The sequence below is a fragment of the Flagellimonas sp. genome (assembly GCF_965222555.1).
Taxonomy (GTDB): Bacteria; Bacteroidota; Bacteroidia; order Flavobacteriales; family Flavobacteriaceae; genus Flagellimonas.
In genome coordinates this window covers 173,015-217,803 of record NZ_CBDCUG010000003.1, presented here as the reverse complement: position 1 = coordinate 217,803, position 44,789 = coordinate 173,015, and the positions used below count along the sequence as shown (strand labels likewise).

The 44,789-nt window shown below is 38.7% G+C and carries 44 protein-coding genes and 1 pseudogene (1 of these 45 cut by a window edge); 17 read left to right on the top strand and 28 right to left on the bottom strand.

The window, feature by feature from the left end; all coding sequences use genetic code 11:
- Positions 1-170: 170 nt before the first annotated feature.
- A complete protein-coding gene (locus tag ACOQO1_RS04465) occupies positions 171-1,568 on the bottom strand; it encodes a M20/M25/M40 family metallo-hydrolase (protein WP_420601656.1) in 1,398 nt (465 codons plus the stop codon).
- Positions 1,565-2,449 (bottom strand): PPK2 family polyphosphate kinase, encoded by an 885-nt coding sequence (locus ACOQO1_RS04460; protein ID WP_420601655.1) that lies wholly within the window; start codon positions 2,447-2,449, stop codon positions 1,565-1,567. The genes ACOQO1_RS04465 and ACOQO1_RS04460 overlap by 4 nt, the downstream gene beginning before the upstream one ends.
- A gap of 178 nt (positions 2,450-2,627) precedes the next feature.
- Between ACOQO1_RS04460 and ACOQO1_RS04455 the strand changes: the two genes are divergently transcribed.
- A complete protein-coding gene (locus ACOQO1_RS04455) occupies positions 2,628-3,338 on the top strand; it encodes a hypothetical protein (protein WP_420601654.1) in 711 nt (236 codons plus the stop codon).
- Between the two features lie 5 nt (positions 3,339-3,343).
- Here the strand turns inward: ACOQO1_RS04455 and ACOQO1_RS04450 are convergent.
- The 9 genes and pseudogenes from ACOQO1_RS04450 to mnmD all read right to left on the bottom strand — a co-directional run bounded on the left by ACOQO1_RS04450 (position 3,344) and on the right by mnmD (position 12,367).
- A pseudogene (locus tag ACOQO1_RS04450) lies at positions 3,344-4,509 on the bottom strand (sigma-54-dependent transcriptional regulator).
- A 10-nt stretch (positions 4,510-4,519) separates the two neighbouring features.
- Positions 4,520-5,383: a DUF6268 family outer membrane beta-barrel protein gene (locus ACOQO1_RS04445; RefSeq protein WP_420601653.1), complete on the bottom strand. Its 864-nt coding sequence runs from the start codon at positions 5,381-5,383 to the stop codon at positions 4,520-4,522.
- A 29-nt stretch (positions 5,384-5,412) separates the two neighbouring features.
- The gene (locus ACOQO1_RS04440) at positions 5,413-6,315 is read right to left on the bottom strand and encodes a mechanosensitive ion channel family protein (RefSeq protein WP_420601652.1); all 903 of its coding nucleotides are present in this window, start codon (positions 6,313-6,315) and stop codon (positions 5,413-5,415) included.
- A gap of 1 nt (position 6,316) precedes the next feature.
- The gene (locus tag ACOQO1_RS04435; protein WP_420601660.1) at positions 6,317-7,657 is read right to left on the bottom strand and encodes an ABC transporter permease; all 1,341 of its coding nucleotides are present in this window, start codon (positions 7,655-7,657) and stop codon (positions 6,317-6,319) included.
- Positions 7,650-8,588, bottom strand: coding sequence for an ABC transporter ATP-binding protein (locus tag ACOQO1_RS04430; protein ID WP_420601651.1), 939 nt, complete (start codon positions 8,586-8,588; stop codon positions 7,650-7,652). Before ACOQO1_RS04430 ends, ACOQO1_RS04435 begins: the two co-directional genes overlap by 8 nt.
- Before the next feature lie 184 nt (positions 8,589-8,772).
- On the bottom strand, positions 8,773-9,891 hold the full coding sequence (dnaJ, locus tag ACOQO1_RS04425) for a molecular chaperone DnaJ (RefSeq protein ID WP_420601650.1): 1,119 nt from the start codon (positions 9,889-9,891) through the stop codon (positions 8,773-8,775).
- A 6-nt stretch (positions 9,892-9,897) separates the two neighbouring features.
- A complete protein-coding gene (locus ACOQO1_RS04420; RefSeq protein ID WP_420601649.1) occupies positions 9,898-10,473 on the bottom strand; it encodes a nucleotide exchange factor GrpE in 576 nt (191 codons plus the stop codon).
- Between the two features lie 134 nt (positions 10,474-10,607).
- Positions 10,608-11,570, bottom strand: coding sequence for a TIGR01777 family oxidoreductase (locus ACOQO1_RS04415; RefSeq protein ID WP_420601648.1), 963 nt, complete (start codon positions 11,568-11,570; stop codon positions 10,608-10,610).
- Positions 11,571-11,698: 128 nt separating this feature from the next.
- On the bottom strand, positions 11,699-12,367 hold the full coding sequence (mnmD, locus tag ACOQO1_RS04410) for a tRNA (5-methylaminomethyl-2-thiouridine)(34)-methyltransferase MnmD (RefSeq protein WP_420601647.1): 669 nt from the start codon (positions 12,365-12,367) through the stop codon (positions 11,699-11,701).
- 193 nt (positions 12,368-12,560) lie between these two features.
- On the opposite strand from mnmD, the gene ACOQO1_RS04405 reads away from it, so the two are divergent.
- On the top strand, positions 12,561-13,625 hold the full coding sequence (locus ACOQO1_RS04405; protein WP_420601646.1) for a branched-chain amino acid aminotransferase: 1,065 nt from the start codon (positions 12,561-12,563) through the stop codon (positions 13,623-13,625).
- Positions 13,626-13,656: 31 nt separating this feature from the next.
- Here ACOQO1_RS04405 and ACOQO1_RS04400 read toward each other — a convergent pair whose 3' ends face one another.
- Positions 13,657-14,043 carry a hypothetical protein gene (locus ACOQO1_RS04400; RefSeq protein ID WP_420601645.1) on the bottom strand — a complete coding sequence of 129 codons (387 nt, stop codon included), beginning with the start codon at positions 14,041-14,043 and terminating at the stop codon, positions 13,657-13,659.
- A gap of 339 nt (positions 14,044-14,382) precedes the next feature.
- Here ACOQO1_RS04400 and ACOQO1_RS04395 point away from each other — a divergent pair, with 339 nt between their 5' ends.
- The 5 genes from ACOQO1_RS04395 to ACOQO1_RS04375 all read left to right on the top strand — a co-directional run bounded on the left by ACOQO1_RS04395 (position 14,383) and on the right by ACOQO1_RS04375 (position 18,010).
- Positions 14,383-14,562, top strand: a complete 180-nt coding sequence (locus tag ACOQO1_RS04395; RefSeq protein WP_420601644.1) for a hypothetical protein — start codon at positions 14,383-14,385, stop codon at positions 14,560-14,562.
- Between the two features lie 16 nt (positions 14,563-14,578).
- Positions 14,579-14,953 (top strand): fluoride efflux transporter CrcB, encoded by a 375-nt coding sequence (gene crcB / locus ACOQO1_RS04390; RefSeq protein WP_420601643.1) that lies wholly within the window; start codon positions 14,579-14,581, stop codon positions 14,951-14,953.
- A 266-nt stretch (positions 14,954-15,219) separates the two neighbouring features.
- On the top strand, positions 15,220-15,558 hold the full coding sequence (locus ACOQO1_RS04385; protein WP_420601642.1) for a P-II family nitrogen regulator: 339 nt from the start codon (positions 15,220-15,222) through the stop codon (positions 15,556-15,558).
- Positions 15,559-15,588: 30 nt separating this feature from the next.
- Positions 15,589-16,827 (top strand): ammonium transporter, encoded by a 1,239-nt coding sequence (locus ACOQO1_RS04380; protein ID WP_420601641.1) that lies wholly within the window; start codon positions 15,589-15,591, stop codon positions 16,825-16,827.
- A 121-nt stretch (positions 16,828-16,948) separates the two neighbouring features.
- Positions 16,949-18,010, top strand: coding sequence for an outer membrane beta-barrel protein (locus ACOQO1_RS04375; RefSeq protein WP_420601640.1), 1,062 nt, complete (start codon positions 16,949-16,951; stop codon positions 18,008-18,010).
- Positions 18,011-18,064: 54 nt separating this feature from the next.
- Here the strand turns inward: ACOQO1_RS04375 and ACOQO1_RS04370 are convergent, their stop codons facing one another.
- On the bottom strand, positions 18,065-18,703 hold the full coding sequence (locus ACOQO1_RS04370) for a DUF1684 domain-containing protein (protein ID WP_420601639.1): 639 nt from the start codon (positions 18,701-18,703) through the stop codon (positions 18,065-18,067).
- A gap of 83 nt (positions 18,704-18,786) precedes the next feature.
- On the opposite strand from ACOQO1_RS04370, the gene ACOQO1_RS04365 reads away from it, so the two are divergent.
- Positions 18,787-19,524 carry a DJ-1/PfpI family protein gene (locus ACOQO1_RS04365; protein ID WP_420601638.1) on the top strand — a complete coding sequence of 246 codons (738 nt, stop codon included), beginning with the start codon at positions 18,787-18,789 and terminating at the stop codon, positions 19,522-19,524.
- Here the strand turns inward: ACOQO1_RS04365 and ACOQO1_RS04360 are convergent.
- Both ACOQO1_RS04360 and ACOQO1_RS04355 read right to left on the bottom strand, forming a co-directional pair.
- On the bottom strand, positions 19,511-20,929 hold the full coding sequence (locus ACOQO1_RS04360; RefSeq protein WP_420601637.1) for an alpha/beta hydrolase: 1,419 nt from the start codon (positions 20,927-20,929) through the stop codon (positions 19,511-19,513). The genes ACOQO1_RS04365 and ACOQO1_RS04360 overlap by 14 nt on opposite strands.
- 67 nt (positions 20,930-20,996) lie before the next feature.
- Complete coding sequence (locus ACOQO1_RS04355) at positions 20,997-21,437, bottom strand: Lrp/AsnC family transcriptional regulator (protein ID WP_420601636.1); 441 nt, start codon at positions 21,435-21,437, stop codon at positions 20,997-20,999.
- Positions 21,438-21,559: 122 nt separating this feature from the next.
- Between ACOQO1_RS04355 and ACOQO1_RS04350 the strand changes: the two genes are divergently transcribed.
- Positions 21,560-21,961, top strand: a complete 402-nt coding sequence (locus ACOQO1_RS04350; RefSeq protein ID WP_420601635.1) for a hypothetical protein — start codon at positions 21,560-21,562, stop codon at positions 21,959-21,961.
- A 28-nt stretch (positions 21,962-21,989) separates the two neighbouring features.
- Here the strand turns inward: ACOQO1_RS04350 and ACOQO1_RS04345 are convergent, their stop codons facing one another.
- Positions 21,990-25,448, bottom strand: a complete 3,459-nt coding sequence (locus ACOQO1_RS04345) for a methylmalonyl-CoA mutase family protein (protein WP_420601634.1) — start codon at positions 25,446-25,448, stop codon at positions 21,990-21,992.
- Positions 25,449-25,590: 142 nt separating this feature from the next.
- On the opposite strand from ACOQO1_RS04345, the gene purU reads away from it, so the two are divergent.
- The 3 genes from purU to ACOQO1_RS04330 all read left to right on the top strand — a co-directional run bounded on the left by purU (position 25,591) and on the right by ACOQO1_RS04330 (position 29,106).
- Complete coding sequence (purU, locus tag ACOQO1_RS04340; protein WP_420601633.1) at positions 25,591-26,439, top strand: formyltetrahydrofolate deformylase; 849 nt, start codon at positions 25,591-25,593, stop codon at positions 26,437-26,439.
- 71 nt (positions 26,440-26,510) lie between these two features.
- On the top strand, positions 26,511-27,215 hold the full coding sequence (locus ACOQO1_RS04335; protein WP_420601632.1) for a DUF4197 domain-containing protein: 705 nt from the start codon (positions 26,511-26,513) through the stop codon (positions 27,213-27,215).
- 364 nt (positions 27,216-27,579) lie between these two features.
- Positions 27,580-29,106: a helix-turn-helix domain-containing protein gene (locus ACOQO1_RS04330; RefSeq protein WP_420601631.1), complete on the top strand. Its 1,527-nt coding sequence runs from the start codon at positions 27,580-27,582 to the stop codon at positions 29,104-29,106.
- Positions 29,107-29,285: 179 nt separating this feature from the next.
- Here ACOQO1_RS04330 and ACOQO1_RS04325 read toward each other — a convergent pair whose 3' ends face one another.
- Positions 29,286-29,789 carry a hypothetical protein gene (locus ACOQO1_RS04325; protein ID WP_420601630.1) on the bottom strand — a complete coding sequence of 168 codons (504 nt, stop codon included), beginning with the start codon at positions 29,787-29,789 and terminating at the stop codon, positions 29,286-29,288.
- Between the two features lie 235 nt (positions 29,790-30,024).
- Here ACOQO1_RS04325 and ACOQO1_RS04320 point away from each other — a divergent pair, with 235 nt between their 5' ends.
- Positions 30,025-30,219, top strand: a complete 195-nt coding sequence (locus tag ACOQO1_RS04320; protein ID WP_420601629.1) for a hypothetical protein — start codon at positions 30,025-30,027, stop codon at positions 30,217-30,219.
- 3 nt (positions 30,220-30,222) lie between these two features.
- On the opposite strand, the gene pyrF is transcribed toward ACOQO1_RS04320, so the two are convergent.
- Complete coding sequence (gene pyrF / locus ACOQO1_RS04315; protein WP_420601628.1) at positions 30,223-31,044, bottom strand: orotidine-5'-phosphate decarboxylase; 822 nt, start codon at positions 31,042-31,044, stop codon at positions 30,223-30,225.
- Between the two features lie 97 nt (positions 31,045-31,141).
- Positions 31,142-32,218: a peptide chain release factor 1 gene (gene prfA / locus ACOQO1_RS04310; protein ID WP_420601627.1), complete on the bottom strand. Its 1,077-nt coding sequence runs from the start codon at positions 32,216-32,218 to the stop codon at positions 31,142-31,144.
- A gap of 353 nt (positions 32,219-32,571) precedes the next feature.
- On the opposite strand from prfA, the gene ACOQO1_RS04305 reads away from it, so the two are divergent.
- A complete protein-coding gene (locus ACOQO1_RS04305) occupies positions 32,572-33,237 on the top strand; it encodes an ATP-binding cassette domain-containing protein (protein ID WP_420601626.1) in 666 nt (221 codons plus the stop codon).
- Here ACOQO1_RS04305 and ACOQO1_RS04300 read toward each other — a convergent pair.
- From ACOQO1_RS04300 to ACOQO1_RS04270, 7 genes are read right to left on the bottom strand one after another with little or no spacing between them, the layout of a single operon-like run.
- A complete protein-coding gene (locus ACOQO1_RS04300; protein WP_420601625.1) occupies positions 33,218-34,525 on the bottom strand; it encodes a DUF3570 domain-containing protein in 1,308 nt (435 codons plus the stop codon). The genes ACOQO1_RS04305 and ACOQO1_RS04300 overlap by 20 nt on opposite strands.
- A gap of 17 nt (positions 34,526-34,542) precedes the next feature.
- Positions 34,543-34,752 carry a DUF4266 domain-containing protein gene (locus ACOQO1_RS04295; RefSeq protein ID WP_420601624.1) on the bottom strand — a complete coding sequence of 70 codons (210 nt, stop codon included), beginning with the start codon at positions 34,750-34,752 and terminating at the stop codon, positions 34,543-34,545.
- 9 nt (positions 34,753-34,761) lie between these two features.
- A complete protein-coding gene (locus ACOQO1_RS04290) occupies positions 34,762-35,757 on the bottom strand; it encodes an FAD:protein FMN transferase (RefSeq protein ID WP_420601623.1) in 996 nt (331 codons plus the stop codon).
- Positions 35,754-36,191 carry a thioredoxin family protein gene (locus ACOQO1_RS04285; protein ID WP_420601622.1) on the bottom strand — a complete coding sequence of 146 codons (438 nt, stop codon included), beginning with the start codon at positions 36,189-36,191 and terminating at the stop codon, positions 35,754-35,756. Before ACOQO1_RS04285 ends, ACOQO1_RS04290 begins: the two co-directional genes overlap by 4 nt.
- Positions 36,192-36,209: 18 nt before the next feature.
- Complete coding sequence (locus ACOQO1_RS04280; RefSeq protein WP_420601621.1) at positions 36,210-36,674, bottom strand: ubiquinol-cytochrome c reductase iron-sulfur subunit; 465 nt, start codon at positions 36,672-36,674, stop codon at positions 36,210-36,212.
- Positions 36,675-36,720: 46 nt separating this feature from the next.
- On the bottom strand, positions 36,721-37,899 hold the full coding sequence (locus tag ACOQO1_RS04275; protein WP_420601620.1) for an AIR synthase related protein: 1,179 nt from the start codon (positions 37,897-37,899) through the stop codon (positions 36,721-36,723).
- A gap of 58 nt (positions 37,900-37,957) precedes the next feature.
- Positions 37,958-38,818: an AraC family transcriptional regulator gene (locus ACOQO1_RS04270; protein ID WP_420601619.1), complete on the bottom strand. Its 861-nt coding sequence runs from the start codon at positions 38,816-38,818 to the stop codon at positions 37,958-37,960.
- A gap of 101 nt (positions 38,819-38,919) precedes the next feature.
- On the opposite strand from ACOQO1_RS04270, the gene ACOQO1_RS04265 reads away from it, so the two are divergent.
- Positions 38,920-39,639 carry a phytanoyl-CoA dioxygenase family protein gene (locus tag ACOQO1_RS04265; RefSeq protein WP_420601618.1) on the top strand — a complete coding sequence of 240 codons (720 nt, stop codon included), beginning with the start codon at positions 38,920-38,922 and terminating at the stop codon, positions 39,637-39,639.
- Positions 39,640-40,458 carry a sugar phosphate isomerase/epimerase family protein gene (locus ACOQO1_RS04260; RefSeq protein ID WP_420601617.1) on the top strand — a complete coding sequence of 273 codons (819 nt, stop codon included), beginning with the start codon at positions 39,640-39,642 and terminating at the stop codon, positions 40,456-40,458.
- Positions 40,459-40,485: 27 nt separating this feature from the next.
- On the opposite strand, the gene ACOQO1_RS04255 is transcribed toward ACOQO1_RS04260, so the two are convergent.
- Complete coding sequence (locus ACOQO1_RS04255) at positions 40,486-42,672, bottom strand: glutamine synthetase III (RefSeq protein ID WP_420601616.1); 2,187 nt, start codon at positions 42,670-42,672, stop codon at positions 40,486-40,488.
- A gap of 211 nt (positions 42,673-42,883) precedes the next feature.
- Here ACOQO1_RS04255 and ACOQO1_RS04250 point away from each other — a divergent pair, with 211 nt between their 5' ends.
- Positions 42,884-43,894 (top strand): glutamine synthetase beta-grasp domain-containing protein, encoded by a 1,011-nt coding sequence (locus ACOQO1_RS04250; protein ID WP_420601615.1) that lies wholly within the window; start codon positions 42,884-42,886, stop codon positions 43,892-43,894.
- Between the two features lie 55 nt (positions 43,895-43,949).
- Here ACOQO1_RS04250 and ACOQO1_RS04245 read toward each other — a convergent pair whose 3' ends face one another.
- On the bottom strand, positions 43,950-44,789 hold the 3' portion of the coding sequence (locus tag ACOQO1_RS04245; RefSeq protein WP_420601614.1) for a calcium/sodium antiporter. It continues 105 nt past the right edge of the window; the window shows 840 of its 945 coding nt (coding positions 106-945); its start codon lies beyond the right edge, outside the window — the gene reads right to left on this strand; the stop codon is at positions 43,950-43,952.

Below are 44,789 nucleotides of genomic sequence, written 5' to 3'. Positions count from 1 at the left end.
TCAATGTTAGAAAGGCATCTTTAAGTTTTGTTGGAACATTATCCAAAAATCAACTAAAACTAAAAGGAACAGCACGACAACACGAGGTTACCCTTGAAGATTTTCTTAAATCCGTCATTGGTCATGAAAGGCACCATATCAACATCATCAAAGAAAGATATCTTCTTTAACTACCCTTTTATCCTGGCAGAGGTAATCGTCCCATATTTATCTATTAGATACACCAAACTGGCCATAGTAGCAGCACCCAACTCCAATTCACGTTTGTTTACGTGCTCAAAAGTATCATTTTCAGCATGGTGATGGTCAAAATAGCGTTGCGAGTCTGGTCGTAGGCCGGCCAAAACCAAATCTTCACTTTTTAACGGTCCAATATCGGCTCCGCTATATCCTTTTACAAACATGTGGATAAGGTAAGGTTCAAACAGGCTTTTCCAACTTTGGACTTGTTTCAAGTTTTCCTCAGAACAATCAAAAGAGAAACCTCTTGGGGTAAACCCTCCTGAATCACTTTCCAACGCAAAAATGTGCTTTTCATTTTTCTGTTGGGCCACTTCGGCATATTTGTTACCGCCCCGCAGACCATTTTCTTCGTTCATAAACAATATCACCCGAAGGGTGCGTTTGGGTCTATATCCCGTTTCTTTCAACAATCGGAGCACGTCCATGCTCTGCACGCATCCGGCGCCATCATCATGTGAGCCATCACCCAAATCCCAAGAATCCAGATGTCCGCCAACAACCATGACTTCATTGGGATAGGTAGAACCTGTTATTTCTCCAATAACATTATAGGACTCCACATCTTCAAACTGTTTGCAGTTTTGTTTAAAGTAGAATTTAATATCTGGGTTTAATGTCAGCGTGGTACTCAACAATTCAGCACCTTTGGTACTAATGGCTGCAGCTGGGACCCTCTCAGAAACCGGAGTGTCCCCATAACTCATAGATCCTGTATGTGGATAATCGTCCAAACGTAGGGTCATAGAGCGTACAATAACTCCTGCTGCCCCATATTTACCCGCCTCCGCAGCTCCAGAATATCTTTGGTCTACACAACCGGAGTATGATGCAAAAGTGCTTATTTTGGTGGCATCCATCGGTCTGTTATAGAACACTATTTTTCCTTCAATCTTTTCCCTCCCGAGTTTTTTAAGGTCCTCAATGCCCTTTACCTCAACAATATTGGCCTTTATCCCTCTATCTGGAGTGGCTACGGAACCTCCAAGGGCGCAAATGGGAACATTGGTGGTCAACCCTGGTTTGGTCTCAATATAGGCAAACTCTGGGGTGCCCCTGACCCATTTGGGCACCATAACGGGTTGTAGCCATACTTTATCCAGTCCCAAGGAATCCAATTGTCCTTTGGTATAGTCCACGGCCTGTTGTGCTTGAACAGAACCTGAAAGACGGCCTCCAATTTGGTTGGATAGGTGATTTAACCAATCATATGCTTTTCCATTGGTCAGGGCTTGGTCATAGATGGCCCTAATCTGTTTTTCATCATCAGACTGCGCAAAGAAAGGGGTACTGACCAATAAAAGGGATAAAAGTAAGAGTGTTCTCATTCGGTTTCTTTTTCCAATTCTTGTTTAAAGGTTTCTAAATTAGCTTTTATTTTTTCATCCAACTCGGGTTCTTCCACATCTTTGTACTTTTTTAACGCTTGCAATAAAATACTGGCTACTATAAGTCGGGCCGCTTTCTTATTATCTGCCGGAACCACATACCATGGTGCATGGGGTTTGGATGTTTTATTGATGGCCTCTTCGTAACAGGATTGATAACTATCCCATAATTTTCGCTCTTTAAGATCTCCAGCGGAAAATTTCCAGTTTTTTTCCTTTAATCGAAGCCTGCGCAATAGTCGCTGGCGCTGTTCTTCTTTGGATAAATGAAGGAAAAACTTGAAAATCAGGGTTCCGTTTTCAGAAATGTGTCTTTCAAAGTCATTGATCTGCCGATATCTGTTTTCCCAAAATGCCTCATCAATATCAGTTAAGGATTCGACTCCAGGAATGTTCTCACCCAAAATATACTCGGGATGCACTTTGGTTACCAAAACGTTTTCATAGTGGGTTCTGTTAAAAACGCTGAACTTACCTCGTGCCGGTAACGCAATATAATGACGCCATAGGTAATCATGCTTCAATTCAAGCTCTGTAGGCACCTTAAAACTGTGTACCACTACGCCTCTTGCATTAAAATCTTTGAAAACCTCTCTTATTAAACTATCCTTGCCAGAAGTATCCATCCCTTGCAAGCAGACCAAAACCCCATATTTTCCATGGGCGTAAAGTATATCTTGAAATTTACCTAGGTCTTCCCTAATCTCTTCCAATTCCTTTTTAAGTGCTTTATCTGTGCTACCAAAATCCTGAAATGTGCTTTTTTCAGCAAGTTTTACGGGATTTTTGACTTTGTAAGGGCCTATATCGATTTTTTCCATGAGAATGAATATAGCTTTTTTTGGTCATTCCTTCAACCATCCCCTAAAAACTACCATTCAACGATTCTTTTTACATTTGGCAGTTTTAGTCTGTGTTTTATCGATTTTTTTTACCCTCAGACGATTCTTCCTGTAATTTAGTAGGAAACATAAGACGCACTGTCCCAAATCTAGCGTTATGAAAGCAAAAAAGATTATTCTCTTTATAGTCTTTGTTTTAGGCATTCTTGGCCTATTACTTATGGCTTCGTTTACTACCCGAAATGCTTGCGAATATGCAAATTCCAATCTGGAGTACATAAAAACCCAGACGCAATCGGCTATAATTGCCAATGATTTTGAAATCTCCAAATATCATGCGTACAAGGCATTGAACGGCATTGAAAAAACAAAGTCCAACTTTATAGATTGTGGTTGCGAAGGCACTATCGAGAGCTTGGAAAAAGCGCTTCTTCATCTTAAAAAGGCAACAAAAGCTGAATCTTTTGAGATGTCGAAAAAATCTTTGCACAATGCATTGGAGAGCACTGAAATTGGGATAAAAGTGCTAAAATCCTTTGAACAAGATTTTTCCAGTTCCTATGGTAATAATGTATTGGTATTGAATACCAAAAATGCCATCTATGACCATGGTGCTATGCTGACCCATGGAAAACTTTCCGAAGAGCAGGTTCATAGCTGTTTGTTGGGGTTTGAAAACTCCTTGGACAAAGTTATACGTGAAGTGGATTGTTCATCTGCCCTGAAATATGTTTCCAGAATTCATGAAGAAGCACGTTTAACATTGCTGAACACAGGCCTATCCGAACCTAAAAAGCAATATCACCAACGTGTTAAGACCATTACACACGATGCCCTTTTACGCATTGGGGAATGCACTGAGGATTAATTAAACTATTTGCTGGCAAAAAGTTTTACATCTTCCTCGGAGACTTCTTTTCCGCCAAGAATGATCAATCGTTCAACAACATTGCGTAGCTCTCGTACATTTCCAGTCCAGTCATAACCTTTTAATAGGTCGATTGCTTTTTTGGAGAAATCTTTGGTTGCAGTTCCTTGTTCCGATGCAATCTTTTTTGAAAAGTGTTCGATCAAGATGGGAATATCATCCCTCCTATCATTTAGATGCTGGTACTTTGATAAGTATGACCGCCAATCTGTGGTATAAATCTTCTCTGAACTTTCCATCGGCGATTTCCTTTTTAAGGTCCTTGTTGGTTGCCGCCAATACCCGAACATCCACTTTAATGTCCTTGTCGGTACCGACACGTGAAATTTTGTTTTCTTGAAGCGCCCTGAAGTACTTTAGCCTGGGCCGAAAGACTCATATCGCCAATTTCGTCCAAGAAAATAGTCCCTTTGTTAGCTGCCTCGAATTTTCCTGCACGGTCCTTTACTGCAGAGGTAAATGCACCTTTAACATGTCCAAAAAGCTCGCTTTCAATCAATTCCGAAGGAATAGCGGCGCAGTTCACCTCAATAAACGGGGCAGACGAACGAGCACTTTTTTCATGCAACCAATGTGCCACCAGCTCTTTTCCGGTGCCATTTGGCCCTGTAATCAGCACCCGAGCATCCGTTGGGGCCACCTTTTCTATCATATCCTTGATTACTCCAATTTCATCGCTCTCCCCCACCATTTCATAGTTTTTGGAGACCTTTTTCTTTAAAATCTTGTTTTCCACGACCAATTCCTTGCGATCTAACGCATTTCTTACCGTGGTCAACAAACGGTTTAAATCCGGGGGTTTGGAAATGTAATCAAAGGCTCCAAGACGCATGGTATTTACGGCAGTATCCAAATCTCCATGACCTGAAATCATAATAAACGGGATTTCAGGTTTTATTTTCCTCGCTGCCTCCAGTACTTCAACCCCATCCATTTTGGGCATTTTTATGTCACAAAGTACTAAGTCAAAATCCTCTTTTTTAATCGCTTCAATCCCCCTAAGACCATCTTCTGCCTCATTAACGTTGTAGGTATCGCTTTCTTCACTCAAAATCTTCACCAATACCCTTCTAATGGCAGATTCATCCTCAATTACCAAAATCTTTGACATACTTCGCTATTTAAAAAATTCCAATTTTGAAACCTGTTCTAATATATAGATTTGCTTCATCATTTAATAAAAAAACATCCCCTCTTTTATCATTTCTGAGTTTCCCTTCTTGCTCAAAAGATCGTCCCGCCAAAATATATAGGGACATACGTTTGGATATGTTGTATTGATATCCTAGCGCTCCTACCAATGCTGAAAGGGAAATTTTTGACCCCAATTGATTATCTGGTAAAACAATGTCGTTTTGGACATTTATGAAATAGCCATCCAATAATAGTGCCATTTCCAAAGTATGTTTTTTGGAAATATGATGTTTAAAAGTTGATCTGGGGATACCCAGGGTAAAGGACCATTTGGGATGAAATCTACGATAATAGCTCACTAGTGGCAATGGAACCGGGAGGCCCGTAGTACTGTTGTAAGATAGTCCAAGAACTATTCTAAAAGGTTTATCGGCATTGGGTTTTTCTTTCCAAAATGTTGCTGTTGCATTTAGAAAAAAATCACTCGTCATGGCCCCATTGACAAAATTAGATGCCAATCTGGGTGTAACTATGGTAACCAAATTCCAGTTTTCATTCCATTTGGTTATAAAACCTAGGTTCAAATCAGCAATGTGAAACCTATTTAATTCGCTTTGGTCAAAGGGAAAATTTCTGGAATAGCCAACATCTAGCTTATTGTATTCCAGACCGGCTATTAGGTAATCTTTTTTTTCATTCAATTTAATGGGCAAATTGAACAATAGCTTGTATCGTTGGGTCTTAATGCCCGAGTCGTTTTCAGGAATATTCAAGTATTCTAACCTAAAAACGTCTGAACTTTGGCTAAATCCTTTATGACTGCAGAAGACCATTAAGGAAAAACAGAGCATCCAAACTGCTTTATGATATGGTAAATTTCCTATTGTCTTAACGGTTTTTGGTCCTGGAATATATGTACATCTCGTTGTGGGAATGGAATGCTAACGTTATTTTCTAGAAACTTCGTATTTATCTTATATCGGATATCACTTTTTATCTTAGGGTCCCTAAAACTGTCGTTGGTGAAAAAATGAAGAGAAAATAACAACGCTGAATCTCCAAAATCATCAAAAAGCACAAACGGTTTTGGGTTCTTTAATACCTGTTTTTGCTCATGGGCCACTTCCTCCAATAGTTGTGTGACCAACTCCACATCACTACCATATGCCACTCCCACATTTACACTCTCACGTGTAGTTCTATGGTTTTGGGTATAGTTGTGTATGATATCACTGATAAACTTATGGTTTGGGATAATAACCACTTTATCATCGCGGGTTATGGCCCTGGTAGTCCGCAACTTAATTTCGAAAACCTTGCCCACTTTTCCATCCACCTCAACAATATCCCCGACCTGCAAGGATTTATCCACTATGATCAATATCCCTGCAAGGATATCTTGAAACAGTTCTTGCAGTGCTAGCCCCAATCCCACAAACAGTGCGGCAGAGGCCGTAATGACGATTGTAATATCAATCCCAGCAGCACTCAAGGTCACCAAAACCACAATTAAATAGATTACGTAGTTGGTAAACTTGAAGACACTAGAAAATTTCTGCCTGTCTTCTTGCTCCATTTTTCGGGTAAGGAGGTGTCTAACCCATTTCAATAAAAACTTGGTCACCACAAAGGCAACTGCTAAAAGTAAAAGCAACCCAATCGTAAGGTGAATAGATTTTTCGCCTTCACCCAGATGAATCCCAAGGTTCATAAATTCCTTTATGGAACCCCAAATGTCCTCCTGAATAATTTCTTTTATTTCATTGGTTCCTTCCTGCATCATGTTAATATCTTAACCATTTGAATAATTCCTTATACGTAGGTCTTTTGCCGTACATCAATATTCCTACCCTATAAATTTTGGCCGCCAAAGACACTATTCCCAAAAAAGTGCCAATCAATAATGCTATGGACAACAATAATTGCCACAAAGGTACTCCTCCTTCGCCAATACCTCCGGGAAGTCTCATCAGCATAACAATAGGGGAGGTTAATGGGAATAAAGAAAAACCTACAGCGATTGGGCCATGCGGATTACTAAAAACAGAAAAGAACCCAATATAAATGGCCAACATCAACGGCAAAATTATGGGAAATATGAATTGTTGTGTATCCGTTTCGTTATCCACCGCAGCACCAATGGCCGCGTAAATAGAGCTATAAATAAGATAGCCCATGATAAAATATATCAAAAAGGAGCCTATTAAAAGAAGCCAGGGTATATCCAGAATTTCTTTGGCATATAACATCATATCACCATCCAATGGGCCTGGTAATTGTTCCATTCCATTAATATTCCCTGGGGTCATCTGGGTTTCACTCAAAATGGGTCCCAAATCTATCCCCAAGAATAGTGTCACCAAAAACAATAGCAGTGACGCGGAAATAATCCATATGGTAAACTGTGTTATCCCCGCCAACGATGTTCCGATTATTTTGCCCAACATCAATTGAAAGGGTTTTACTGAAGAAATGATCACCTCTATTATTCTACTGGTTTTTTCTTCAATTACGCTCCGCATTACAAAACCTCCATAGATGATAATGAACATCATAATGGCATATCCGAATGCTCCCCCTATAAATGCTTTTATCTCATTTATACCTTTTATACTTTTTTCGCCATCAAATGTTGCCAAATTGATTTCAAAACCTTTTTCAATTGCAGAAAATTGATCTGGAGATACTCCAAGGTTGCCCAATCTTTTTTGGCGCAGCTGTTTTTGAAAGATGCCTTCCAGTTTTTGGGTTATCTGTGTATTGGGATTATCTTGTGTGTATAAATAGGTGGATTTTGCCACTTCTTCCATATCCTTTTCATTTGGAAGGTAGAGTAAACCATAATATCCCAATGAAATTGTTGAATCCTTTGCTTCTTCCAAAGAAAGATTTTCAAAATGAACATAGGATGTTGTTTCCGTTATCTGGAAATCTTGCTGAAAAAACTCACTTTCATTAAGAACGGAAATAATTCTTTTTTCGCTATCGTTCACCTTTGTCAAATAGGCAATCAACACAATCATCCCCACAATAAGAATAGGACTCAATATGGTCATGACAATGAAGGATTTATTCCTCACCTTGGCCAAATACTCCCGTTTAATGATCAACCCCAACTTACCTATCATTCTCCTTATTATTTACGGTTTGTATAAATATGTCATTAGCCGAGGGAATAGTTTCCTCAAAACGATTGATGTTCGCATTTTGGGAAAGCTGGGCAAGTACATCTGTAGTATGGTTTGAGGGCAGCTGAACCGTAAAGTCCAATTGTTTTTCCTTTTCATCAAAACTTGAGGAGAGGATTTGAAACTTATCTTCCAATGTCTTCATAAAAACATCTCCCACACCCTGAATTTCCAATCCGACATTGAAAATGTTGTTTTTATATGCTTTTTTGATATCGGACAGCTTTCCATCCAATATTTTTTCCGATTTATGGATAAGGGCTATGTATTCGCAGAGCTCTTCTACAGATTCCATTCGGTGCGTAGAAAAGATGATGGATGTGCCCTTTTCCTTAAGTTGAAGGATTTCATCTTTTATGATATTGGCATTGATGGGGTCAAACCCACTAAAAGGTTCATCAAATATCAACAGTTTGGGTTCATGCAAAATCGTAACTATGAATTGGATTTTCTGGGCCATTCCCTTGGAAAGCTCCTGGACTTTTTTGTTCCACCAGTCACCTATATCCAAACGATCAAACCAATATTTCAATCTTTGCTTGGCATCGGCTTTAGAAAGTCCCTTGAGTTGTGCCAAATACAATGCTTGTTCGCCCACTTTCATACTCTTGTATAGGCCTCTTTCTTCTGGCAAATAACCGATCAGCGAGATATGTTCCGGTGCCAAAGGGTTACCGTTAAACAAAATCTCCCCACTATCTTGATATGTTATTTGATTTATGATACGTATAAATGTGGTCTTTCCTGCCCCGTTGGGTCCTAAAAGTCCATAAATGCAATTCTCAGGTATTTCCAGTGATATGTTGCTCAGTGCTGTGAAGTCTCCGTAGGATTTGCAGACGTTTTTGGCAACAAGGATGTTATCCATTTAAACAATTTTTTCAAAGATATGTATTTGCCCAAAAAGACCGCTATCCCTATAAAAACAAAACCCACCCTTAAATAAAATCAAGGATGGGAAAAAAATTGCTATGAAAAAGAAAATTAGATGTTGGTTTCCCAACATCAGTTCCAAATATACGTTTTTTTCTTAAACAGAAAAGTAATATTTGTTAGGAGAACATATCTTTAACTTTCTCAAAAAAGGACTTATCTGATTTTTCGGGCTTTGGAACAAAGTTTTCATCATTCTGCATCCGCTCAAAAAATTCCTTCTGTTCCCTACTTAATTCTTTCGGGGTCCATACATTTACATGTACCAACAAATCACCACTTCCGTAGCCATTTATACTTGAAATACCCTTACCACGTAACCTCAGTATTTTTCCGGATTGAATACCCGGTTCCAATTTAATACGGACTTTTCCTCCAACTGCATCAATCTCTTTTGAACTTCCCAAAACAGCTTCGGAAAAACTAATGTAAAGGTCATAATGTAAATTATCACCTTCTCTTTTTAAGGTATCATGCTCAACGGTTTCTATAGCTACTAATAAATCTCCTGGAACTCCATTGCCGGGCGCTCCATTTCCTTTTCCTGTAACTTTTAGCTGCATTCCTTCCTCAACACCTGGTGGAATTTTTATGGAAACAGTCTCTTCCTCAACTTTAAGGCCTTGAGCATCTGCACCGCTAGGTCTGTTATCAATGGTTTGCCCGGCTCCGCCACATGAATTACAGGTGGTGGCCGTCTGCATTCTTCCCAAAATGGTATTGGTAATCTTGGTGACTTGGCCGCTACCATTGCAGGTAGGACAGGTTTTATACGTTACACCATCCGCCTGAACTTTTCTTCTGACCTTTACTTTTTTCTCAACACCATTGGCAATCTCTTCAAGGGTCAATTTCACTCGAATACGAAGATTGCTTCCCTTTACGCGTCGCTGTCCGCCACCGCCAAAACCACCAAAACCGCTAAAACCACCGCCAAAAGCACTACCAAAAATATCTCCAAACTGACTGAAGATATCATCCATATTCATACCTCCACCGCCAAATCCGGCACCTCCTTCAAAGGCTGCATGTCCAAATTGGTCATACTTGGCTCTTTTATCAGGATCACTCAGTACCTCATAGGCTTCCGCAGCTTTTTTGAACATTTCCTCGGCCTTGGTATCGCCTGGATTTTTATCAGGATGAAACTCGATGGCTTTTTTTCTATACGCCTTCTTTATTTCCGCAGCCGATGCGCCTTTGGAAACACCCAATATTTCATAAAAGTCCTCCTTCATATTTTTTTAGTTGCCAACAACCACTTTTGGGTGTCGTATGATGCGATCTCCAAGTTTGAATCCTTTTTCAACCACATCTATTATTTTACCTTTCATTTTTTTGTTTGGAGCCGGTATCTGTGTTATGGCATCATGGACCTCGGCATCAAAAACATCTCCTTCTCCTGCTTCAACCTGTTCCAATCCCTTGCCTTTTAATGTCTCCTTTAACTTATTACTGATGAGCTCCACTCCCTTGAACATCTCTTTATCTTCAGATTTTGAAATTTCCTTAAGGGCTCTATCAAAATCATCCAAAACTGGTAACAACGAAACTATAACTTCTTGTCCCGCAGTTTTAAAAAGGTCCATACGCTCTTTGGACGTTCGTTTCTTGAAATTTTCGAACTCGGCAAAAAGTCTCAAAAACTTATCCTTTTCTTTTGCCAAATCTTCACGTAGCTGGTCTTCCTCAGAAAGTTCTTCCCCCTCCTCAGTTCCAGCTTCCGCTTCTGTATTTTCGTCGCTCAGTTCAGGATTTTCAATTGTTTGGGAATCGTTCAATTCCGCATCCATTTCCTCAACCTTACTTTTCTTGCTCATAAACCGTAAATTTTATTTCCTTTTTTGAAGAGGCAAAAGTACTGCCAATTGTCCAAAAATGTCAAAATGTCACCACAAATCATTAAAAAATCCGCCTAGAGCGGATACTTGAACGGAAAGTCAAAGGTTACAACTTAAACAAACTCCTTATCCAAGGTAGTTTCCTCAGGTTCTCCATCTTCTTTTTTGGTAAGATAAAGGTTCTCCAGTGCCGACCCTATATTTGGATATTGAAAGACAAATCCTTTTTTTTCTATGCGTTTACTACTAACCCTATGACTTGCAAAAAGTAGATAGGACATTTCGCCAAGAATAACCCGCATGACCAGTTTGGGAATATTAGGTAAAATTAAGGGTCTATCAAGGACTTTTGCCAGTTCTTTGGTCATTTTGGTGTTCGTAACAGGATTGGGTGCAACTGCATTGAAAGATCCCTTAAGCCTATTTTCAATGACAAAAACAAACAATTGTGCCAAATCATCCACATGAATCCAGGATTGCCATTGGTCTCCACTACCAAAAGCTGCTCCAACAAAATTTTGGATGGGCCTAGCCATTTTCGGCAGTGCTCCTCCCAATGTTGAAAGCACAATACCTATTCTTATTTTGGCAACATTGAAATTAAATTCGTTGAACTTGTCAGCTTCTTGCTCCCATTGTTGCACCACCTCTCCCAAAAAACTCTGGTCTATATTTTCCTCATCTTCATCATAAAAATTAGATGATGAACTTGGATAAATCCCTATGGCAGAAGCAGAAACAAAAGATTGAATTTGGGAGACATCGATTTTTTCCAATCCTTCATACAATGTTTTAAGGCTGTTTACCCTACTTGATCGAATTTTTTTCTTGTACAATCTCGACCAACGATTGGAAATGGTTGCTCCAGCCAAATTCACTATAGCCGTAACCCCTTCAAAGCAAGAATGATCCATTTCTCCTTTTGAAGGATTCCAATAGAAACCATTATATAAATCGGAAGCAACTATTTTCTTTTTACTCGTGGTCAAATAGTTTACCGCTACACCTTTTGAAAGTAGTACATTGACAATAGCTTTGCCCACCAATCCCGTTGCTCCTGTTATCAACACCTTCATACCATCATTTTAAGTCAAATTTAGTGGTTTAAACAGCTGTTTATGAGGCATTAATTTAGGTTTAACATAAATGTGCATACTTTAAACTAAATTATCATAAAGTTGCCAGGCCAATTAACACTATTTTATCACTCCTTTGTTTTTGCTGCCCGTAACATTTCCCGTTTTCCAGGAGGACCGGGCAAGCGTTCCACGGTAAAACCCACTGCCTGCAAAGCTCTTCTAACACTACCCTTGGCCGCATAGGTCACCAACACTCCTTTTTCTTGAAGTGCGTTGTACATTTTTAAGAATATTTCTTCGGTCCATAGCTCTGGCTGAACCCTAGCTCCAAAAGCATCAAAATAGATCAGGTTGAACAGGTCAGTATCGTTTATCGATTTAAAATCTTTCTTCTGCTTTTGCAAAGAAAAATTTGATGTGATTGATATGGTCTTTTCCCATTCAGATGCATGCATTTTATCAAAAAGTGATTGATTTTCCGGAGCATTTAATTGCATACAATATTCCAATTGTTCTACCTCTTCCATTGATACCGGAAACGCCTCAACCCCAACATATTGAATTTGAAGGTTTTGCTTTTCCATTTCCATTAAGGTAATCAAGGCATTGAGCCCAGTGCCAAACCCAATCTCCAAAATCTTTATTGCGGTATTTTGAAACAACATAAGACCATGATCTATAAAAACATGATACGCTTCTTGTATTGCCCCATGCTTGGAATGATATTGTTCATCCCAATCCTCTATTTGTATGGTCTTTGAACCGTCCGCAGTGGTTATTATTCTTCTTTTCAAGGTTTTTGGCAAATTTTTGCTGATAATTAATTACTGGAATCTATTTTCCTTTGTTCAAGCTGCATAAAAAATGTTAAATACATCAGAGAATGGAAAAATCGTAAAATTTCAGAAAGAAACTGTTTAATTTTAATTAAAAGTAAGCAATGCTGTTGCTTATTGTTTAATTTTATCGGTTCTAATTCTTTGTAATATGGAAACAATGGCAAATACTGTTACTGTGGAAAAAGCAAAAACATCAAAAATCCATGAGGTTGATTTTGAAAACCTTTCATTTGGAAGCACTTACACGGACCATATGTTGGTCTGTGATTATGTGGATGGGGAGTGGAAAGCTCCAAAAATAGTTCCATATCAGCCCCTGTCACTGGATCCGTCAGCAAAGATATTCCACTATGGCCAATCCATTTTTGAAGGGATGAAGGCTTACAAAGATGAAAACGGCGAAGCGTGGTTGTTCAGACCTTTGGAGAATTTTAAACGATTGAACAAATCTGCCAAAAGATTGGCCATACCTGAGGTACCTGAATCCGTTTTCATGGATGGCTTGACAACACTTTTACAATTGGAAAGTGATTGGATTCCTCAAACTCCAGGTAGTTCCTTATATATTAGGCCTTTTATCTTGGCTTCGGGAACCGGTTTCCATGCCTCACCTGCGGATGAATATAAATTCATTATCGCTTGTGCACCCTCCGGAGCATATTTTTCTGGAAAAGTAAAGGTATTGATTGAAGAAAACTATTCAAGAGCTGCCAATGGTGGTGTTGGATATGCCAAAGCAGGAGGAAATTATGCGGGGCAGTTTTACCCAACACAGCTTGCCGTGGATAAAGGATACCAACAGGTTATCTGGACGGATGACAACACCCATGAGTATATTGAGGAAGCAGGGGCCATGAACATTTTTGTACGTATCAACGACACCTTGATCACAGGACCTACCAGTGATCGTATTTTAGATGGTATTACCCGAAAAAGTATTTTGGATATTGCCAAAGATCAAGGAATTGCAACCGAGGTTCGGAAAATTTCAGTTACTGAAGTTGTGGAAGCTGCCAAAAATGGAACATTAAAAGAAATGTTCGGGGCCGGAACTGCTGCAGTGGTATCGCCCATAGCTGCATTTGGTTATAAAGGAACGGATTACGATCTTCCAGAACTTAGTGATAGTTATGCTTCTAAATTAAAACAACAAATTACGGATATACAATACAACCGGGCAGAGGATAAGTTTGGCTGGAGATTTAAAGTATGATAAATAAAAAAGCGCCCCTAGGGGCGCTTTTTTATTTATCCAAAACTGCTTTAATGTCCGGTTTAAAATAATTGGGGCCTTTTAGCACCTTTCCATCCTCACGATAAATAGGTTTTCCATTTTCACCCAATTTGCTCATATTGCTTCGCTGTATTTCTTCAAAGACTTCTTCAATTTTATATTGCATGCCGTGCTCTAAAATTGTACCACATAAAATATAGAGCATATCACCTAAGGCATCAGCCACCTCAATCAAATCACCGTTGTTGGCCGCTTCCAAATATTCCTTGTTTTCCTCATCCATAAGGTTAAACCGCAACTGGTTCTTATCTTTTCCCAAATCGGCTTTTGGTCTTTGCAAAACCCCTAGTCCAAAAGAATTATGAAACTGCTCTACAGCTTTTATTTTGCTTTCCATTATACTTGAATTGATTTAGCTTTGCGTAAAAATATAAAATATGTTCAGCACGGGACAATTAATTTTTACAGCCCTATTTGTGGTTGTTTTTATTGGAGTAATTGTCAGCTCTTATAGTAAGGACAAAACTCTGCACAAAAAAAATTACAAAGGGGTTAAATGGGTCTTGATTTCATTTTTAACATTCGTAGTAATCCTGTTCCTGATTAAATACTTTCTTAAAAATTAACAATAAGCTTGCATTTACAACAAAAATAAGGCGTTTTACAACTTTTATCAGAGTGTAATACGTATACTATAGGAAATGCCGTACTTTTGCAGTACACCAAGCCAAGAGAAATGACAACATTTTTTGGAATCTTTTTTGTTTTACTTGCAATAAATGCAATACTGCTGATTTTCAGTGTAAATGGTGCAGGTAATGGGTTAAAAAAAACTACCCGTAAAATTTCAGAGACTTCTATCACAAAACTTTTCCCCCAAGAGTCCTCTGAAACCAAGTACAAGAAAGCTGTTTAGTTTGTACCTTTAAGGTATGAAACAGGTTTTTCTTGTTTTTTTAGGTGGGGGATTAGGTAGCGCTCTTCGCTATGTAATTTCAAAGCCCCTTAATCTTTTACTCCAAAATTTCTTTCTGGGTACTTTTTTAGTCAACATTGTTGGTTGTCTTCTTATTGGTATTATTTTAGGAGTATCTGCTAAAAACAATTTTTTATCTGCCAACAACACCTTATTCTTAGCCACAGGTTTTTGCGGAGGGTTCACAACTTTTTCCGCGTTTGCCTTTGAGAAGCACAGCTTATTGAAAAGCAGTGAACTGTTTCATTTTTCCTTGTATACCATTGCCAGTATCGTAGTTGGCATTATAGCTGTTGCCCTTGGATTGTGGCTATCCAGACTCGGCGATTAGCCAATAAAACATTTTCTACTCATTTTTTTAATGGTTTTTGAACACCTATAATGAATAGGTATTTATTATAACCAAAACGCTTCATTTATAGTCATGCACTAAAAAAACAATAGTGCGTTTCATAAAAAACATATTTATATAATACAATACCCCTAAAATTATAGGGGCATTTTTTAATTAAGTATAAAAATTATGTATTATACCCCTATTTTTTTATAGTAAGAATGTAATTAATATATATTTGACCATCTATTAACTACTTAATTATGAAAAAAATCGAGGCAATTATTAGGAAATCAAAATTCGATGAGGTCAAAAAAGCACTTCATGGGATTGAGGTAAACTTTTTCAGTTACTGGGATGTAACCGGAGTGGGAAATGAAAAACAAGGGCATGTGTACAGAGGTATCACATACAGTACTTCGGATATCCAAAGGAGGTATTTGGTAATTGTGGTATCCGATAGTTTTCTAGAGCGCACGGTCAACACTTTATTGGAGGCAGCGGGTACAGGAAGTGTGGGAGATGGTAAAATTTTTATCTCCGAGGTCATCGAAGCCTATCGAATAAGAACAAAAGAAAGCGGAAGCGCTGGAATCAACTAAAACTTAACCAACAAAACAATATTTAAGATTATGGACGCAGGATTATTTACAGCAAACAATGTTTGGATGATGATATGTACCGCTCTGGTATTTTTTATGCATTTGGGATTTTCCTTTTTAGAAATAGGCCTAACCAGACAAAAGAACACAGTTAACATTCTATTTAAAAATGTATTTATTATATGTGTTGGACTCCTATTATATTATATAGGAGGGTTCAATCTTATGTATCCCGGATTTGAAGAAGGAGATTTAGGTTTCCTCAAGTTCGCCGGATTTGGAATTGCCGCCCCAGAGGGGGGAATGACCGCGGCTTATGCCGATGGAGGTTACACATGGTGGACAGATTTTTTATTTCAGGGCATGTTTGCGGCCACAGCAGCTACCATAGTTTCAGGAGCTGTTGCCGAAAGGGTAAAACTAGGAGGCTTTATGCTATTCACTATCATTTATGTTGGCCTAATATATCCAATAGTTGGTGCCTGGAAATGGGGTGGCGGCTGGCTGGACAGTCTAGGGTTTTATGATTTTGCAGGATCAACCTTGGTACACTCCGTAGGAGGATGGGGCGCATTGATTGCCATTTATTTGTTGGGGGCCAGAATTGGTAAATTTAGCGAGGATGGAAAACCCAAAGCTATTCCAGGTCATAATTTGCCACTTGCCGCAGCTGGCGTATTGATCCTATGGCTGGGATGGTTTGGTTTTAATGGAGGATCCGTACTTTCCGCAGATCCAGAACTGACCTCCCTTGTATTGGTGACCACATCCTTGGCTGCAGCTGCCGGAGGGGTCTCCGCTTTTTTGACTTCTTTTTTAGCCTACAAAAACTATGACCTTACCATGTTCTTAAACGGAATTCTGGGAGGCCTGGTTGCCATCACAGCAGGCGCCGATCAAATGTCGCCAAATAATGCCGTGGTTATTGGGCTTTTGGCCGGAATCATCATTGTAGCAGGAGTAGCTTTGGTTGACAAACTTAGATTAGATGACCCTGTCGGAGCCGTGGCTGTTCACTTGATCTGTGGTATTTGGGGTACATTGGCCGTTGGTATTTTTGGGGAGTTGGCAAGTTTTGACCAATTCTTGATTCAATTGGCAGGTGTGGGTGCCGTGGCCGCATTTTGCCCATTAACAGCTTTCATCATTCTTTTTGCCATCAAGAAATTTGCTGGGATCAGGGTTACTGAGCAAGAAGAACTACAAGGACTTGATATTCATGAACATGGAATGGATGCTTATGCAGATTTCCGAATGAACCAACATTAAATATATTAAAAGAAGACGGAGCGTTTGGCAGAACGCTCCGTCAAATAACCTTTTCACTAGTACAATCTCTATTTAACACAATTAAATGCTTCTGTATTGAGGCACCTAAATGATTAAGATTATGAAAACGATTATTAGCGCAAATTATATAAAAAAAATGGCTTTTTTAGCCCTTGCAAGCATTTCAACCATTGCTTTTGCACAAGAGGAAGAAGAAGCTAAAACAAAATTCGAATTCAGCGGAACAGTAGATGCATATTACAGAACCAATCTCACTGCTCCAAATGGAGAAGATGCCATTGCACCGGGTTCTTCATTTGCCAATTTGGATGGATTTGCCCTGGGCATGGCCAATGTTATTGCTGCATATGAAGGTGAAAAAGTAGGGTTTGTTGCCGATTTGGTATTCGGTCCACGAGGAACTGATGCAATTTTTGCCTCGCCCATGTACTCGGCAACAGGGGATATTGTCAACCAATTGTATCTCTATTGGAATGTAAGTGATGACGTAACGCTAACTTTTGGTAATTTCAACACCTTCTTGGGTTACGAGGTTATTTCACCTGCTTCAAACTTTAACTACAGCACCTCTTATTTATTTTCTTATGGTCCTTTTAGCCATACAGGTTTAAAAGCCGACTTTGATTTGGGAAATAAATGGAGCGCCATGTTAGCAGTAATGAATCCAACAGATTTGACTGAATTGAACGGAACAGGGGACTATGCGGTAGGTGCCCAATTAGGGTATTCAGGTCAGTTTTTGAACTTTTTGTATAGTCAAGGTGGTTTTGAGGTCGATTTCACTGGCGGATTTGATGTGTCGGAAGATTTCTTCTTAGGAATCAATGCAGCTCATTTTAGCCAGGAAGATGATGGAGGGAGTTTTACCGGAATCGCACTATACCCACAACTGACTACTTCTGAAAATTTTACCATTGGTCTTAGAGGTGAGTATTTCATGATAGGGGATTTCTTTGGAAATGGAGTCGGAATTGGGTCGGATATAGATGGTGATGCCAGCGTATTGGCGCTGACCTTAACTGGCAGTGCCACCATTGGAGATTTGATTCTTAAACCGGAAATCAGATTGGACAGCTCATCCGAGGATGCTTTTATCGATAATGATTCTGCTCCAACCTCAAGTTTGGCCTCCGTACTTTTTGCGGCTATCTATTCATTCTAATTCAAATAAAGCAAGAATGCAAAAAAAGCCTTAACCCTAAAGGGTTAGGGCTTTTCAATCTTTCACAAAGTCTTTTATCCCAGCCTCTATTCTTGTTCTTAAATAATTTTGCCTTGGCACTAAAGGACAAGAGTACTTTTTATTATAAACACAATAAGGATTATAGGCTTTGTTGAAATCAATCAAAATAGTATCTCCTTCAGGAATGGTCAGGTCAATATACCTGCCTCCTCCATAGGTTTCCATCCCATTGGTCTCATCTAAAAATGGCAAAAACAAGTAATCTTTATACTTCTCTTCGGAAAGCAATGAAGGTGTCTGATAAATTTCTAGCTGATGTTTTTTTCCGTTAAGTTCAAAATGGGCAATTCCATATAACACTTCCTCTGTTTTTTCATTGGTTGTAGTGGCCAACAAAAAAGGTACGGCATCAGGAGTTCGTTCAAATCTAGCTTTTACCACATAAGCGGTATCAGCATCAAAAAAATCCAGTCCCTCAAAATCTTTTCTATACCTATCAGGCAGTGGAGATGTCTCTGGATTTTTGAAAGTAGCATTCAAATTGGCTTGAAAATCTATAATTTCCCTTACCGTCAAAGATTCCTTGGAGACATCCTCCTTCTTGTCATGATATTTTTTACCCCTTCCGCATGCAAGTACCAAAAAAACAACTACTATCAACCAATGCTTCATACACATAAATCTTGTTGTAAAAGTAGTAGAAATCATTCTTAATATTACTTTAGCAGCATCTACCCATCTTAATTATATTATAAATGATAAAGAACGCTTTCATTTTTGCCATTTTTCTGGTTTTGGTCTCATGCAATGACAACGCACAAAAAGAAAATACCCCAAAAACAACCCAAAGATGGTTGCCGGAACTCAAATCTGATAGATATAATGCCGCTTTTTTGATTATGGATGGTGTTTACAATACAGAGTTCACAGCTCCTTATGATATTTTTCAGCACACAAAATTTAGGAAAAACATTAAGGCCATGAATACTTTTACAGTGGCCAACACCTTAAATCCCATTATCTCGTTTGAAGGTGTACGTATTCTCCCAGATTTTGATTACACCCAAGATTCCATCCCAAAAATTGACATTTTGATAGTGCCCAGTGCAGAGCATCATCTGGATAGTGACCTGAAGGACACCACCATGTTGAATTTTGTAAAAAGGGTAAGCAAGGATGCTTTATTTGTGACATCGCATTGTGACGGGGCATTTGTTCTGGCAAAAACAGGAATCTTGGACAATGTTACATCAACCACTTTTCCCAGTGATATACAGGCATACAAGAAAATGTTTCCACATTTAAATGTTAAGGACAGCGTACTTTTTGTGCACGACGGAAAGTTTATCACCTCCGCGGGTGGGGCCAAAAGTTTTGAAGCGGCTCTCTATTTATGTGAATATCTGTATGGGAAAGAAATAGCAGATAGACTTGCTAGCGGACTTGTCATTGATTGGGATTTGGATAGTGTCCCGAAGCTTATTCTTCAATAATCTCGTAACGGGCATCTTTTAAATACTCAGAAACCAATTTGTTGAATTCCGGTTTTATCCGCAACAAAGCAGTGTGTTCAAGTCCATATAATCTATCCGTATCCTTGAATCCTTTTTTTAGGGCTTCTTCCAAATAGAAAAGTGCCGTACCAAAATCTTCATTTTTTGCACTCAATGATATCAGCTTAAGGTAGAAATCAAAGTTTTGGGGTTGCAAGATGGTTTTGAGCATATACAACAATGCCAAGGCATCTTCATCTATTAAAGTTTCAGAATTTACAATATCTATATTGTCCTCTGCCAGGGCATTGACATATCCCAACAGGCGATTCCCCATCTTTTTTTCGTGCTCATTGGTCCCATTGATAAACTTGTTTATCTCAGTCATCTGATAATTCCACCAACCCAAATTGTTGAAATTATGTGATAGGACATCTTCTTCAATATAATATTGATAATCTTCCTTTAAAAGAGCCTCTTTTAAACGAATGGCATTTTCGGCTCGCTTCATCGACCTAAAAAGCTTGTTTCTTCTTACATCCCGTTGCACCAATCTCAATGAATCCAGATTTTTATGAGCACCATAAATAGACATCATTTCACCCATGTACTGTTCTGCCAAAAGCAGTTTTATAGAACCCTTCAGTTGGTTTACTTTAATTATGTCTTCCTTGAATGCCTTGTCAATATAACTTGAGTCCGTGGGAATATATTTTTTTGCCATTGCCGACAATGTAAACAACTGCATGGCTTTTTTTAAATAACTGGCGTCCGGCCATACCCTATCAGATTCATATATCAATACCTGATTAGGAAATCTAAACCTATCCAGGATTTTCTCCACAGCCAACATCTGGGTATAGTTGTAATTGTTTTCGTCCACTATGCCAATAAAATGAAATGGACGTTTCACACTCAGTACATCAGTATTTGCAACTGATGCTCCAATGGACACAGTTCCTTTTACATCCTTTAAGAAAATGGGCACCAAATTGGCAAAACGTGCTCCAGTGGATGCACCTGCTGTATACACTCTTTCCTTATGAATAGGGAGCATCCTGTTAATACTGTGGATTACCTCACTGGTTTTTACCATATTACTGGATATTGAAGTGGTATCCGAAATTTTGGGAGCTGCAAGCACATACCCTTCCTTCTCCGCAGCCTGCACAAACATGGAGAGCGCCTGTTTTTCTCTTCCCTCCAAATCAAAAATCAACAACAATGGCCATTTTTTGTCCGTGGAAAATGTTGTTGGCAAATACAGTGAAAAAGTATCCGGAATAGAATCCTGAACTGGTAAAGCTTCAAGAATCGTCCCTTTTTTTAGCCTTATTTGTTGCGAAAAGGCAGCGTATTGCAACAGAAAAACAGTAAAAAAAAGTAAAGTATATTTTTTTTTCATAACTCTTTCACAACAAAAATCTAGCCAAAAGAACCCGTATTAAAAATAATGGAAAAATCTAGAACATCTACCCTTTTGTTATTGGTGTGTTAGCCACAACATTGGACAAGACAATATGGGTCCTACATTCTCCATAAACGATCAATTCATCGATAAATTTTTCTAAATGGGATTGATCTTTCAACACTACCTCCATAATAATATTCTCATTACCAGTAATACGGTAGCAATTAACAACTTCTTGTAATGATTTTACTTTACCCAAAAATGGCTTTAGTTTCCCCATAAAGGCCCTTAACATTACAATTGCTTTCAATTGATGCCCCGCCAAAGCATAGGAAACATTTGCCCTGTAGCTCTCAATAATTCCCAAGTCTTCCATCTTCTTTACCCGTTCAGCAACAGCAGGTGGGGTCAAGCCAACTTTACGTCCAATATTGGCAAAAGATTCCCTTGCATTTTCTTGCAAATACCCCAGTATTTCCCAGTTCAACTCATCTATCTTCATATTTAAAGTAAAAAATGAATAAAATTTTATTTTCAAAAGTCCAAATCTCTTTTTTCTTTTAAAAACAAAGTTACATTATCTTTTTCATACGTAATTTTATAGGTAGAAATTGCTTTGAAAAAATGGAGAGAAATTCTTTAAATTCTCTGGTTGTATATCGAAAATCATTGGCTTTACGTGATTTAAGTGAGGCTATAGCTTCTTATTTCTCCTACAATAAGGACAAATTACATCTTAGAAAGATTGATAATTTTCGTGATGACATTACCCAATCGCTTATGACCGACGCTGTTCTCATCACTAAAGAAGTGGAACAGGCCGCGTTGAGCAACTCTTATTCCGTAAGGATGAAAAGTTTAACTTTCATCAATATTATGACCCGTAATATTTTGGCGTATTGCAATGGTCTTGAAAGGGATGGAGTCAAAGAAAAGGAATATCTTAATTTGTTAAGACGGGAGATAAAAGTCTTTAGGGTATCCTTTAAAAAATGGAGAAAATCGTTCAACAATGGAAATGATTAATTTCCATTTCCTTTAAAATCCTCCTTTTTTACATATTTCTTCTATATTGCCCACCAACTTCAAACAACGCATTTGTAATTTGGCCTAAAGAGCAATATTTGGTAACCTCCATTAATTTCCCAAAAAGGTTTTCATTTTTAATTGCAGTTTGTTTCAGCTCGGTTAATTGTTTTTCTGCTTCAGATGTATTTCTTTGATGCAAATTCCGTAGTGTCTCTATTTGATTTTTCTTTTCATCTTCCGTTGCCCTGATTACTTCCGCGGGTAAAATGGTTGGAGATCCTTTTGAACTTAAAAATGTATTTACCCCAACAATTGGATAGGCCCCTGAATGTTTCAAGGTTTCATAATGCAGACTTTCCTCCTGAATTTTAGAACGCTGGTACATGGTCTCCATAGCTCCTAGGACTCCACCCCTTTCCGTAATTCTATCAAACTCAACCAAAACCGCTTCCTCTACCAAATCTGTTAACTCTTCAATAATAAAGGAACCTTGTACTGGGTTTTCATTTTTAGCCAAGCCAAATTCTTTATTGATGATCAACTGAATAGCCATAGCTCGTCTTACCGATTCTTCGGTTGGAGTGGTTATTGCCTCGTCATATGCGTTGGTGTGCAACGAATTACAGTTGTCATAAATGGCATACAGTGCTTGCAAGGTGGTTCGGATATCGTTAAAATCAATTTCCTGAGCATGCAAGCTTCTACCTGACGTTTGGATGTGATATTTTAACATTTGTGCACGCGGGTCGGCACCATATTTTTCTTTCATAGCTTTTGCCCATATTCGTCGGGCCACCCTTCCAATGACAGCATATTCTGGATCCACGCCATTAGAGAAAAAGAAAGAAAGGTTAGGCCCAAATTTATTGATGTCCATACCCCTACTCAAATAATACTCCACATAAGTAAACCCATTGGACAATGTAAAGGCCAATTGCGTTATTGGGTTGGCACCAGCTTCTGCAATATGATAGCCAGAAATGGAAACAGAATAAAAATTTCGCACCTGATTCTTAATAAAATAATACTGCACATCGCCCATCAATCGAAGTGCGAATTCTGTTGAAAAAATACAGGTATTCTGTGCCTGGTCTTCCTTTAAAATATCAGCTTGCACGGTACCCCGCACCTGACTCAAGGTATCTTTTTTGATTTTTTCATAAACTGTGGCTGACAAAACCTGATCTCCGGTCACTCCCAAAAGCATCAGTCCCAATCCATTGTTCCCTTCGGGAAGTTCCCCTGAATAACTGGGTCGTTTTACCTTTTTCGTTTTGAATATCTTTTCAATTTTCTGCTCCACCTCACCTACCAAATCATTTTGCTTGATATATTTTTCACAGTTTTGGTCAATGGCAGCGTTCATAAAAAAGGCCAGCAACATGGGCGCCGGTCCGTTGATTGTCATACTCACAGAAGTCATGGGGTCACTCAAATCGAACCCAGAGTATAATTTTTTGGCATCATCCAAACAGCAAATGGAAACACCAGCATTACCTATCTTTCCATAAATATCAGGCCTAAGGTCTGGGTCACTACCATATAAGGTGACCGAATCAAAAGCAGTGGACAATCGCTTGGCCGGCATGTCCAAGCTCACATAATGAAAACGCCTATTGGTTCTTTCCGGGCCTCCTTCTCCAGCAAACATCCTTGTAGGGTCCTCACCAACTCTTTTAAAAGGATACAACCCTGCAGTATAAGGAAATTCGCCGGGCACATTTTCTTGCAAGCTCCATCTGAGTACATCGCCCCAAGCTTCATACTTTGGCAAGGCCACTTTTGGGATTTGACTATGGGAAAGTGATTCGGTATGGGTTTTAATATTGACTTCTTTGTTTCTAACTTTAAAAGTATAGACCTCAGCTTTATAACGCTCTTTCTTTTCTCTCCACGCTAGAATGGTCTCCCAATAATGAGGGTCAAAATCCATTTTCACCCTATCAAACTCCTTGATCAAAAGTAAGAGCAGTTCTTTATCCACTTCTTTTATCAGAATTGAATTAAGAGCCTTCTCATCCAATCCAGATTTGGACAACAGCTTGTCCTCTGCATCAGATTGATCAATTTCCAAAACCGATGACAGCGTTAAAAAAATGCCATAGAGTTTTTGAGCTATTTTGCATTGTTTTTCTGCTTTGGAATCATACGAACGATTATTTTCTGCAATCTCAGACAAGTAACGGGTTCTTGCAGGTGGTATCACAAATATCTTTTCAGACATTTCATCCGCAACCTCAAAATTGGAAGATAAGGTTGCATCCGCTTTAGAATCCAAAGTATTTATGACCACTTTGTACAATTGATTCATTCCCGGGTCATTGAACTGCGAGGCAACGGTTCCAAAAATAGGCAATTCATCCTGATTCATATCCCACAAACCATGATTACGCATGTATTGTTTTTTTACATCACGCAGTGCATCTTGAGCTCCCCTTTTATCAAACTTATTTATGGCCACAACATCTGCAAAGTCGAGCATATCAATTTTTTCCAGCTGGGTCGCGGCACCAAATTCTGGAGTCATTACATAAAGCGAAACATCACTGTGCTCCAAGATTTCCGTATCTGACTGTCCTATCCCTGAAGTTTCCAAAATTATCAAGTCGAAATTGGCCGCCTTAAGTACTTGAACCGCTTCGGCCACATGCTTGGATAACGCCAAATTGGATTGCCGAGTTGCAAGAGAACGCATGTATACACGATCATTGTTAATAGCATTCATTCGAATCCGGTCGCCCAAAAGGGCTCCTCCAGTTTTTCGTTTGGATGGATCCACTGAAATTATACCAATATGTTTATCTGGAAAGTCGTTTAAGAACCTCCTCACCAATTCATCCACTAAACTGGATTTCCCAGCCCCACCTGTTCCAGTTATTCCCAGCACGGGAACTTTTGAGCTGTTTTTTTCAATTGCAGGGTGGTATGCTACAAAATCCTCATGTCGGTTTTCTGCCAAAGAGATAAGACGGGCCAAGGTGTTTACATGCTTTTCCTGTAACAACTCATCCAAATTCTTCTTTTTCGGAATTTCCAAATCCGGTACCGATGTATCACAACGTTTTACCAAATCATTGATCATGCCCTGCAATCCCATTTCGCGACCATCATCTGGAGCGTAAATGCGTTCTATACCATAATCCATTAACTCTTTAATTTCCTGCGGAAGAATTACACCACCACCGCCGCCAAAAATTTTAATATATCCAGCTCCTTTTTCTTGAAGTAAGTCAAACATATACTTAAAATATTCATTGTGCCCACCCTGATAGGAGGTCATGGCAATGGCATTGGCATCTTCTTGAATGGCACAATCAACCACTTCCACAACACTACGGTCATGCCCCAAATGAATTACTTCCACCCCGGTAGCCTGAATGATTCGTCGCATTATGTTTATGGCGGCATCATGACCATCAAACAAAGAAGCTGCGGTAACTATTCTGATTTTATTCTTTGGCTTGTAGGGTTGTTTTTGTTCCATTAGCAATAAAAGGTCCTTTTTTGTCTTGCAATTTACAGAAAATGCAAGATAAAACCCATTTTGATTAGGATTTTATAAAAATACAAGCAGCTTTGACTTGCTTTTTCTGAATATCATAATTTTACTTGGTCAAAAACACATCATGAAACTCACAATTTTAATTCATTGCGCTGACCAATCCGGAATCATAAGTTCGGTCACTTCATACATTCATGAACAGCACGGAAACATTATTTATCTGGACCAGCATGTTGACAAGGAGGCCGGGGTATTCTTTATGAGATTGGAGAGTGAGTTTGAAAATGACATTGCCCTATCTGAATTCAAAAAATTGTTTGAAGAGACTCTTGCAATCAGGTATAAGATGAAATGGAATATCCATTTGGATGGGGAAAAACCGAAAATGGCCATCTTCGTCTCAAAGTATAACCATTGCCTTTATGACCTTTTGAGTCGGTATAATTCTGGAGAATTGTTAGTTGACATTCCTTTTATTCTAAGCAATCATCCTGATTTGAAATATATTGCTGACCAATTTCAAATTCCATATTATCATGTGCCCATATCCAAAGACACAAAAAAAGCTGTGGAGGAAAAACAATTGAAATTACTTCAGGAACATGGAGTTGATTTTATTGTTTTGGCCAGGTACATGCAAATAATATCTCCAGAGGTCATTGACATTTTCCCACAAAGGATAATTAACATCCACCATTCATTTTTACCAGCCTTTGCCGGAGCCAAACCCTATCATGCTGCTTTCGAAAGAGGAGTCAAGATTATTGGGGCCACTAGTCATTATGTGACGGCAGAACTAGATGCGGGTCCAATAATAGAACAAGATGTGACCACAGTTTCGCATTCACATTCCATAAAGGATTTTATAGCTAAGGGAAGGGACCTGGAAAAAATCGTCCTTTCAAGAGCAGTTCAGCTTCATGTTGAAAGAAAAACAATTGTTTACAACAACAAAACTGTCATTTTTTCCTAAACATCTTCTTGTAAAAAAGTTGATTTTTTACACTTTAGCGGTAACTTCACCCTAACTATAAAAAACAGCATATGAAACGAGCACTGCTATTCATCTTAGTTTTTCAGCTTATTGGCTGCACAGAACTTCAACAGGTTGTAAATCAACTACCGCAAGGAACCGTAGGTATTGGAAATGCGGAAATAGCCCAAGGTTTAAGGGATGCATTAAATCTGGGAATTGAGAAACAGGTAAACAAACTTGCCTTAAAAGATGGTTTTTTTAAAAACGAATTAGTGAAAATCTTACTTCCCAATGAGTTGAAAAAGGTAGACAAAACACTAAGGGATATCGGCCTAGGAAATTTGGCCGATGAAGGTTTGCGTATACTGAACAGGGCTGCGGAGGATGCCGTTAAAGAAGCTACTCCTATTTTTGTTGACGCCGTAAAAGGCATCACATTTAGCGATGCAAAGCAAATTTTACTGGGAAGTGATAATGCTGCCACGCAGTATTTGGAGCAAACCACGAAGACCAAACTTTACAATAAATTCCATCCCATAATCCAAAAGTCCTTTAAAAAAGTGGGAGCCGATCAAATCTGGGGCAATATCATCACCAAGTACAATAATTTGCCGCTCACCAATGACGTAAATCCCGATTTGACGGATTATACCACCCAGGAAGCTTTAAGCGGTGTTTACACCATGATTGCTATTGAAGAAAAGGAAATTAGGACCAAAATTTCCTCAAGGACCACTGAATTGTTAAGAAAAGTGTTCGCTTTGCAAGATTAATGATAAATTTTTCTTAATAAGACAATAAAATCAAACTATCGTCGTTATAATCTCAATAAATTAAGGTAAGTATAACAAATTCCTAAAGTTAAATTAATCTTGATTTTATCGTTACAATAGAATTTTGTAGCAAATTATCTGAGTTAGCATTTTTTTGAGTTAGTTAGTTTAAACCGGTGTTCGCACCGGTTTTTTCATTTTTATAACTAATTAGTTCTTGCTTGTTATCCGTCTAAATGCTTAACACCAAAAAAGTTAAGTAGAGGTAAACTATTATCGGGGATTACGGTTTTTAAGTTTTTTTTAACATTTCAAATTTGTTAATTCCGTAATTTGAGAGTAAGCTAATTCAATCTACCAACACATGAGACGCTCCAGTAGCTTCCTAGCATTTCTGTTTGTTGTGATTTGTATGTCTTGTTATGCAAGGACATATAAAAATTATGGTGGAGTAGAAAACAACCCTTTCATTGTTAAACTTCAGGATTCTCTTGAATGGGCGGATTACTATTATAATATCCATAGGTATGAAAAAGCCATTTCCATATACGAGAGGAACTTAGAAAACCCTAATACAGAGAAGACCCACATACTTAAAAAATTGGCCTTGAGCGAGGCTGCTCTGGAACACTCCGCAGAATCCACTGCAAATTTGAACCAATACCTTCAATTGGATTTTAATCCAATTTTTCTTTTAAATGAAGGTTTTGACCCTATAAGGGAATCTACTGAATTTAAGGGTATTTCTGAAAAAGTCATTCCAAAGGTAACCACGTGGTCCCTTGTCTACCTTTTTGTTGCCCTAATAGGTTTTTATGTTGTTTTTCTTATTTGTGTAAATAAAAAAATACATCTTACTTCCCGGTTGCTGATTGCCTCTTTCATCTTTATACACTCCTTTTTTATTTTGCATATCAGTATCAATAGGGCGAACTATATGTTCGCTTATCCGCACACCTATTTGATGTCTACCTGGGCTTCCTTTTTATATGGTCCCCTACTCTATTTTTATTTTAAAACGACCACGCAGAAATATGTTTTCAAAGTATTGGATGTATTGCATTTTGTCCCCACCATTGTACTAACCACATACCTTGCTTTTGAGGCATATCTTTTTACATCTGAAAGTAAAATACAACTAATGTTGGACAGACTTCTAAGTGGGCTAAATCCGCAAGACTCCACTAAATTATTGTTATTGGTTGTTCTAAAAATTGTTTCACTAACGGTTTACGGCTACTTCATCCGGAGAGTTTATCTGAAGAGTAAAAAAGAGAAACTTTTAGATGTAAAAAATCAAATCTGGCAAAAGAATGTGTACTACATCCACATCTTTTATGTGTTGACCTATACAGCTTATGGCTTTTTGATCGTGAACACATATTCCTCAGGGATTTTGTACGACACTTCAGTAGCCGCCATGGCACTTATGGTCCTGTATGTTGGATACTCGGCTAACATACAACCGGATGTTTTCAGTGGTTTACACAGCTATACCAGACATTTATTTACCAAATACGAAAAGTCTGGTTTAACTCCCAGCCTATCGGCAGAATTGAGTGAGAACCTCTTACATCTTTTTGCTGTGGACAAAATTTACAAAGAAAACAATATTAACCTTGATATGGTCGCCCAAAAACTCAACACAACGCGCCATAACACTTCGCAGATCATTAATGAGCATTTTAATGTTAGTTTTCATGAATTTGTAAATATGTATCGAATCAAGGAGGCCAAACAGTTATTGATAGAGGATACATCCCGTAGATTGAACATCATCAATGTTGCTTACGAAGTAGGCTACAACAATAAGGTCACTTTTAATAAGGCCTTTAAAAAAGACACTCAACAGACTCCCTCCGAGTATCAAAAAAATGTCCTTCAGGTTTGAAAAGTTAAAAAGGGTAGTCTTAAATCGGCTAGGTAAAGGTTGATAAGGCTTTTCCAACAAAACCTTCACTTTTCCATATCTTAACTATAAACAGCCCATACAGAAGCTTAACAAAGACCCAATTGTCTCGTTGGGCAAAAATATTTGAATTAGTCATCAATATATCCTCTTTGGGCTGTTTATTTTCTTTTGTATAGCCCATCAAAAGCTACACTGGCAACAGTATCGCCCTCAAGCACTTCCCAAAGTTGTCTAACTGTTCCGTCGTCGTTCTTGGTCCAGGTAATCCTATTTCTATAGTCTTTACCATCATCCCTGGTAAATGTATTTGAAGTCAATATCATTTGGTTACCGATCCTGTTTCCTTTAAGCTTCAGAAAATTTCCTGAATTATCAATCCACAGCTGCTCCCATTGCTTGGTTCCCTTATTATAAAAATTAAGGCTTGTTCCTGTAAATCCTGAACTGGCACTTGTCCAATCCTCACGAATTAAACATCCCCCTTCTTCTTTGCTGATCTTGTTCTTTCCTGCTGGATCTCCATTGGCATTCGTAACCTCCCAATCTCCTACCCAAAAATCAAAAGCCTTATATTCTTCGGTGCAGCAATTGCAGGAAGTATCCGTTTGGGCATTCACCAAAAATGAAAACGCAAAAATCAATATTCCAAATAGCTTTCTCATATATCCTTATTTAATCAATCCGTTATTGCGCAATAAACAGCTCTGGCAGCCGTTTCATCGACCTAACTTTATAAAAATACGTTAATTTTTTACCCAGAAAAGGCAAGATTCATCGGGAAAAGTAAGGTTAACGTTAAAATTTAGATAAAGTACCTGATTTCTAGATGTATACACTCTTTACGCGTAGTCCAAAACTTGATTTTCATCGTATCTTTGATATAACAAATCTTGAAAAATGAAAAATCAGTATTGCAGAGTTGGAGCAGTAACTCCAATCACCAGCGGAAACCAGGCGATATCAATATTGGAGTATAGGTATCAAGCTTTTATTGAAAAAGCTACGGATGCCACTTACATAAACACCAATTTGGGAGAGTTTTTTAAACGTAAGGCACAGGGAATTCAAAAAATCTTGGAGAGTTTGGCTTAAAGGCTAGTTTAGCTTAGCTAATTCCTTTTGCATTTGTTCTTGCATATTTTTTGCTTGATTCCTAGCCATTTTGGCAAAATCATGCCCTTGGGAAGCATATAGAATTCCTCTTGAAGAATTTACAAGCAATCCCACATTCTTGGTCATTCCATATTTACATACCTCTTGTAAACTTCCACCTTGGGCACCAACACCAGGCACCAATAAAAAGCTTTCCGGCACAATTTGACGTACTTCTTCCAAGTAAGAAGCTTTTGTGGCTCCAATTACATACATTAAATTTTCTGAATTATTGTACGTCTTGGATACTTCCAAAACTTCCTTGTACAACTCATTATCGCCCACAATCTTAGTCTGAAAATCAAAGGCACCTTGATTCGAAGTCAGCGCTAACAAAATGGTATGCTTATTTTCAAACTCCAAAAAAGGTTCCACTGAATCTTTGCCCATATATGGTGCTATGGTAATAGAATCAAAATTCAGGGTTTCAAAAAAGGCCTTGGCATATCGGGTAGAAGTATTTCCTATATCCCCACGCTTGGCATCGGCTATGGTAAAAATATCCGGGTACTCTGCATTTAGATACTCCATGGTTCGCTCCAGCGCCTTCCATCCTTCCAAACCATGGGCTTCATAAAATGCAATATTGGGTTTGTAGGCAACACAGAGATCATGGGTAGCATCTATAATAGCCTTATTGAATGAAAAAATAGGATCTTCCTCGTCAAGTAAATGTTTTGGAATCTTATCCAAGTCGGTGTCAAGACCAACACAGAGAAAGGATTTTTTTTGTTTGATTTGGGATACTAATTCTTCTATTTTCATATATACTCGTTCTCGACCACGCCTTCGACAGGCTCAGGATGACATCTCGAATTGACATTTTTTAATACTCCCTCCTTTTCCAATCTTGTTTAGAAATCTAAAAAATCTCGGATGCCTCTTTTAATTTTTCCGTGTTTTCCACCAACATGAGCTCATCAATGATCTTTTGGATATCTCCATTGATGATGTTTTGCAAATCATAAAGTGTCAGCCCAATTCTATGATCTGTGACCCTTCCTTGTGGATAATTATACGTCCTAATTTTTGCGGAACGGTCTCCACTACTTACCTGAGAGTTACGTTTGGCCGCATCTTCTTCCTGCTTTTTGGCCAATTCCAAATCGTACAACCTTGAACGAAGCACTTTAAAAGCCTTTTCCTTGTTCTTATGTTGGGATTTTTGATCTTGACATTGTGCCACCAAGCCTGTAGGAACGTGTGTTAAGCGCACCGCCGAATAGGTAGTGTTCACCGATTGTCCTCCTGGTCCTGAGGAGCAGAAAAAATCAATTCTAACATCTTTTGGGTCGATTTGTACATCAAAGTCCTCTGCTTCTGGGATTACCATCACTGTGGCGGCACTGGTATGTACCCTACCTTGAGTTTCCGTCTGTGGAACACGTTGTACACGGTGTACCCCAGCTTCAAATTTAAGGGTCCCGTACACATCTTCACCACTCACTTCAAAATGGATTTCTTTATACCCTCCACTGGTTCCCTCACTTAAATCCATAATATTGGTCTTCCATCCTTTGGATTCACAATATTTAGCATACATGCGGTAAAGATCCCCCGCAAAAATACTGGCTTCATCACCACCAGTACCAGCCCTAATTTCCATCACCACATTTTTCTCGTCTTCAGGATCTTTGGGTATCAACAAAAATTTTATTTCTTCTTCCAGCTTAGGAAGTCCGCTTTTGGCCTCATCCAATTGCATTTTGGCCATTTCCAACATTTCGGCATCACTGCCATCTGCAATAATCTCTTCTGCTTCAGCAATATTATTGGTAAATGCTATATATTCATCACGTTTATCCACAAGTACTTTAAGGTCTTTGTACTCTTTATTCAACTTTACATACCTTTTTTGGTCAGAGATGATATCAGGTTGAATAATAAGGTCCGAAACCTCATCAAAACGTTGTTTTACTATATTGAGTTTGTCAAGCATAAATCAATCCTCGTTAGGATGCGAATTTACGATTAATTTGTACATTTAATAAACGTTATGTTTCCACTTCTCTGTTTTAAAACTTATGAATTAATTTTTCTTTTTTACAAACCAATGTTGCTACTTTCCAACATTGTGACCATTTTCCTTTTTATAGCAGAATCTTCGTTTTTAACAGTAATGGCTTTAAAATTGATTTTGCTAGTTTCTATTTTTATTTTGTTTTGGGAGAGTAAGTTTAAAAAGCGACTGGTTTTTTATCAAAACTTTGGCATTTCCAAAATTCACCTCTTTACCATCTCTTTTATTTTTGATGTAATTATTGCAATACCATTCTACTTAATCTTTATTCTTTGGTTCTAGAAATAGATAACATAGAGTTGAATTTTGGCACAAAAAGAGTCCTTTCCGGAATCTATTTGCAAGCTGAAAAAGGAGAAGTTACAGGGATTTTAGGCAGAAATGGCAGCGGAAAAACATCGTTGTTCAATATTTTATTTGGAAGTCTTCAACCTAAATACAAAACCATAAGGATAAATGGTAAAAATGTGAATGGAAAGTTGTTCTTGTCCAATAGGATAGCATACTTACCACAACACTCGTTATTGCCTAAAGGAATAAAGGTAGTTAGGGCCTTTAAATTATTCAACGCTGATTGGCATGCCTTCCTTTCAACTTTTGAAACCTTTAAGGTTTATAATAACGATAGAATCTCAGAGTTATCAAGTGGGGAAATCCGCGTCATTGAAACCTATCTTATTCTAAATCTACGAAAGGACATTATTTTACTTGACGAACCTTTTTCCTTTATCGCTCCCGTTTATATTGAAAGATTCAAAAAATTGATTCAGGACAAGAAAACCGAAAGTATCATCCTAATGACGGATCATTTCTACAGGGACATCATGCAAATAAGCAACAGGGTATATCTCTTTAAGGATGGTTCTTCCAAGCTTATAACAACTAAGGAAGATTTAGTAGATAATGGTTATATCTTGTCTAATTCCCGACAAAAGTAGTTCCCAAGGTAATAATATAAGCATTCAACCCATCACTTCTATCGTATTGACTAAAACGAAGATCAATGGTCTTAAGCCCAAAATTGAAAATCTTGGTACTGGTAAAGATATCTTTGTACTGGATACCCAATCCATATTGGTGCGCATTGTACTTGGATAAATCGTAATCCGAAGTATAGAAATCAAATGTGGAAAGTGCATTTTCCTTAGCATAAAAATAATCCGCAGCAGATTGTGTATAATACCTATATGTTGGATATAAGGTAAACTTGTCTGTTAACTTAAAAGGAGTTTCCAAACTAGCGGTGTGCGAGGTAATTCCCCAATCGTCCCAATAAAAACGATAGTATGATCGTAAAACCAACAAATCGTTCACATAATAATTCAATCTTCCTCCAAATGGGATTTTAAATCGACTATCCGGCAGCCGTTCCACATCATCTGCCAACTGAAAGTCATCAATGAAAAAATTCCCCACATCACCAAAATACACCCTTTGGAATGGGGTGCTCAAGAGGCCATTTTGTGAAACCACATCCACAAAAAGTGCTCCTTGTAATCGCTTGCTCAAGATTTGGGAAAAACTAAGTGACAGGGAATATGAGTTTCTATTTTCTTTTTCAAAGGAGGTGAAGTTTGGGTTATACGTGCCATTGCCAGTTATACGATCATCAAAAAAGCCTTGTCTGAGCTCAATGGGATATATAGCATTCCATTTATCCAGAAAAACGCGTCCACTAAGGGTCAATTCGGTATTCTTTTCATTGAAAAGCTTGGAATAACTCCCCCCAAATCCAACGGAGAAATAATCGTATTCCGATGAAAAGTAAAGATTGGCACTCCAAATGGAGTTCCGGTCCTCTGAGCTATGCTGATAACTAGGATTTATATAGGCCAAAAGGTCTTTTCTAGATTCTCCAGACGAAGCATCAAAAGGAGTCACAGTGCTATTTCTGCCATCCAAAGGATTCACATTGCTGGATGAGGCCGAGGTATAGGCCGATAGTCCAACATCTACCGTGAGCACATCATCTTCGTTCATGGGCATCCGCAAAACTATAGTAGAGGTAGCATCGGTTAGTTCTTCTGTTCCCTCCCCGCCAGTTACCGCTGCATTTTGCCCATCTTGATCATAATAACTGAACAGCATATCAATTTCACTGCTTTCCAATACTCTTTTTTTGTATGAGGTATTGTCTTGTTGGGACCACCCAATGAAAGTTACGAAGCAAGAAAGGAAAAATAACGCTTTGGGCAGATTGGATTGTGTCAATTTTTTATTTTTCATTTTCCACTTTTCGTTTCCTAGTTGCATCCGCAACCACCACCGGTTTTACCACCATTGGCTCCTGATGACGCTTCTCTGTAAATTTGAAAATTGGTCTCAAATCGCTCTGATGCCCTAGCACCCAGTTGCATTTCAATGTCGTTGAGATACACCTTATCATACTCACGCACGGCAACGCATGAACTGGAAAAAACCAATAAAACAAGGAGAAAAAAAAGTTTTCGCATATTCTAAATTTACTGATTTTTATCAAAAAGAATTCCGGTGCTCTTATGAATCTTGTTATCGGCATCGACAACCACCGCGTCAACACCATCCATTTGATTAATGAGGTGGATACCACTATCCCTGCCCATGATAAACACTGCTGTAGCCAAAGCGTCACACAGTTCTGCATTCTTGGCAAAAATAGATACACTGTTGATTCCTGTAGTTGGATAACCTGTTCTTGGATCTATGATGTGGGAATATTTTTCCCCATTCAAAACGATATATTTCTCATAATTACCTGAGGTAGCTACAGAAGATTCTACAACCGGCAACCAACTAAACACTTTATCCTTACTCATCGGATTGGCAATACCGATCAACCACTTCTCCCCTGTCACCTTCGTTCCCCATGTGGTCAAATCTCCCGATGCATTTATGATGCCTCCCTTAACTTGCTTGGACACCAAAAGTTCTTTGGCCCTATCCGCCGCATATCCTTTTCCAATGGCTCCAAAACCAATTCGCATTCCCTTTTCCTTTAAAAAAACAGTTTGTTCTTTGGAATTCAATATGATGTTCTGATAACCAATTTTTGATATGGATTGCTGAATTTCCTTTTCATCAGGTGCTCGGTCCATACTACCGTCAAACTTCCAAATATTGTCCATGGAAGCATATGAGATATCAAAAGCACCGTCCGTAATCTCAGAAATTTTAATAGATCGTTCTATCAATTGAAAAAGTTCACGGCATACTTTAACGGGTTTTATCCCTGCATTTTTGTTGATCAATGAGGTTTCTGATTCATCATCCCATGAGGAAATGATTTTTTCGATGCGCTTAATTTCAGAGACCGCCTCATCTATATTGATGTAGCCAATATCCTCATTGGGGGCTATCACGGTTATCTCAAACCGGGTCCCCATAAGCTTTAAGGTTTTTTTTACGGTAACGCTCTCTTCTCCTTGTGCGTTGGAAAACACACAGAACAAACAACATAGGAGTACCGCAAATATTCTCATCTTACAAAACCATTCAATAGGGAAATATATTCTTTAGGGGTAGCTTTTTTATCAAAACCTATTTTACCAAGAACCAGTTCTTGTTTGTCCATAACCACAACCAATGGGAAGTACCCTTTTGGATTGTACTTTTCTGCCAACTGTTTATTGGAATTTAATTTATCCGATGAAAGTTGGTTCTTCTTTTTTCTGGGAAAATCCGCATTGTAAAGTACATAATGTGATGCTGCATATTCCCTAAAATCCTCTGACTCCAAAATGCCTCGTTTGAGGCGAATACAGGGAGCACACCAATCTGATCCTGAAAATACTAAAACAATGGGTTTATTTTCATCATTGGCCAATGCAAGGGCATCATCAAAATTCTCCTGCCATTCCTGTGCCTGCAATGAACCAAATAAAAAACAAAATAGTATGGGCAGTAGATATTTCATCGATTTGGGATAAAGAATTTATTCAAAAACCCTTAAAGTATCACCATTGAGCTCGGTATTGAATACTTTTAAGGCCTTAGCCGGGTTGCTATCAACCTGATTCAATGGGGTTCCATCTTGTTCAAACCGAGATCCGTGCACATCACAATAAAAAATTCCATTGTCCTGGCTCACAAACTCAACCTCAGCATATCCCTTATGGCTGCATATTAAACTTGCTGCCACCAAATTACCTTCTAAATTACGGGCAACAACAATATCGGTCAAGTCATTTTCAGCCACATTCGATGCAACTTCAATAAAACCTCCATTATTGGCCAATGCCGCTGCCTTTGAGGATGCAAGGTCAATGGTGAAGTCAACTCCAGAAGGTATTATCCTATCACCTCCTTCGGCATCTTTTGAGCATCCATTAACACAGGGAAAAGTTAGGGCAAATGCCGCTCCGGCGCCCAAACTTCTTAAAAAATCTTTTCTTTCCATAGTGCGGGGTTTATAGAAAGAACGTTAAATTATGGTGAATCGTATGCTAATATTCAAACTCTCCAAATTCGCTTTGAATGGTCAATTTTTTACTATCATAACTTTCTACACGACCAATAATTCGGGCATCAACATTAAAGCTTTTTGAAATGGAAATAATATCCTCCGCAATTTGCTCATCCACATATAATTCCATACGATGACCACAGTTAAAAACCTGGTACATTTCCTTCCAATCCGTGCCAGATTGTTCCTGAATCAACTTGAACAGAGGAGGAATTGGGAACATATTATTTTTAACAATATGCAGATTGTCCACAAAATGAAGAATCTTGGTCTGGGCCCCTCCGCTACAATGCACCATTCCATGAACCTGGTCAGAAGAATATTGCCCCAATACTTTTTTTATGATCGGTGCATAGGTTCTGGTTGGCGACAAAACCAATTTTCCAGCATCAATGGGAGAATTTTCTACCTCATCCGTCAATTTCGTATTTCCGGAATATACCAACTCATTGGGAACGGCAGCATCAAAACTCTCTGGATATTTTTCTGCCAAATACTTGCCAAAAACATCATGGCGCGCCGAGGTTAGCCCATTACTGCCCATTCCACCATTATATTCAGTTTCATAAGTGGCTTGTCCGTAAGATGCCAAACCAACAATAACATCCCCGGCTTTTATATTGGCATTGTCAATAACTTTGTCCCTTCTAATTCGAGCCGTTACAGTGGAATCTACAATTATGGTTCGAACCAAATCTCCAACATCGGCTGTTTCCCCACCCGTTGAATGGATGGTCATTCCATGTTCTTTCAAGTCGGAAATCAACTCCTCCGTTCCATTTATAATTGCTGAAATTACCTCTCCTGGAATCAAATTTTTATTCCGTCCAATTGTGGATGAAAGCATAATATTGTCCGTGGCCCCCACACAGATTAAATCATCAATGTTCATGATCAGTGCATCTTGGGCAATTCCTTTCCAAACCGAAACATCCCCGGTTTCTTTCCAATACATATAGGCCAAAGACGATTTGGTACCGGCTCCATCTGCATGCATTACCAAACAATGCTCATTGCTACCTGTTAAATAATCAGGGACTATTTTGCAAAAGGCTTTTGGAAAAAGCCCTTTATCAATATTCTTAATCGCATTGTGCACATCTTCTTTTGATGCGGAAACACCACGCTGTGCATATCGTTTACTAGCGTCTGAGGACATTATGTGAATTTTGCGCAAAAATAGGGAATGTTAAGGATTGATTCCTGCAAATTTCAAATCAGTTTTGATGACTGATTGCTGCGACATAAGATTTTGGGGGAACTCCTGTGTACTTTTTAAAAATTGTAGCAAAATATTGGGATGAACTGAAACCCAGATCAAAGGCAACTTGGGTTACATTTTTCTTCTGGAGCAAATCTTTCTTGGACTGTTCTATCTTCAATCTGTTGATGTATGCCTTTGGCGGAACCCCAAAATGGTGTTTGAACCAGGATTTAAAATGCGAAGTGGAAATATTGATCAATGTAGCCAGTTCATCCACATAAATAATTCTGTGCAGATTCTTAACAATGAAATCATTCAGTATGTCCAGCCTTTCCGAATTAATCATAGGTTGTGGTTCTTTAGCAAGCTCCAAAGTTTCCAAAAGAAGTTGAACAATCAATTGATTCCCCCACAATTCGCTTAGGGGGTTTTTCGGCTCTTCAAGTATTCCCATCAATTTCTCCAATATGGGTTTTAGAACAAATGCACCCTTAAACAAGGTGTTCCCGTTTTGTACTAATTCACTCAACAAATAATCAGATTGGTGCTGGGACAAGTTGCACAACATCCCTTTTTCCAAGGATATCTGCAGCCAAAATAGCTCACCAATATCTTCTGGATATGTACCCGAACTGTGGTCTACATTTGGTGGAACAATAAAAAAATGGTTTCCGGTCAATCTGAATACATCCTTCCCTACCTGATAATGTTGCTGTCCCTTTAAACAAAAACAAATCTCCAATACCGCTTTATGATGATGCTTTTCAAGTATCGGCTCCACTTTATTGTAATGGTAATAACCAAAATCATGACATCCAACGAAACCAAGCTTACCTAGATTGAGCACTCTTCTTCTGTTTGTTTGCTTTTGCATGATTTATGTATAAAATTGTATTGTCCTACGAATTTAAAAGACTTTAAGGAGAATACACTTTTATTTTATCCCATATTCTTTCTATAAATTGTATGATAATCATGAAAAAAGACTTTTTAGCCAACGGATTTGTCAAATTGGACACTTTAATTCCTTTTTCTGAAGTTGAGAAACTAAGGATTCTCTATGAGAACCTTTTAAATGATAAAAAGCGTACCGAAGGTTTACGAAGTGATTTGGGAGGAGAGGAAGAAACCAAAAATGCCGTGGAAAAAATCACACAGATTATGCGACCAAGCCTAATTGAACCTAAATTATCGGAAAGCGTAACCTATGAACTTGCCCTGAACCATGCGAAAAAATTGTTGGGCGATGACATGGAACTAGACTTTGACATGTTGATCAACAAAGCCCCTCAAACCAATACCCCCACCCCTTGGCACCAAGATGCGGCGTATTGGATAAAAATGCCCGACAAAAGATCGGCGAGCTGTTGGATAGCCCTTGATGATGTCTATGCAGAAAACGGATGCATGTGGTTTATACCCAAAGAAGGTGAACTGCTCAAAGAACACAGTCTATATACTAAGGGAGGGGCCTTGCACTGTGAAACAGATACAAGTAACGCACAATGTATTCCCCTTAATGCCGGAGGGTGCACTTTTCATGATGGGTTTACGTTGCATTTTAGTAAAGGAAACACCACAGATGGTCCCCGAAGGGCACTCATCTTGAATTTTAGACCAAAAAAGATGATTGAATTGGAAAGAGAACAAGGCATTGAACATACAGGGGAACGCAAAGTGAGAAACAATTCATAAATGGAATTAAAACTAATCTATCCACGTTGGGGAAGTTCCCATATGGAATGGCCTACATTTTTGAAGAAAGTAAAAGACAATGGCTACCAAGGTGTTGAAATTGACCTTCCCCTGCATAAAGAAGAAAAAACAAAGATCCTGAACATGCTCAAGGATTTTGATCTTGATTTTGTGGCCCAACACTGGGAAACCAAATCTTCTAATTTTCAGGAACACAAGGAAGGGCTCAAAAGACACCTTTACAATTTGGCCGAAGCCAATCCATTATTGATCAATTCCCACACGGGAATGGATTTCTTCAGTTTTAAGCAAAATCTAGAATTACTGGTTCTTGCACAAGAAATAGAAAAGGAAACCAATATCATGATCACCCATGAAACCCATCGTTCTCGTTTTTCTTTCGCGGCCCATGTGTGCTTACCTTATTTAAAGGAATTTCCGGGTTTAAAATTAACCTCTGATTTTTCGCATTGGTGCTGTGTTGCCGAATCCATGCTGGAAAACCAGAAAGATGCCGTTTCAACAGCTATAGAACATACCTTTCACATTCATGCACGCGTGGGGTCTGCACAATCTCCGCAAGTTATCGACCCCAGAGATCAAACCTACAAAGCAGAATTATTACAATTTAAGGCGTGGTGGGCCAAAATGGTACAGAATTCATTAGAGAACAAAAGGGCATTTTTGACTGTGACCCCAGAATATGGACCTTTTCCATATAGTCATTTCATGCCCCATACGCAGAAACCCATAGCATCCCAGTGGGAAATCAATCAATTTATTAAAGATGAAATTATAATGGATTGGAAAAACCAGTAAGCCACTCCATGCAAACCAGAGGGTGCCTTATTTGGCAAACAATAGCTCCCTATACTTCGTGATGGGCCATAAATCATCAGAAATCAATTTTTCCAATTTATCCGACTGAATGCGAATAGTTTCAAAATAAGGTTTTACATTATCACAGTAGGCTGAAGCTTTTTTATTTATCGCCGATAGTTTGTTGGCACTTTTCCTGGCCTCTGTCATTTTATCGGTCAACTTTTTGATCTCCATAATGTGCTCCCCAATTTGCTCCAGCAGGTTCAATTGCCCTTCTGCAACTTTCTCATGTATCGCCCCATAAACATCTTTTAACCCTTTAATATTCTCTAAAAGCAGGTTTTGATAACGAATTGCGGAAGGAATAATATTGCCATACACCATTTCTCCCAAAACCCGCCCTTCAATCTGAAGATGTAAAGTATAAGACTCCAGCTCCACTTCTTGGTGCGCCTTTAGTTCCACCTCACTCATAACGCCCATGTTCTTGAAAAGCGCTACACTATCCTTGGAGGTAAGCACTTTTAAGGCCTCAGGTGTGTTCTTATTATTGCTCAACTTTCTTCTTCTGGCATCATCTTGCCATTCTTCACCATATCCATCTCCATCAAACCGAATCCGCTTTGAGGTCTTTATATATTCTCGTAGCACATTAAAAACCGCCTCATCCTTTTTGAGGTTCTTTTTGTCTATCAAGGCATCAACTTCCTTTTTAAATTCTGTGAGCTGTCTGGCAACAATGGTATTTAAAACCGTCATCGGTTTGGCACAATTGGTTTTGGACCCAACTCCTCGCATTTCAAATTTATTACCGGTAAAAGCGAAGGGCGATGTTCTGTTGCGGTCCGTGTTGTCCAATAGAATTTCAGGAATCTTGCCCACCACATTGAGTTTGAGCTCCGTTTTTTCCTGCGGAGATAACTTTCCTTTGGAAACACCCTCCAATTCATCCAAAACATCACTCAATTGTTTTCCTATAAAAATGGACATAATTGACGGCGGAGCCTCATTGGCTCCCAGACGGTAATCATTACTGGCAGAAGCAATAGAGGAACGCAACAGCTCTTCATAAGTATCAACAGCCTTTATTGTATTCACAAAAAAGGTCAAGAATTGAAGATTTTTCATGGGCGTGGAACCTGGACTTAGCAGATTTACTCCCGTATCCGTTGCCAAGGACCAGTTGTTATGTTTTCCCGATCCATTTATTCCCGCAAATGGTTTTTCATGGAACAAAACGGTAAAATTATGTTTGTCCGCAATCACTTCCATCACGTCCATTAGTAATAAGTTGTGATCTATGGAAAGATTAGCCTCTTCAAAAACAGAGGCTATCTCAAATTGGTTGGGAGCAACTTCGTTATGGCGGGTCTTTACCGGTATTCCCAGTTTGGTACACTGTTTTTCCAAATCGCTCATAAAGCTTAATGCCCTGCTGGGGATTACCCCAAAATAGTGATCATCCAATTGTTGCCCTTTTGCAGCAGCGTTGCCAACCAAAGTTCTCCCTGTCATTGGAATGTCCAATCTGGATTGGGCCAATGCTTTATCCACCAAAAAATATTCTTGTTCCCATCCCAAGGTAGCATGCACTTTACGTACATTTTTATCAAAGTATTGTGCAACGCCAGTAGCTGCCTCATCCACAGCATGTAAAGCCCTTAACAAAGGTGCTTTATTATCCAGTGCTTCTCCAGTATAGGCCACAAAGATTGTTGGGATACAAAGCGTAGTTTTATAGATGAATGCTGGTGAAGTGGGATCCCAAGCAGTATAACCCCTTGCCTCAAAAGTGTTTCTGATTCCGCCACTTGGAAAACTGGATGCATCCGGTTCTTGCTGTACCAGTTGCCCTCCATCAAATTTCTCCATGGCCCTGCCATCAGGAAGTATATCAAAAAAAGCATCATGCTTCTCTGCAGTGGATCCAGTCAATGGTTGAAACCAATGTGTATAATGGGTTGCTCCCATGGATAATGCCCAGGCCTTCATTCCCTCTGCTACCTGATCTGCAATTTTTCTATCAATTTTACTTCCTTGAAAAATGGCCGACTTGACTTTCTCAAAAGCTTCCTTGGTCAAAAATTGGAGCATTCGCTCTTCATTAAATACTTGTTGCCCAAACAATTCTGAACGTTTACCAGATTCCTCTATAGTTGCCGGAACTCTTTTACGGCTTTCAGCCAAAGCTTCAAATCTTAAACTAGACATTGGATTTCATATTTAAATCACAAAATTACAATTAACAATTTAATAATATATCTTCTAAAATTTACTTTTTTTTCATTTAACCCCACAAAAAATAGGGGTAATGAAAATTATAACTCAATTTTTACTTTTTTAACCCTAAGAAATGAATATTTACAATTGAAAAAACTATTTTTGGTCATTGAAAATTTCTGAAAAAATAACTACCGGAATTATGAGCAAGTCTAAATTAGAATACATCTGGTTGGATGGCCATCACCCAACTCAAAACATGAGGAGTAAAACTAAAGTTGAAGATGACTTTAGTGGTAAACTGGAAGATTGTCCAATATGGTCCTTTGATGGTTCTTCCACAGAGCAAGCATCAGGAGGTTCTTCTGATTGTTTATTGAAACCCGTTGCTATTTATCCAGACCCCGTAAGAAAAAATGGTTGGTTGGTAATGGCAGAAGTTTTAAATGCGGATGGAACGCCACATGCATCAAATGCAAGGGCAACCATTGATGATGATGATAACGACTTCTGGTTTGGCTTTGAGCAGGAGTATTTCTTAATGGATACCAAAACCGATTTACCTTTGGGCTTTCCACGTGGAGGATTCCCTGGACCACAGGGTAAGTACTATTGTTCTGTAGGTGGTAGATACACTTGGGGCAGGGATTTTGTAGAAGAGCATGCCGATCTATGTATTGAGGCTGGATTAAATTTTGAAGGCATCAATCAAGAAGTTGCACCTGGTCAGTGGGAATTCCAATTATTTGCCAAGGGAGCCAAAAAAGCTGGTGATGAAATTTGGGTCGCTCGATATTTATTAGATCGTTTAACTGAAAAATACGGATATTATATTGAGTACCATCCAAAACCTGTAAAAGGAGATTGGAACGGTTCCGGTATGCATGCCAACTTCTCCAATACCACTTTGAGAACCTGTGGCTCCAAAGAGATTTACGAGAAAATCTGTGAAGCCTTTAGACCGGTTACAGATGAACACATTGATGTTTACGGAGAATTTAATGATGAGCGTTTAACCGGATTGCACGAGACTGCCCACGTTTCTGATTTCTCATATGGCGTTTCGGACAGGGGAGCTTCCATTAGAATTCCGATTATTACTGTAGAAAAAGGATGGAAAGGATGGTTGGAAGACAGAAGACCAGCTTCAAATGGAGATCCTTACAAAATTGCAGGTAGAATCATAAAAACTGTGAAGTCTGCAGATGTATAGTAGATAAATTAGTTGTTGATAATAATTTGAAAGCCGTCTCTAAATGGGGCGGTTTTTATTTTCCGTTCAGGGTAAGAAATATAAAGGCCACATAGAAAATAAGCAGCACTATTCCATCCCTCCACCCCAGTCGTAATCCTTTTGGAAAAAACACCAAGGGGAGTATCAAAAATGAGATTCCAAGCATCCAGAAGATATCACTAGAGAGTAAACCTTGATCCACAACCGTTATTGGGGTAATTATAGAAGTAATACCCAAAACAGCCAACAGATTAAAAATATTGGACCCTATTAAATTTCCCAAGGAAATTGCCTTCTCTTTCTTTAAAACTGCAATTATGGATGCTGCCAGTTCTGGAATACTGGTTCCAACGGAAACTAATGTTACTGAAATGATTCTATCAGTCACACCAAATGCTTCTGCCATTTGCACAGCTGCATCAATCAACAATTCAGAGCCACTCCAAAGTGCGGTACCACCAATACCCAAAAACAATACTGTTTTATACAAAGGCAACGGAACATCGTCCTCTGGCATTTCATCCACAACGGCTGTCTTTTGAAACCTTAACAGGTACACCAGAAACAAGAATAGAAAAACCACCAGTATAATACCCTCGTACTGCTGGAGTACACCATCAAAATAAATGAAGCCAACAAAAAGCAACGAAGCCAACATCATTACCGGCCAATCCGTAGTATAAAAGCTCTTTCTAACATCAATACTTCCCATGATGACAGTTATGGCCAAAACCAAGCCCAAATTGGCAATGTTGGAACCTACCACGTTGCCCAAGGACAAATCCGGAAAACCATCTAAGGCCGCTTTTATACTAACAATAAGTTCTGGCGCCGAAGTGGCAAAAGAAACCACTGTCATTCCAATTATGATTTT

Excerpts from the sequence above, each read along its gene's own strand:
- ACOQO1_RS04285 (WP_420601622.1), bottom strand. The coding sequence starts at position 36,191 with ATGAAATATCTACTGCCCATACTATTTTGTTTTTTATTTGGTTCATTG.
- ACOQO1_RS04330 (WP_420601631.1), top strand. The coding sequence starts at position 27,580 with ATGAGACGCTCCAGTAGCTTCCTAGCATTTCTGTTTGTTGTGATTTGT.
- ACOQO1_RS04300 (WP_420601625.1), bottom strand. The coding sequence starts at position 34,525 with ATGAAAAATAAAAAATTGACACAATCCAATCTGCCCAAAGCGTTATTT.
- ACOQO1_RS04360 (WP_420601637.1), bottom strand. The coding sequence starts at position 20,929 with ATGAAAAAAAAATATACTTTACTTTTTTTTACTGTTTTTCTGTTGCAA.
- ACOQO1_RS04365 (WP_420601638.1), top strand. The coding sequence starts at position 18,787 with ATGATAAAGAACGCTTTCATTTTTGCCATTTTTCTGGTTTTGGTCTCA.
- ACOQO1_RS04405 (WP_420601646.1), top strand. The coding sequence starts at position 12,561 with ATGGAAACAATGGCAAATACTGTTACTGTGGAAAAAGCAAAAACATCA.
- purU (WP_420601633.1), top strand. The coding sequence starts at position 25,591 with ATGAAACTCACAATTTTAATTCATTGCGCTGACCAATCCGGAATCATA.
- ACOQO1_RS04375 (WP_420601640.1), top strand. The coding sequence starts at position 16,949 with ATGAAAACGATTATTAGCGCAAATTATATAAAAAAAATGGCTTTTTTA.
- ACOQO1_RS04380 (WP_420601641.1), top strand. The coding sequence starts at position 15,589 with ATGGACGCAGGATTATTTACAGCAAACAATGTTTGGATGATGATATGT.
- ACOQO1_RS04355 (WP_420601636.1), bottom strand. The coding sequence starts at position 21,437 with ATGAAGATAGATGAGTTGAACTGGGAAATACTGGGGTATTTGCAAGAA.
- ACOQO1_RS04395 (WP_420601644.1), top strand. The coding sequence starts at position 14,383 with ATGACAACATTTTTTGGAATCTTTTTTGTTTTACTTGCAATAAATGCA.
- ACOQO1_RS04335 (WP_420601632.1), top strand. The coding sequence starts at position 26,511 with ATGAAACGAGCACTGCTATTCATCTTAGTTTTTCAGCTTATTGGCTGC.
- ACOQO1_RS04455 (WP_420601654.1), top strand. The coding sequence starts at position 2,628 with ATGAAAGCAAAAAAGATTATTCTCTTTATAGTCTTTGTTTTAGGCATT.
- ACOQO1_RS04445 (WP_420601653.1), bottom strand. The coding sequence starts at position 5,383 with ATGCTCTGTTTTTCCTTAATGGTCTTCTGCAGTCATAAAGGATTTAGC.
- ACOQO1_RS04295 (WP_420601624.1), bottom strand. The coding sequence starts at position 34,752 with ATGCGAAAACTTTTTTTTCTCCTTGTTTTATTGGTTTTTTCCAGTTCA.
- ACOQO1_RS04350 (WP_420601635.1), top strand. The coding sequence starts at position 21,560 with ATGGAGAGAAATTCTTTAAATTCTCTGGTTGTATATCGAAAATCATTG.
- ACOQO1_RS04430 (WP_420601651.1), bottom strand. The coding sequence starts at position 8,588 with ATGGATAACATCCTTGTTGCCAAAAACGTCTGCAAATCCTACGGAGAC.
- prfA (WP_420601627.1), bottom strand. The coding sequence starts at position 32,218 with ATGCTTGACAAACTCAATATAGTAAAACAACGTTTTGATGAGGTTTCG.
- ACOQO1_RS04270 (WP_420601619.1), bottom strand. The coding sequence starts at position 38,818 with ATGCAAAAGCAAACAAACAGAAGAAGAGTGCTCAATCTAGGTAAGCTT.
- pyrF (WP_420601628.1), bottom strand. The coding sequence starts at position 31,044 with ATGAAAATAGAAGAATTAGTATCCCAAATCAAACAAAAAAAATCCTTT.
- ACOQO1_RS04385 (WP_420601642.1), top strand. The coding sequence starts at position 15,220 with ATGAAAAAAATCGAGGCAATTATTAGGAAATCAAAATTCGATGAGGTC.
- ACOQO1_RS04415 (WP_420601648.1), bottom strand. The coding sequence starts at position 11,570 with ATGAAGGTGTTGATAACAGGAGCAACGGGATTGGTGGGCAAAGCTATT.
- ACOQO1_RS04420 (WP_420601649.1), bottom strand. The coding sequence starts at position 10,473 with ATGAGCAAGAAAAGTAAGGTTGAGGAAATGGATGCGGAATTGAACGAT.
- ACOQO1_RS04275 (WP_420601620.1), bottom strand. The coding sequence starts at position 37,899 with ATGTCCTCAGACGCTAGTAAACGATATGCACAGCGTGGTGTTTCCGCA.
- ACOQO1_RS04325 (WP_420601630.1), bottom strand. The coding sequence starts at position 29,789 with ATGAGAAAGCTATTTGGAATATTGATTTTTGCGTTTTCATTTTTGGTG.
- ACOQO1_RS04465 (WP_420601656.1), bottom strand. The coding sequence starts at position 1,568 with ATGAGAACACTCTTACTTTTATCCCTTTTATTGGTCAGTACCCCTTTC.
- ACOQO1_RS04370 (WP_420601639.1), bottom strand. The coding sequence starts at position 18,703 with ATGAAGCATTGGTTGATAGTAGTTGTTTTTTTGGTACTTGCATGCGGA.
- ACOQO1_RS04260 (WP_420601617.1), top strand. The coding sequence starts at position 39,640 with ATGGAATTAAAACTAATCTATCCACGTTGGGGAAGTTCCCATATGGAA.
- dnaJ (WP_420601650.1), bottom strand. The coding sequence starts at position 9,891 with ATGAAGGAGGACTTTTATGAAATATTGGGTGTTTCCAAAGGCGCATCG.
- ACOQO1_RS04280 (WP_420601621.1), bottom strand. The coding sequence starts at position 36,674 with ATGGAAAGAAAAGATTTTTTAAGAAGTTTGGGCGCCGGAGCGGCATTT.
- crcB (WP_420601643.1), top strand. The coding sequence starts at position 14,579 with ATGAAACAGGTTTTTCTTGTTTTTTTAGGTGGGGGATTAGGTAGCGCT.
- ACOQO1_RS04440 (WP_420601652.1), bottom strand. The coding sequence starts at position 6,315 with ATGATGCAGGAAGGAACCAATGAAATAAAAGAAATTATTCAGGAGGAC.
- ACOQO1_RS04290 (WP_420601623.1), bottom strand. The coding sequence starts at position 35,757 with ATGAGAATATTTGCGGTACTCCTATGTTGTTTGTTCTGTGTGTTTTCC.
- ACOQO1_RS04400 (WP_420601645.1), bottom strand. The coding sequence starts at position 14,043 with ATGGAAAGCAAAATAAAAGCTGTAGAGCAGTTTCATAATTCTTTTGGA.
- ACOQO1_RS04255 (WP_420601616.1), bottom strand. The coding sequence starts at position 42,672 with ATGTCTAGTTTAAGATTTGAAGCTTTGGCTGAAAGCCGTAAAAGAGTT.
- ACOQO1_RS04345 (WP_420601634.1), bottom strand. The coding sequence starts at position 25,448 with ATGGAACAAAAACAACCCTACAAGCCAAAGAATAAAATCAGAATAGTT.
- ACOQO1_RS04265 (WP_420601618.1), top strand. The coding sequence starts at position 38,920 with ATGAAAAAAGACTTTTTAGCCAACGGATTTGTCAAATTGGACACTTTA.
- ACOQO1_RS04250 (WP_420601615.1), top strand. The coding sequence starts at position 42,884 with ATGAGCAAGTCTAAATTAGAATACATCTGGTTGGATGGCCATCACCCA.
- ACOQO1_RS04320 (WP_420601629.1), top strand. The coding sequence starts at position 30,025 with ATGAAAAATCAGTATTGCAGAGTTGGAGCAGTAACTCCAATCACCAGC.
- ACOQO1_RS04460 (WP_420601655.1), bottom strand. The coding sequence starts at position 2,449 with ATGGAAAAAATCGATATAGGCCCTTACAAAGTCAAAAATCCCGTAAAA.